General features: G+C 70.1%; 55 protein-coding genes and 2 pseudogenes (1 of these 57 running past the window's edge). 29 read left to right on the top strand and 28 right to left on the bottom strand.

Translation table 11 applies throughout. The features are described 5' to 3' along the window. A protein-coding gene (locus ABT367_RS08080; RefSeq protein WP_352250755.1) for a DinB family protein crosses the window boundary here: on the top strand, positions 1-4 show its 3' portion. It extends 506 nt beyond the left edge of the window; 4 of the gene's 510 nt are visible here — the last part of the coding sequence; its start codon lies off the left edge, out of view; it ends in the stop codon at positions 2-4. A 101-nt stretch (positions 5-105) separates the two neighbouring features. On the opposite strand, the gene ABT367_RS08075 is transcribed toward ABT367_RS08080, so the two are convergent. From ABT367_RS08075 to ABT367_RS08050, 6 genes are all read right to left on the bottom strand, one after another. Then, the gene (locus ABT367_RS08075; protein ID WP_352250753.1) at positions 106-678 is read right to left on the bottom strand and encodes a Clp protease N-terminal domain-containing protein; all 573 of its coding nucleotides are present in this window, start codon (positions 676-678) and stop codon (positions 106-108) included. 2 nt (positions 679-680) lie between these two features. Next, positions 681-887: a helix-turn-helix domain-containing protein gene (locus ABT367_RS08070; RefSeq protein WP_165335075.1), complete on the bottom strand. Its 207-nt coding sequence runs from the start codon at positions 885-887 to the stop codon at positions 681-683. A gap of 136 nt (positions 888-1,023) precedes the next feature. Next, the gene (locus ABT367_RS08065) at positions 1,024-1,986 is read right to left on the bottom strand and encodes a zinc-binding dehydrogenase (protein ID WP_352250751.1); all 963 of its coding nucleotides are present in this window, start codon (positions 1,984-1,986) and stop codon (positions 1,024-1,026) included. A gap of 80 nt (positions 1,987-2,066) precedes the next feature. Then, complete coding sequence (locus ABT367_RS08060) at positions 2,067-3,632, bottom strand: alkaline phosphatase D family protein (protein WP_352250750.1); 1,566 nt, start codon at positions 3,630-3,632, stop codon at positions 2,067-2,069. Then, positions 3,629-4,207, bottom strand: coding sequence for a phosphoesterase (locus ABT367_RS08055; protein ID WP_352250748.1), 579 nt, complete (start codon positions 4,205-4,207; stop codon positions 3,629-3,631). The genes ABT367_RS08060 and ABT367_RS08055 overlap by 4 nt, the downstream gene beginning before the upstream one ends. A gap of 242 nt (positions 4,208-4,449) precedes the next feature. Continuing rightward, positions 4,450-5,658: an NAD(P)-dependent malic enzyme gene (locus ABT367_RS08050; protein ID WP_352250747.1), complete on the bottom strand. Its 1,209-nt coding sequence runs from the start codon at positions 5,656-5,658 to the stop codon at positions 4,450-4,452. Between the two features lie 528 nt (positions 5,659-6,186). Here ABT367_RS08050 and ABT367_RS08045 point away from each other — a divergent pair. From ABT367_RS08045 to ABT367_RS08035, 3 genes are read left to right on the top strand one after another with little or no spacing between them, the layout of a single operon-like run. Next, the gene (locus ABT367_RS08045; RefSeq protein ID WP_352250745.1) at positions 6,187-7,158 is read left to right on the top strand and encodes an ABC transporter substrate-binding protein; all 972 of its coding nucleotides are present in this window, start codon (positions 6,187-6,189) and stop codon (positions 7,156-7,158) included. Positions 7,159-7,195: 37 nt separating this feature from the next. Continuing rightward, positions 7,196-8,137 (top strand): amino acid ABC transporter permease, encoded by a 942-nt coding sequence (locus tag ABT367_RS08040; RefSeq protein ID WP_352250743.1) that lies wholly within the window; start codon positions 7,196-7,198, stop codon positions 8,135-8,137. Further along, the gene (locus ABT367_RS08035) at positions 8,134-8,901 is read left to right on the top strand and encodes an amino acid ABC transporter ATP-binding protein (protein WP_307813865.1); all 768 of its coding nucleotides are present in this window, start codon (positions 8,134-8,136) and stop codon (positions 8,899-8,901) included. The genes ABT367_RS08040 and ABT367_RS08035 overlap by 4 nt, the downstream gene beginning before the upstream one ends. A gap of 74 nt (positions 8,902-8,975) precedes the next feature. On the opposite strand, the gene ABT367_RS08030 is transcribed toward ABT367_RS08035, so the two are convergent. The 3 genes from ABT367_RS08030 to ABT367_RS08020 form a co-directional block, all read right to left on the bottom strand. Next, positions 8,976-9,734 carry a hypothetical protein gene (locus ABT367_RS08030; protein ID WP_352250741.1) on the bottom strand — a complete coding sequence of 253 codons (759 nt, stop codon included), beginning with the start codon at positions 9,732-9,734 and terminating at the stop codon, positions 8,976-8,978. Further along, positions 9,731-10,219: a SigE family RNA polymerase sigma factor gene (locus ABT367_RS08025; protein ID WP_352250739.1), complete on the bottom strand. Its 489-nt coding sequence runs from the start codon at positions 10,217-10,219 to the stop codon at positions 9,731-9,733. Before ABT367_RS08025 ends, ABT367_RS08030 begins: the two co-directional genes overlap by 4 nt. Positions 10,220-10,351: 132 nt before the next feature. Continuing rightward, positions 10,352-11,113, bottom strand: a complete 762-nt coding sequence (locus tag ABT367_RS08020; protein ID WP_352250737.1) for a class I SAM-dependent methyltransferase — start codon at positions 11,111-11,113, stop codon at positions 10,352-10,354. A gap of 101 nt (positions 11,114-11,214) precedes the next feature. Between ABT367_RS08020 and ABT367_RS08015 the strand changes: the two are divergent. Continuing rightward, positions 11,215-11,851: pseudogene (locus ABT367_RS08015) on the top strand (CGNR zinc finger domain-containing protein); the annotation flags it as partial. 79 nt (positions 11,852-11,930) lie between these two features. Here the strand turns inward: ABT367_RS08015 and ABT367_RS41435 are convergent. After that, positions 11,931-12,173: pseudogene (locus ABT367_RS41435) on the bottom strand (S24 family peptidase); the annotation flags it as partial. 175 nt (positions 12,174-12,348) lie between these two features. Between ABT367_RS41435 and sodN the strand changes: the two are divergent. Then, positions 12,349-12,744 carry a superoxide dismutase, Ni gene (sodN, locus tag ABT367_RS08005; protein ID WP_165335086.1) on the top strand — a complete coding sequence of 132 codons (396 nt, stop codon included), beginning with the start codon at positions 12,349-12,351 and terminating at the stop codon, positions 12,742-12,744. Between the two features lie 115 nt (positions 12,745-12,859). On the opposite strand, the gene ABT367_RS08000 is transcribed toward sodN, so the two are convergent. Continuing rightward, positions 12,860-13,993: a serine hydrolase domain-containing protein gene (locus ABT367_RS08000; protein ID WP_352250731.1), complete on the bottom strand. Its 1,134-nt coding sequence runs from the start codon at positions 13,991-13,993 to the stop codon at positions 12,860-12,862. Positions 13,994-14,206: 213 nt separating this feature from the next. On the opposite strand from ABT367_RS08000, the gene ABT367_RS07995 reads away from it, so the two are divergent. Beyond that, complete coding sequence (locus ABT367_RS07995) at positions 14,207-14,698, top strand: GNAT family N-acetyltransferase (RefSeq protein ID WP_352250730.1); 492 nt, start codon at positions 14,207-14,209, stop codon at positions 14,696-14,698. A 32-nt stretch (positions 14,699-14,730) separates the two neighbouring features. Here ABT367_RS07995 and ABT367_RS07990 read toward each other — a convergent pair whose 3' ends face one another. From ABT367_RS07990 to ABT367_RS07980, 3 genes are all read right to left on the bottom strand, one after another. Further along, entirely contained in the window at positions 14,731-16,218 is a 1,488-nt protein-coding gene (locus ABT367_RS07990; protein WP_352250728.1) for a hypothetical protein, read from the bottom strand. 83 nt (positions 16,219-16,301) lie between these two features. Further along, positions 16,302-17,135 (bottom strand): ABC transporter permease, encoded by an 834-nt coding sequence (locus tag ABT367_RS07985; protein ID WP_352250726.1) that lies wholly within the window; start codon positions 17,133-17,135, stop codon positions 16,302-16,304. After that, complete coding sequence (locus ABT367_RS07980) at positions 17,132-18,055, bottom strand: ABC transporter ATP-binding protein (protein ID WP_352250724.1); 924 nt, start codon at positions 18,053-18,055, stop codon at positions 17,132-17,134. Before ABT367_RS07980 ends, ABT367_RS07985 begins: the two co-directional genes overlap by 4 nt. Before the next feature lie 132 nt (positions 18,056-18,187). On the opposite strand from ABT367_RS07980, the gene ABT367_RS07975 reads away from it, so the two are divergent. The 3 genes from ABT367_RS07975 (at position 18,188) to ABT367_RS07965 (ending at position 21,023) form a co-directional block, all read left to right on the top strand. After that, on the top strand, positions 18,188-19,378 hold the full coding sequence (locus tag ABT367_RS07975) for a sensor histidine kinase (protein ID WP_352250722.1): 1,191 nt from the start codon (positions 18,188-18,190) through the stop codon (positions 19,376-19,378). Continuing rightward, positions 19,375-20,043, top strand: coding sequence for a response regulator transcription factor (locus ABT367_RS07970; RefSeq protein ID WP_352250720.1), 669 nt, complete (start codon positions 19,375-19,377; stop codon positions 20,041-20,043). Before ABT367_RS07975 ends, ABT367_RS07970 begins: the two co-directional genes overlap by 4 nt. Before the next feature lie 137 nt (positions 20,044-20,180). After that, entirely contained in the window at positions 20,181-21,023 is an 843-nt protein-coding gene (locus ABT367_RS07965) for a hypothetical protein (protein ID WP_352250718.1), read from the top strand. Between the two features lie 100 nt (positions 21,024-21,123). On the opposite strand, the gene ABT367_RS07960 is transcribed toward ABT367_RS07965, so the two are convergent. Continuing rightward, the gene (locus ABT367_RS07960; RefSeq protein ID WP_352250716.1) at positions 21,124-22,275 is read right to left on the bottom strand and encodes a serine hydrolase domain-containing protein; all 1,152 of its coding nucleotides are present in this window, start codon (positions 22,273-22,275) and stop codon (positions 21,124-21,126) included. Positions 22,276-22,471: 196 nt separating this feature from the next. Between ABT367_RS07960 and ABT367_RS07955 the strand changes: the two genes are divergently transcribed. Further along, positions 22,472-23,125 carry a hypothetical protein gene (locus ABT367_RS07955; RefSeq protein WP_352250715.1) on the top strand — a complete coding sequence of 218 codons (654 nt, stop codon included), beginning with the start codon at positions 22,472-22,474 and terminating at the stop codon, positions 23,123-23,125. Positions 23,126-23,193: 68 nt separating this feature from the next. Here the strand turns inward: ABT367_RS07955 and ABT367_RS07950 are convergent, their stop codons facing one another. From ABT367_RS07950 to ABT367_RS07940, 3 genes are all read right to left on the bottom strand, one after another. Then, positions 23,194-24,426 (bottom strand): RNA polymerase sigma factor, encoded by a 1,233-nt coding sequence (locus tag ABT367_RS07950; RefSeq protein ID WP_352250713.1) that lies wholly within the window; start codon positions 24,424-24,426, stop codon positions 23,194-23,196. A 49-nt stretch (positions 24,427-24,475) separates the two neighbouring features. After that, positions 24,476-24,892 (bottom strand): YciI family protein, encoded by a 417-nt coding sequence (locus ABT367_RS07945; RefSeq protein ID WP_352250711.1) that lies wholly within the window; start codon positions 24,890-24,892, stop codon positions 24,476-24,478. Between the two features lie 111 nt (positions 24,893-25,003). Continuing rightward, the gene (locus tag ABT367_RS07940; RefSeq protein WP_352250709.1) at positions 25,004-25,264 is read right to left on the bottom strand and encodes a hypothetical protein; all 261 of its coding nucleotides are present in this window, start codon (positions 25,262-25,264) and stop codon (positions 25,004-25,006) included. 103 nt (positions 25,265-25,367) lie between these two features. Between ABT367_RS07940 and ABT367_RS07935 the strand changes: the two genes are divergently transcribed. The 4 genes from ABT367_RS07935 (at position 25,368) to ABT367_RS07920 (ending at position 27,786) form a co-directional block, all read left to right on the top strand. Continuing rightward, positions 25,368-25,595: a hypothetical protein gene (locus tag ABT367_RS07935; protein WP_165335703.1), complete on the top strand. Its 228-nt coding sequence runs from the start codon at positions 25,368-25,370 to the stop codon at positions 25,593-25,595. A gap of 72 nt (positions 25,596-25,667) precedes the next feature. Next, complete coding sequence (locus tag ABT367_RS07930) at positions 25,668-25,901, top strand: hypothetical protein (protein WP_165335702.1); 234 nt, start codon at positions 25,668-25,670, stop codon at positions 25,899-25,901. A 191-nt stretch (positions 25,902-26,092) separates the two neighbouring features. Continuing rightward, positions 26,093-26,683 (top strand): N-acetylmuramoyl-L-alanine amidase, encoded by a 591-nt coding sequence (locus ABT367_RS07925; RefSeq protein WP_352250707.1) that lies wholly within the window; start codon positions 26,093-26,095, stop codon positions 26,681-26,683. 179 nt (positions 26,684-26,862) lie between these two features. Next, positions 26,863-27,786, top strand: coding sequence for a 1-aminocyclopropane-1-carboxylate deaminase/D-cysteine desulfhydrase (locus ABT367_RS07920; RefSeq protein ID WP_352250705.1), 924 nt, complete (start codon positions 26,863-26,865; stop codon positions 27,784-27,786). A 23-nt stretch (positions 27,787-27,809) separates the two neighbouring features. Here ABT367_RS07920 and ABT367_RS07915 read toward each other — a convergent pair whose 3' ends face one another. After that, the gene (locus ABT367_RS07915; RefSeq protein WP_352250703.1) at positions 27,810-29,402 is read right to left on the bottom strand and encodes a Na+/H+ antiporter; all 1,593 of its coding nucleotides are present in this window, start codon (positions 29,400-29,402) and stop codon (positions 27,810-27,812) included. Positions 29,403-29,466: 64 nt separating this feature from the next. On the opposite strand from ABT367_RS07915, the gene ABT367_RS07910 reads away from it, so the two are divergent. The 6 genes from ABT367_RS07910 to ABT367_RS07885 all read left to right on the top strand — a co-directional run bounded on the left by ABT367_RS07910 (position 29,467) and on the right by ABT367_RS07885 (position 34,123). Next, positions 29,467-29,727 (top strand): UBP-type zinc finger domain-containing protein, encoded by a 261-nt coding sequence (locus tag ABT367_RS07910; protein WP_352250701.1) that lies wholly within the window; start codon positions 29,467-29,469, stop codon positions 29,725-29,727. Positions 29,728-30,080: 353 nt separating this feature from the next. After that, entirely contained in the window at positions 30,081-30,494 is a 414-nt protein-coding gene (locus tag ABT367_RS07905) for an anti-sigma regulatory factor (RefSeq protein WP_093608316.1), read from the top strand. Between the two features lie 17 nt (positions 30,495-30,511). Then, the gene (locus ABT367_RS07900; RefSeq protein WP_434975425.1) at positions 30,512-31,567 is read left to right on the top strand and encodes an RNA polymerase sigma factor SigF; all 1,056 of its coding nucleotides are present in this window, start codon (positions 30,512-30,514) and stop codon (positions 31,565-31,567) included. A gap of 488 nt (positions 31,568-32,055) precedes the next feature. Further along, positions 32,056-32,478: a hypothetical protein gene (locus ABT367_RS07895; RefSeq protein ID WP_352250697.1), complete on the top strand. Its 423-nt coding sequence runs from the start codon at positions 32,056-32,058 to the stop codon at positions 32,476-32,478. A gap of 102 nt (positions 32,479-32,580) precedes the next feature. Then, on the top strand, positions 32,581-33,549 hold the full coding sequence (locus tag ABT367_RS07890) for a diacylglycerol/lipid kinase family protein (RefSeq protein WP_199551192.1): 969 nt from the start codon (positions 32,581-32,583) through the stop codon (positions 33,547-33,549). A gap of 316 nt (positions 33,550-33,865) precedes the next feature. After that, positions 33,866-34,123, top strand: a complete 258-nt coding sequence (locus tag ABT367_RS07885) for a WhiB family transcriptional regulator (RefSeq protein WP_040248489.1) — start codon at positions 33,866-33,868, stop codon at positions 34,121-34,123. 248 nt (positions 34,124-34,371) lie between these two features. Here the strand turns inward: ABT367_RS07885 and ABT367_RS07880 are convergent, their stop codons facing one another. Both ABT367_RS07880 and ABT367_RS07875 read right to left on the bottom strand, forming a co-directional pair. Further along, positions 34,372-35,838, bottom strand: a complete 1,467-nt coding sequence (locus tag ABT367_RS07880) for a sensor histidine kinase (protein ID WP_352250812.1) — start codon at positions 35,836-35,838, stop codon at positions 34,372-34,374. Positions 35,839-36,234: 396 nt separating this feature from the next. Beyond that, positions 36,235-36,954, bottom strand: a complete 720-nt coding sequence (locus ABT367_RS07875) for a TetR/AcrR family transcriptional regulator (protein ID WP_352250696.1) — start codon at positions 36,952-36,954, stop codon at positions 36,235-36,237. Between the two features lie 93 nt (positions 36,955-37,047). Between ABT367_RS07875 and ABT367_RS07870 the strand changes: the two genes are divergently transcribed. Further along, the gene (locus ABT367_RS07870; RefSeq protein WP_352250694.1) at positions 37,048-37,812 is read left to right on the top strand and encodes an SDR family oxidoreductase; all 765 of its coding nucleotides are present in this window, start codon (positions 37,048-37,050) and stop codon (positions 37,810-37,812) included. Positions 37,813-37,836: 24 nt separating this feature from the next. Here the strand turns inward: ABT367_RS07870 and ABT367_RS07865 are convergent, their stop codons facing one another. After that, the gene (locus ABT367_RS07865) at positions 37,837-38,892 is read right to left on the bottom strand and encodes an SIS domain-containing protein (protein ID WP_352250692.1); all 1,056 of its coding nucleotides are present in this window, start codon (positions 38,890-38,892) and stop codon (positions 37,837-37,839) included. Between the two features lie 387 nt (positions 38,893-39,279). Between ABT367_RS07865 and nagB the strand changes: the two genes are divergently transcribed. Then, a complete protein-coding gene (gene nagB / locus ABT367_RS07860; protein ID WP_199551196.1) occupies positions 39,280-40,065 on the top strand; it encodes a glucosamine-6-phosphate deaminase in 786 nt (261 codons plus the stop codon). 208 nt (positions 40,066-40,273) lie between these two features. Here the strand turns inward: nagB and ABT367_RS07855 are convergent, their stop codons facing one another. From ABT367_RS07855 to ABT367_RS07840, 4 genes are all read right to left on the bottom strand, one after another. Next, positions 40,274-41,749 carry a glycoside hydrolase family 3 protein gene (locus ABT367_RS07855; protein WP_352250690.1) on the bottom strand — a complete coding sequence of 492 codons (1,476 nt, stop codon included), beginning with the start codon at positions 41,747-41,749 and terminating at the stop codon, positions 40,274-40,276. Positions 41,750-41,759: 10 nt separating this feature from the next. Continuing rightward, complete coding sequence (locus ABT367_RS07850; RefSeq protein ID WP_352250688.1) at positions 41,760-42,590, bottom strand: carbohydrate ABC transporter permease; 831 nt, start codon at positions 42,588-42,590, stop codon at positions 41,760-41,762. Continuing rightward, positions 42,587-43,573 (bottom strand): carbohydrate ABC transporter permease, encoded by a 987-nt coding sequence (locus ABT367_RS07845; protein ID WP_352250686.1) that lies wholly within the window; start codon positions 43,571-43,573, stop codon positions 42,587-42,589. The genes ABT367_RS07850 and ABT367_RS07845 overlap by 4 nt, the downstream gene beginning before the upstream one ends. 226 nt (positions 43,574-43,799) lie before the next feature. Continuing rightward, positions 43,800-45,083 (bottom strand): extracellular solute-binding protein, encoded by a 1,284-nt coding sequence (locus ABT367_RS07840; protein WP_352250684.1) that lies wholly within the window; start codon positions 45,081-45,083, stop codon positions 43,800-43,802. Positions 45,084-45,405: 322 nt separating this feature from the next. Between ABT367_RS07840 and ABT367_RS07835 the strand changes: the two genes are divergently transcribed. From ABT367_RS07835 to ABT367_RS07810, 6 genes are all read left to right on the top strand, one after another. Continuing rightward, complete coding sequence (locus tag ABT367_RS07835; RefSeq protein WP_352250810.1) at positions 45,406-46,194, top strand: GntR family transcriptional regulator; 789 nt, start codon at positions 45,406-45,408, stop codon at positions 46,192-46,194. A gap of 246 nt (positions 46,195-46,440) precedes the next feature. Next, a complete protein-coding gene (locus ABT367_RS07830; protein ID WP_352250808.1) occupies positions 46,441-48,534 on the top strand; it encodes a carbon starvation CstA family protein in 2,094 nt (697 codons plus the stop codon). Further along, a complete protein-coding gene (locus tag ABT367_RS07825) occupies positions 48,531-48,743 on the top strand; it encodes a YbdD/YjiX family protein (protein ID WP_352250682.1) in 213 nt (70 codons plus the stop codon). The genes ABT367_RS07830 and ABT367_RS07825 overlap by 4 nt, the downstream gene beginning before the upstream one ends. 167 nt (positions 48,744-48,910) lie before the next feature. Further along, on the top strand, positions 48,911-51,124 hold the full coding sequence (locus ABT367_RS07820) for a carbon starvation CstA family protein (protein WP_352250680.1): 2,214 nt from the start codon (positions 48,911-48,913) through the stop codon (positions 51,122-51,124). After that, on the top strand, positions 51,124-51,303 hold the full coding sequence (locus tag ABT367_RS07815) for a YbdD/YjiX family protein (protein ID WP_352250678.1): 180 nt from the start codon (positions 51,124-51,126) through the stop codon (positions 51,301-51,303). The genes ABT367_RS07820 and ABT367_RS07815 overlap by 1 nt, the downstream gene beginning before the upstream one ends. Before the next feature lie 144 nt (positions 51,304-51,447). Then, entirely contained in the window at positions 51,448-52,188 is a 741-nt protein-coding gene (locus ABT367_RS07810; protein WP_352250676.1) for a class I SAM-dependent DNA methyltransferase, read from the top strand. A 19-nt stretch (positions 52,189-52,207) separates the two neighbouring features. On the opposite strand, the gene ABT367_RS07805 is transcribed toward ABT367_RS07810, so the two are convergent. After that, positions 52,208-53,233, bottom strand: coding sequence for a ribonucleotide-diphosphate reductase subunit beta (locus ABT367_RS07805; protein ID WP_352250674.1), 1,026 nt, complete (start codon positions 53,231-53,233; stop codon positions 52,208-52,210). A 278-nt stretch (positions 53,234-53,511) separates the two neighbouring features. After that, positions 53,512-55,712 (bottom strand): ribonucleoside-diphosphate reductase subunit alpha (locus ABT367_RS07800; protein ID WP_352250672.1); only part of this gene is annotated, 2,201 nt, incomplete at its 5' end.

The following is a 55,712-nucleotide window of genomic DNA, read 5'->3' as shown; positions in this document are numbered from 1 at the left end:
CTGAGCGGGTCTCGCGCCGGAAGGACCTCAGACAGGTCCCACTCCAGAGGGCCTCAGACAGCTCCCGCCCCGAAGGACCTCAGACAGGCCCCGCCCCCGAGGGCCTCAACCCGCCTTGGCCGCACCCCCGTTCCCGCTCCCGAGCACCCTCTCCACCGCGTCGAAGGTCACCCCGCACCCCGCGAGGACATCCCGTACGACCCCTGGCCGCGCCGCCATCGCGAGCAGCAGGTGCTCGTCCCCGATGCTCTTCTCCTTGCGCGCAAGGGCCACCCGCAGCGACTGCTCCAGGACCGTCTTGGCCTCCCGCGTGAACGGACGGTGACCCGAGCCGGCCCACAGGCGCCGCCCTCGCGGCCTGCCGTGCGCCAACGCGCCCTCACCGTGCGCCTCTTCGACCCGCGAGACGATCGCGCCGACATCGATCCCGAACCCGGCCAGCGCCTCGGCGTCCGCCGCCGAGACCCCTCCGCGCCGCCGCGCCTCCTCCAGACCGGAGACCACCGCCTCCGGCCGCACCCCCAGGGCCGAGAGCGCGAACGCGCCCTTCGTACCGCGGGCGTCGAGCAGCGCGAGCAGCAGATGCCCGGCCTCGACCCTGTCGGCGCCCCCGAGTTCCGCATGGGCCACCGCGCCTTCGACCACGCCTCGCGCGCCCTCCGTGAACCGCTCGAACATCGCTACCTCCCATGCTTCTTGTGGACGGCCTGCCTGCTCACCCCGAGCTCGGCGGCGATCTCCTGCCAGGACCAGCCCTGGTTGCGCGCACTGCGCACCTGGACCGCTTCGAGCTGTTCGAGCAGACGCCGCAGCGCGGCCACCGCCCGCAGCCCGACCCTGGGGTCACGATCGCCCGCCCGCTCGGCGAGATCCGTTGCTTCGGTCATGGTGTCAATTTAGGTTGACAGTCGTCGGCGTGTCAACCCGAGTTGACACACCGAAGTCGGGGACACGGCGAAGGCCCGCCCGCGCCGAGCGCGGACGAGCCTTCGTACAAGAGGTGCGCAGAGGAAATGCGCGAGGTCAGACGGACAGCACCAGCTTCCCGAAGAGCTCGCCCGACTCCATGCGCGCGAACGCGTCCCGCGCCTGGTCGAGCGGCAGGATGTCGTCGATGACGGGGCGCACTCCCGTGGCGGCGCAGAACGAGAGCAGGTCCTCCAGCTCGTCCTTGCTGCCCATCGTCGAGCCCACGATCTTCAACTCCAGGAAGAAGACCCGGGTCAGCTCGGCGTGCGAGGGGCGGTCACCGCTCGTGGCACCCGAGATCACCAACGTGCCGCCCGGACGCAGGGACTTGACGGAGTGCGACCAGGTGGCGGCGCCGACCGTCTCGATCACGGCGTCCACGCGCTGGGGAAGACGCGCGCCCGGCTCCACCGCCTCGACCGCGCCGAGCTCGACCGCCCGCTTCCGCTTGGCCTCGTCCCGGCTGGTCGCGAAGACCCGCAGCCCCGCCGCCTTGCCGAGCACGATCGCGGCCGTCGCGACACCGCCGCCCGCGCCCTGTACGAGGACCGAGTCCCCGGGCCGTACGCCGGCGTTGGTGAAGAGCATGCGGTACGCGGTGAGCCAGGCGGTCGGCAGACAGGCTGCCTCGGCGAAGCTGAGCTCCTTGGGCTTGGGCAGCACGTTCCAGGTGGGCACGGAGACCTGCTCGGCGAACGTGCCCTGGTAGCGCTCGGTGAGGATCGAGCGGGGCTCCTTGGGGCCGACCCCGTGGCCGGACTGGCCGATGACCGAGTGCAGGACGACCTCGTTGCCGTCCTCGTCGATCCCCGCGGCGTCGCAGCCGAGGATCATCGGAAGCTTGTCCTCACCAAGGCCCACGCCCCTCAGCGACCACAGGTCGTGGTGGTTGAGGGAGGCGGCCTTGACGTTGATGGTCGACCAGCCCTCGCGGGCGGCGGGCGCGGGGCGCTCGCCCAACTCGAGCCCGGCGAGCGGCTGATCACGGTCGATGCGTGCGGCATAGGCGGCGAACATGCTGGTGACGATATTGCGCAGGCGGGGCGGGGCGGAACCGCACCACGGTGTGACACCCCGCACCCCCTGCGAATCAGGATCTAGTCCCTCCTGTACTGCGCAGGCGACCCCTTCGTCCCCGGGTCCTCGTACGACCCCGCCTTGCCCCGGTCCACATGGAACGTGGTCAGCGTCGACACCGGCGAGAGAGGGTCCCTGCGGTCCCCGATCACCCGCATGTGCGTGCTGAAGCGCTCGGGCGTGACCTCGTACACGTCGTATCCGTAGCGGTTGCCCTCGAAGTACTTGAGGTGCGGGTTGGCCTTGCCCATCAGCGGGCCGTTGGTGGCGTTCCAATCCGCCGAGTACGCGCCGGACGTGACCGAGTGCGCGGTGAACTCGGTGCCCACGAGCGGGGAGTCGGGCCGGTCGAAGTCGACCCGGATGTCGTCGACGAAGGCGGAGTGCCAGTCCCCCGTCAGGACGACCAGGTCCTCGAGGCCGCTGTCGTGCACGTGGCCGAGCACCTCGCGCCGTTCGGCGAGGAAGCCGTCCCACTGATCGGTGAACATGTAGCCGCTGCCGGTGGGACGGCGCAGCTGGCTCAGCATGATCGAGTTTGCCCAGACATGCCAGGCGTCGGGCGCCTTGTCGATGCCCTGCTTCAGCCAGGCCTTCTGGTCCGCGCCGAGGATCGTGCCGTCGGGGAGGTTCTGCGCCGAGCGGTACGAGCGCAGGTCGAGCACGGTCAGTTCGAGCAGGTCGCCCCAGCGGCGCACCCGGTGGATCTCCGGGTCGGGCAGGGCCATCGAGCCGAAGGAGTCGCGGTGCGGCATGTGCTCGTACCAGGCCTGGTAGGCGGCCGCCCGCCGCTTCATGAACGGCGCCCCGCCGCCCGTGCCGCTGTAGTCGTTGACGACCTCGTGGTCGTCCCAGGTCAAAAACCACGGGTGCGCGGCGTGCGCCTCGCGCAGCGAGCGGTCGCCCTTGTAGAGGGCGTGCCGCTTGCGGTAGTCGCCGAGGGTGAGGATCTCGGGTCCGTCGTGGTCGCGGACATGGCTCTCCGGTATGCCGCCGACCTGGCCGTGCTCGTAGATGTAGTCGCCGAGGTGGATGACGAAGTCGAGGTCCTCGCGGGCGATGCCGCGGTGCGCCGCGTAGTAACCGTCGTGGAACGCCTGGCAGTTGGCGGTGGCGAAGAGGGCCTTGCCGATACGTCCGGCCGGCGCCGTCTTCGTACGGCCGACGCGGCTCGTCCTGCCGAGGGCGCGGAACGCGTACCAGTAGTGGCGGCCGGGGCGCAGGCCCTCCACCGCGATGTGCACGCTGTGGCCGAGCGTCGCGGACGCCGCCGTCGTGCCGTGCGCGACGACCCGGCGCATCCGCGGGTCCTCCGCCACGGTCCACCGCACCTCGACGGTCTCCGGCAACTGCTGCTCGGCGGCGAGGGGTTCGGGCGCGAGTCTCGTCCACAGAAGTATCGAGTGCGGCTGCGGATCGCCGGAGGCGACGCCGAGCGTGAAGGGCGCCGGATCGTAGTCGGCGCCGAGCGTCTCGGCGGCCTCGCGGGCCTCGGCGGGGGTGAGGCCCGCGGCCAGCGGCCAGGCGACGTTCAGGGCGCCGGCGGCGGCCGCGGCCTTCAGCAGATCACGACGGTTCAGCTTCACGGCCGGCCTCCGGTGGCGTGCAGGGTGAGGGAGACGGCGTCCGCGTAGCCGTCGTTGGACGTGCCGCCGCCGCTGCGGGTGAACACGAGCAGGACGCGGGCGCGACGCGCCCCGGGCGGCACCGCGGCCTCGGCAGCGCACTCGACGAGCGCGGTACGGCCCAGGCGCTCGGCGGCACTCACCGGTCCGAGCACGCTCAGCGCGAGGGGCGTGCCGTCGGCGGACCTGAACTCCACGGAGAGGCGTGCTCCGTCCTCCTGGCCCGCGTAGCCGCCGAGCCAGCCGCTCACCGCGTACCGCACCCGGCCCGCGTCGACTTCCCGCCGTCCGGTCGCACCGCGCGCCGGCAGCTCGATGTCCTGCACCAGGGCGGTGCGCGCGCTGGTGCCGCCGGAGAAGAACCGGCTGCCGCGCGCGGCGGGCCCCGGGTCGTCCGGGGTCGGATAGCCACCGCCGAGGCTGTACGCGATCAGCGCGGGAGCACCCTGCGCGATCCGCCAGCCCGGCACGGCGTCGACCGGGTCGGCGCCGCCGCCCGGTCCGGATTCCGCGTCACCGTTGACGACAAGGTTCACTCGTCTGCCTCCAGGGTCATGGGGGTTGGACAACCGCGCGCATCCCACCAGCCCCTGATGAACCACGGAAGGCGCCCGCCCCAACTCTCCGTCGGAACCCGGAAGTCAGGCGCGAGAAGGCCCGGGCTCCGGACGCGCAAAGGGCCCCACTCCGGACGCGTCAGAGGGCCCAACCCCCAGACACGCAAAAGGGCCCCGCCTCCGAAAGGAGGCAGAGCCCTGAAGCGTGAACTCGCTTGCCGCTAGCGGCGCGCGACACCTTCCGCGCGAGCGGCGGCGGCCACGGCCGCGGTGACCGCGGGGGCCACGCGCTCGTCGAACGGCGAGGGGATCACGTACTCGGCGGACAGCTCGTCACCGACGACCGCGGCGAGCGCGTCGGCGGCGGCGATCTTCATGCCCTCGGTGATACGGGAGGCCCGCACCTGGAGCGCGCCGGCGAAGATGCCGGGGAACGCGAGCACGTTGTTGATCTGGTTCGGGAAGTCCGAACGGCCCGTGGCCACGACCGCCGCGTACTTGTGCGCGACGTCGGGGTGCACCTCGGGGTTCGGGTTGGCCATGGCGAACACGAACGAGTCGGGCGCCATCGACGCGACCGCCGGCTCCGGGACCGTACCGCCGGAGACACCGATGAAGACATCGGCGCCGGACAGGGCGGACTCCAGGGAGCCGGAGATGTTCGCCTTGTTGGTGAGCTCGGCGAGCTCGCGCTTGACCGGCGTGAGGTCGTCGCGGTCGCGCGAGACGATGCCCTTGCGGTCGGCGACGGAGACATCGCCGATGCCCGCCTCGAGCAGGAACTTGGCGATCGCGACACCCGCCGCACCGGCGCCCGAGATCACCGCGCGCAGGTCGCCCAGCGTGCGGTTCGTCAGCTTCGCGGCGTTACGCAGCGCCGCGAGCGTCACGACGGCCGTGCCGTGCTGGTCGTCGTGGAAGACCGGGATGTCCAGCTCGTCCTGGAGCCGCCGCTCGATCTCGAAGCAGCGGGGCGCCGAGATGTCCTCGAGGTTCACGCCGCCGAAGGACGGGGCGAGCCGCTTCACGGTCTCGACGATCTCGTCCACGGACGTGGTCGCGAGCGCCAGCGGGACCGCGTCCACGCCGCCGAACTGCTTGAAAAGAATCGCCTTGCCCTCCATCACCGGGAGAGAGGCGGAAGGACCGATGTCACCGAGCCCGAGCACGGCCGTACCGTCGGTGACGACGGCCACGACGTTCGAGGTCCACGTGTAGTCGTGGACGAGCTCCGGCTGCTCGGCGATGGCGCTGCACACCTTGGCCACACCAGGTGTGTACGCGAGGGACAGGTCGTCCTTGTCACGGACCGGCACCGTGGCCTGAACAGCCATCTTGCCGCCGCGATGCAGCGCGAAGGCCGGATCGAAGGGCTCGTCGGCCCCGTCCGTTCCGGCGTCGCTGCGAGGATTGACGATCTCCGCTGCCACTTTGTCTGACCCCTTAAAGGTTCAATCGTTTGAGGGTTGCCGCTCCCTGTTCGGGAGCGGGCGGGCACCGCGGGACTCCTCGCCGTTGGGCGATGGGCCTCCCAGGCAAGGGGGAGATGTCCACGCGCGGGCGCGCCGCACACGCGCCCTGGTCCCCGGATGAGGGGTGTAACGCTCTTTTGTACAGGATGGAACGGGGACTCCACGAGAGAGATTCGCCTCAACCTGCGCCTCAAAGCTAGGGCAAATGCCCGACTCGGGAGCAAAAGTCCAAGACCGGCGTCCAGATGGCGAGATGGGGAGCATTTGGTCCGGTTAGCGGTGGTTCACCAAGCGGGCGCTCACCCTTGGGATCACGGGGTTCGATGCCCCCTCGCGCACCCGTTATCCGATTTTGACATGGGCGGCACCCTGAATCGCCTAGTCCGAATGGCAAGATGCCGTAATCACACAAGGTCGCGACACCCGAAGCCGTGTGCACGACCGCTGATCGCTCCCTCATCAGCACACATCTGCCGGAGGACCCCCATGACCGCAAGCACCACCCGTCGTACGACCGCCAAGTCCCGGATAGCCGCGGTCGGCGCCATCGCGGTCGCCGGCGCGCTGATCCTGACCGGTTGCGGCGACCAGACGAAGGACAGCGGCAAGGAGGGCGACTCGACGAAGGCCGGCGAGAAGACCTCGGCGCCGCTCTTCGACAAGCTGCCCAAGGAGATCCAGGACAAGGGCGTCATCAAGGTCGGTTCGGACATCGCGTACGCGCCCGTCGAGTACGTGGACGAGGACGGCAAGACCGTCGGTATCGACCCGGACATCGCCGCGGCCATGGGCAAGCAGCTCGGCGTCGAGTTCAAGTTCGAGAACGGCAAGTTCGCCGACCTGATCGGTGGCCTCGGCGGCGGTCGCTACGACATCGCCATGTCGGCCATGACCGACACCAAGGACCGCCAGGAAGGCATCGACGGCGACACCGGCAAGAAGGTCGGCAAGGGCGTCGACTTCGTCGACTACTTCGTCGCGGGCGTCTCCCTCTACACCAACAAGGGCGAGACCCAGGGCATCAAGACCTGGGACGACCTGTGCGGCAAGACCATCGCCGTACAGCAGGCCACCTTCTCCCTTGACCTGGCCAACGACCAGGCCAAGAAGTGCAAGACGGACGGCAAGCCGGCCCTCAAGGTCGAGGACTTCCCGACCAACCCCGAGGCCGAGACCCGGATGCGCGGCGGCGGCGCCGACGTCGTCTCCGCGGACTTCCCGATCGCCGCGTACAGCGTGAAGAACTCGGGCGGCGGCAAGAACTTCGAGATCGTCGGCGACCAGGTCGAGGCCGGCCCCTACGGCATCGCCGTGGCCAAGGGCAACGACCAGCTGCGCGACGCCCTCAAGGCCGCGCTCGACGCCGTCATCAAGAGCGGCGATTACGACAAGATCATCTCGAAGTGGGGCGTTGCGGACGGCGCCGTCAAGGAAGCCGCCATCAACGGCGGCAAGTGACCGGTTCCGGCACCCGCTGGTTTGAAAGGCAACACCCGTGACTGCTGACGTCAACAAGACGGACGGCCCGGGCGGCGCCCGCGGCGGCGGACCGGAGGTCATCAAGGCCATCCCGGTCCGCCACCCGCTGCGCTACGTCTCGGCTCTGATCGCGCTGGGCATCCTCGTCGCGATCGTCTACGCGTTCGCCCAGTCGGACAAAATCAACTGGGGCGCGCTGCCCGACTACTTCTTCAACGACCGCATCCTCGACGGTGTCGTCGAGACGATGAAGCTGACCATCCTCGCGATGGTCATCGGCGTCGTCCTCGGTGTCCTGCTCGCCGTGATGCGGCTGTCGAAGAACCCGGTGACCAGCAGCATCGCCTGGTTCTACATCTGGTTCTTCCGCGGCACCCCGGTCCTGGTCCAGCTGTTCGTCTGGTTCAACCTGGGCCTGGTCTTCGAGTACGTCAACCTCGGTCCGTTCTACAAGGACCAGTGGTCGGACTTCATGACGCCGATGCTGACGGCGCTGCTCGGCCTGGGCCTCAACGAGGCCGCGTACATGGCGGAGATCTGCCGCGCCGGTCTGCTCTCGGTCGACGAGGGCCAGACCGAGGCCTCGCACGCGCTCGGCATGAGCCACTCCAAGACCCTGCGCCGCATCGTGATCCCGCAGTCGATGCGGGTGATCGTGCCGCCGACGGGCAACGAGGTCATCAACATGCTGAAGACCACCTCGCTGGTCTCGGCGGTGCAGTACCTCGACCTGTTCCGGGTCACCCAGCAGATCGGTGAACGCTCGACGGCCACCGTCGAGATGTACTTCCTCGCCGCCGCCTGGTACCTGGTGATGACCTCGATCCTGTCCGTGGGTCAGTACTACGTGGAGCGCTACTACGCCAAGGGCTCCACACGCTCGCTCCCGCCGACGCCGGTCCAGCGCCTGAAGGCCGCTCTGATCCCGTCGCGCAATCTGTCGGGAGGTCTCCGATGACCGCGGTTCCCATGGTCAAGGCCGAGAACGTCCACAAGTCGTTCGGCAGCGTCGAGGTCCTCAAGGGCATCGACCTCGAGGTCGCGCCGCGTGAGGTGTTCTGCCTCATCGGCCCGTCCGGTTCGGGCAAGTCGACGTTCCTGCGGTGCATCAACCACCTGGAGCAGATCTCCGGCGGCCGGCTCTCGGTCGACGGCCAGCTGGTCGGCTACCGCGAGAAGAACGGCAAGCTGTACGAGCTCAAGGACAGCGAAGTCGCCCTGCAGCGCCGGGACATCGGCATGGTCTTCCAGCGCTTCAACCTGTTCCCGCACATGACGGCGCTCGAGAACGTCATGGAGGCTCCGGTCCAGGTCAAGCGCGAGTCCAAGGCCGTGGCGCGCGAGCGCGCCCAGCGGCTGCTCGACCGTGTGGGCCTGGCGGACAAGGCCGGGAACTACCCGTCCCAGCTCTCCGGCGGCCAGCAGCAGCGCGTCGCGATCGCCCGTGCGCTCGCGATGGAGCCCAAGCTGATGCTCTTCGACGAGCCCACATCGGCGCTCGACCCGGAGCTGGTCGGTGACGTCCTCGACGTCATGCGGGGCCTCGCCGAGGACGGTATGACGATGATCGTCGTCACGCACGAGATGGGCTTCGCCCGCGAGGTCGGCGACTCCCTGGTCTTCATGGACGAGGGCGTGGTCGTCGAGGCGGGCAACCCGCGCGACGTACTGACGAATCCGCAGCACGAGCGGACGCAGTCGTTCCTGTCGAAGGTGCTGTAGCCCCTTCTCATACGGCAGGGGCGGTACGGGATTCCCGTACCGCCCCTGCCGTTTTGCGGCTCAGTCGCTTGCCGCTACGGCAACAGCTGCGGTTTCAGGACCAGTTCACGCAACTGCTCCCGGGTCAGCGGGAACGAGTCCAGGAGGGGGCCCAGCTGCCCTGGCCCCAACCAGCCCGTGGAGTTCAGGACGGAGAGCACGGTGCCGTCCTTCAGCTCGAGGCGCGCGGCCAGTTCGGTGCCCCGCCGTGGCTGCAGCCCCGCCTCGTCTGCGGCGGCCGTCATCCGCCAGATGGACAGGCGCGCCCCGCCCGGCAGCCGCTCGGTGACGCAGTCCGCCATCCTGCTGCTCGTCTTCGGCTTGTCCTGGAGATACACGCACGGGTCACCCGGGTCGAGGTCAGGGTCCGGGGGGTACGCCCGCACCGAGACATACCCGGCACCGCCGCCCCGTTCGACCGCGTAGTCCCCGTCGTACGGACCGACGTCCTCGACCGGCTCGGCGTCCGGGGCGCCCTTGATGAGCCGCACCAGCGACACCTCCCGGACCTCGCCGATCCCGGCGGGCAGCAGGTCCTCGATCCCGCCGGCGCCGCCGGTCTCCCCGGCGGGTGACGCCGCGACCTCGGCGCTCACCCGGCCGGGCAGCACCCCGGCGCCGAGCACGATGCCCGTCGCCATCACGGCCGCCCCGACCCCGACGGCAGCTGCGCGACGCCGCCGCCGTACCCGCCCGGCCCGAGCGAACACCGCCTCCGCGTCCCGCCCCACCGGAACCGGCACCCGCTCCACGGCCCGCTCCAGCAACTCCCGTACAGCCTGCCGCTCACTCATACGTGCTCCTCCCGCACCGCGGCCCGCATCGCCGCGATTCCCCTCGCCGCATGGCTCTTGACCGTGCTCTCGCGCATGCCGAGCAGCTCGGCGGTCTCGGCGACGCTCAGGTCGTCCCAGTACCGCAGGACGAGCACCGCCCGCTGCTTGGGTGCGAGCCGTGCGAGCGCGGCCCGCACCATCAGTCCCGTGTCGCTGTCGACCGACACCCCTGGCCCGTCCGGCACTTCGCCGTACGCCTGCTCGCGCCGCCAGAAGCGGCGACGGGCGGCGATGAAGGTGTTGACGAGCGTCTTGCGCGCATACGCCTCGAGATGGTCGATCCGCCCGTGGCGCCGCGCCCCGAGCACGACCTTGACCAGCGTCGTCTGTACGAGGTCCTCGGCCTCGTGCCGATCGCCGCACAGCAGATACGCGCTGCGGAACAGCGCCGTACGTCTGCCCTCGACAAAGGCGTGCAGGGTGTCCTCCGCCCCTCGCCCCATCCCTCCCCCTCCGCCCGCGGCCCACCGGGTACGGACCGTCTCACTCCTACAGGTGCGGTGGACAGGTCCGCAGGACGCAGCAGAGGCGGTACGGAAATTCCGTACCGCCTCCGAAGCCGTCTGCCGCAAGGGCTACTTGAGCGCAAGCACCAGCGAATCCGCCGGCGAGGCCCAGACCGTGCGGGCCTCCGCGAAGCCCATGTCCCTCAGGGTGCGGGCGTGCCAGTCTGCCGAGGGCATGTCGCCGTCCGCATGGTCGCCGTAGATCTCGAAGCGCTCGGCCGTCGGGCCGGCGAGGACCGGATCGGCGGCGGCGAGCTGCCACCACTCCTTCCAGTCGAGGACGCCCTCGGACTTGACCTGCCGGGCGCGCGCGTTGCGCTGGGCGCTCTCGGCGGCGTTGATCCGCGGGGTGGCCGGGTCCGGCATGTGGTCGGCGTTCATGAAGACCCCGCCCACGCGGACGAGATCCGCGATCTGCCCGTACAGGACGGCGAGTTCGGGGCTGTGCAGCCAGTGCAGCGCGGTCGCGGTGAGCACGGCGTCGTAGCTGTCGTACGGGAGCTTCGCGGCCCAGTGCGGATCCTTGAGGTCCGCCCGTACGAAGGTGACGCGGCCGTCGCCCGCGAAGGTGCCCCCGGCGATGGTGAGCAGCGCCGGGTCCAGGTCCACGCCGGTACTCACGGCCTCGGGGAACCTCTTGAGGAGCCGGTCCGTAATACTCCCCGTACCGCATGCCAGATCCAGCACCCGCGCCTTCGGACCGACCAGGGCCTCCACCATGTCGAGCATGACCGAAAACCGCTCCTCGCGGTCCGGCAGGTACCACTGCTGCTGCCGGTCCCAGCTGTCCTGCCAAGCACGCCAGTCCGTGGTGGTGTGGGTGTCCGTCATGGTTCCCCTCCGTAGGTAATACCCTGTACGTAAGCCCCCGATCAGGGCTCCGCCCATTACTTCCGTACGACGAAGATAGACCGCATCCGTAAGGACTACAAGTGGAACTGACCTATTACGCGGACTACGCAGTGCGTCTCGTCAACAGCGAGGAGCCGGCCCGCGGCAAGGATGCGCTGACCGGCGTCGAGGCGGTCCGTGCGCTGTTCGGCGGCAATCAGTCGGCGGCGCGGCGCGCGACGGACGCGGACGTGACGCGCTTCCGTTCGGTGCGGGGGCGGCTGCGCGCGGTGTTCGAAGCGGCCGACAGCGGGGACGAGACCCTCGCGGTCGACCTCCTGAACTCCCTGCTCCTGGAGTTCCCGGTGAGCCCGCAGATCTCCGGGCACGACCACCGTGACGACCAGGACAACCCGCTGTGGCACATGCATCTCGCGGACCACCCGTCGAACGCGACCGCGGGCTATGCGGCGATCGCCTCGATGGGGCTCGCCTTCCACCTCACCGAGCACGGCGTCGACCGTCTCGGCCTGTGCGAGGCGGCGCCCTGCCGCAACGCCTATCTCGACACCTCGACCAACCGCTCGCGCCGCTACTGCTCGGACCGCTGCGCGACCCGCGCCAATGTCGCGGCCTACCGGGCCCGCAAGCGCGAGGAGGCGGCGGCCCGCACGGACCGGGACGCGAAGACGGGACGTACCGCCGAGTAGAGCCAGAGCAGCAGCCGCCGGCCCTCGGCCCGCGGCCGGTAGCGCCCGAGCACCTTGGCGAGCACCAGCTCCTCGGGCACGGTCCCGTAATCCGTGCTGTCCCCGCCGGCGAAGGAGTTGTCCCCGAGCACCCACCAGCCGCCCTCGCGCCGCTCCACGGCGCGCTTGACGACCAGCAGGTCCTGCTGGAACGGATGACGGAGCACCACCACGTCACCCGGCCGGATGCGCACCCCGTACCGGATGAGCAGCTGGTCGCCGTGGTGCAGCGTGGGGACCATCGACGGCCCGTGCACCTCGGCGATCCCGAACGGCACTCTGCCCTCGCCCACTCGCACCGACTCCCGCATCAGGCACCTCCCGCCAGCCGTGTCGCCGCCCACCTATCAGTGTGCAGTGGGATCGTCCACGGGTCCCAGGGTCACCCTGGACTTTTGACCTAAGCCGTCGGGGGCACCCGCGAATCTCACCTTCCCAGGGAGTAATCTCCCACTTGAGAAGACGATCACGAGGAAGGACAGCTACATGCTCTCCCGCCTGTTTGCCCCCAAGGTGACGGTCAGCGCCCACTGCGACCTGCCCTGCGGTGTGTACGACCCCGCCCAGGCCCGTATCGAGGCGGAGTCCGTCAAGGCCGTCCAGGAGAAGATGGCGGCGAACGACGACCCGCACTTCCAGGCTCGCGCCGTTGTCATCAAGGAGCAGCGCGCCGAGCTCGCCAAGCACCACGTCTCGGTGCTGTGGAGCGACTACTTCAAGCCCCCGCACTTCGAGAAGTACCCGGAGCTGCACCAGCTGGTGAACGACACCCTCAAGGCCCTCTCGGCCGCGAAGGGATCGGTCGACCCGGCCACGGGCCAGAAGGCGCTGGACTACATCGCCCAGATCGACAAGATCTTCTGGGAGACCAAGAAGGCCTGATCCAAGGCCTGTTCGCCATGGTCTGCGATCGGTGCACCATCGCAGGTCGGCGGATCCACGTGAGGGACCCGGTCGCGTCATGCGGCCGGGTCCCTTGCGTTGCGACGGGTCCGCGTCAGGCCTGTGCCCGGACCACCGCGCGCAGCAGCGGCCAGTTCTCCGGGGCCGCGCCGCCCGGGTAGGCGTACCGGCGGCGGGTGTACGCGTAGGCGTAGCCCTGGCGGGGGTCGGCGAAGGCGAGGGAGCCCGACGCGCCGCTGTGGCCGAAGGCGCCGGCTCCGACGCAGTCGAAGTGGTGGCCGATGCTGCTGAACCCCAGGCCGAACGACTTCGGTGAGTCGCTCACCAGGTCCGTGCCCGAGGAGTGGATGCGGGCGAACTCGGCGGCCGTGTCCGGCTTCAGGAGGGGCCCGTCCCCGCCCAGGCCGAACGCCGCCGCGGCGTACATCCCGGCGAGGCCCCGCGCGGAGCCGATGCCCGCCACCGACGCCTGGCCCTTCGCGCGGACGAGGCGGGAGTTGGGGAAGTCGTACAGCTCGACGTTGCCGGGCGCGTGCTCGTTGTAGGCGATTCCGGCCAGGCTGTACGGGCTGCGCTCCTCGGCGTCGGCCTCGGCCCGCTGCTCCGGGGTCAGGAGCATCGGCAGGGTGGTGAGGTAGCGCGGCTCCTCGGACTCGGGCAGGCCCAGCCACAGGTCCAGGCCGTACGGGGCGCGGATCCGCTGCTCGTACCACTCCTGCAGGGTACGCCCGGTCACCCGGAACACCACCTCGCCGATGAGTGCTCCGATCACGAAGCCGTGGTAACCGAAGAACCTTCCCGGCTGCCAGAAGGGGCGCTGCCCGGCGAGCAGGGCCGCGATCGCCCGGTCGTCGGCCCCTTCCTCCGGGGTGAAGCCGGCGTCAAGACCGACCAACCCGGCCCGGTGGGCGAGCAGTTCCCGCAGGGTGATGCCGCCCTTGCCCTCGGCCGCGAAGTCCGGCCAGTACGAGGCGACGGTGCGGTCCAGGTCGAGCACGCCGTCCTGGACCAGGAGCGCGGTCACCAGATACGCCGCGCCCTTGGTGGACGAGAAGACACCGAGCAGCGACTCGGCGCCGACCGCGTCCGACCACAGGTCCACCACACGCTCACCGCCCCGGTGGACCGCCAACTGGGCGCCCGGGTCGTGCTCCTGGCCCGCGATGAAGGCGCCGAACGCCTCCCGCACGCCCTCGAAACCGGCGGCCACCGCGCCGTGGACTGCCATACACCCTCCCGGGCTGCCGTGCCGATCTTGCGTCTGCGGTGCTCATTCGACCCGTACCGCTGCCCTCGGGCAAGCCTTTCCGCGCGTACCGCTGCCCTCGGGCAAGCCTTGTCCGCAGGCAGTGAGCGCAAGGAGACCGCATACGACCACGGGCCTCGCGCGTTCGCGCACGGCCATGGACTGGGGCCGGGCCGGTCGGGGAGCATGGCGCGCATGGCGATCTGGAGCATCAGCGCGGAGCCCGTCACCGGCGCCGGGATCGACGAGGTGATGCGGGAGTACTTCGCCGAGATGGGGCGGCGGGTCCTCGGCCGGGCGGTCAGTGCGGCCGAGGTGCAGGCCGTCATCACCCGTGATCCGCACCGCGATCTCGCCCCGCCCGACGGGGAGTTCCTGGTGGCGCGGGGCGGCGAGGGTGAGCTCCTGGGCTGCGTGGGGCTGCGGCTGCTCCCGGCCGACCCGACGACGGCCGAGCTCAAGCGGATGTACGTACGTCCCGCCGGACGCGGAGCGGGCCTGGGCCGCGGACTCCTGGGCGCCGTCGAGGAGGCCGCCGTGAAGCTCGGCGCCACCCGCATCGTCTGCGAGACCAACACCCAGCTGGCCGAGGCCAGGACGCTGTACCTGCGCAACGGTTACGAGGAGACGGCGCCCTACGTGGGCCACGGCCGCGCCGACCACTGGTTCGCCAAAGCCCTTGCCTGACGGGCGCTTCGACCCGCGCTCCTGACGGGACCTCAGTCGTCCTCGTCGGCGGGGTGCAACGCGGACCGTTCGAAGACGAGCGGGCCCGCGGCCTTCTCGTCCAGCACCTTCGCGACGGTGCCCGCTCCTGAGCCGAACTGGTCCGGGAGCACGGCGATCGCTGCTCCGTCGGCACCGAAGACCACCCTGGCCTCGCCCCTCTTCTCCATGCCCACGACCTCGCGGAACGGGATCACCTGGACGTCGCCGCCCGGGTCGCGCATGCCGATGCTGTCAGCGGTGAGGACGAGCCGCGCCCTGCGCGCCCCGGGCCAGATCGCACGGGCCACAAGGGGCGGCCGGAAGACCCTGCCGTCGGGGAGGTCACCGGCGGGATCGGCGCTGCCCGCACGGGGCAGAGCGACCCCGTCGGGTGTGCGCAACCGGGGCTCGGTGCCCTGCGCGACAGCGAGCAGCGCGCTGCGGACCGCGTCGGCGAAGACGGCCGTCACCTCGGCGGGCGTGACGGACTGCAGCCGGTCGAGGCGTTCTTGCGCCGGGCGGTACAGGACTCCGTTGAGCTCGGCCGTCGCGGCCCGGGAGAGCTCCTCCTCGACGGCGCCGAATCTCGCCCCCGCTTCCCGGAAGCCCTCGATCTCCTCCTTGAGCTCGGCGGACCCCGGCTCCTCGCGTGCCAGGCGCAGCGCCTCGTCCCACAGCAGTTCGGCCACCACCTGGTCCTGCTCGGGTCGCGAGTCCAGCCAGATGACCGCGTCCAAGGTGGTGCTGTCCCGCTGGACGATCTCGTACTGCACGGAGTAGCTCAGCCCGCGCTCCCTGCGAGCCCGCTCGGTGAGCCGGTGTTCCAGGAGGGCGTGCCCGAGGGTGGCGGCCGGCGCGTCGTAGGGGAGGGCGAGTCCGAGAGCGGCGCCTTCGATGGGCGCGAAGTCGTATCCAGGGCCGTGCCGCACGACGCGGCACGGAGCCGCGGTCGCGGGCGGTCCGTCCGGGAGAGGCAGTCGCAATCCCTCCGGTACGGGGCCGGTCAGCTGCAGTACGGCGTTGGAGCGGGTGAAGTGGGCGGCGCAATGGGCGCGTACGGCAGCGGAGTCGAGGCGGTCGTAGCCGGGGCCCGCGAGCGGGGCGAGACCGTAACCGGCGTTCCCGTAACGCTGGTTGAGAACGGCGGCCATCGGCAGGGGCACCGGCGAGGTGCCTTCCGCGGCGAGCACCCCCGCCTCGCGCTCCATCCGCTCCAGCGGCAGATCACTCAGCGCGCCGCACACGGCCCCGAGGAACATGGCGATCTGCTCGGGCCGCCCCGCGGCCAGGAACGCGGTCTCCTCCAGACCGACCATGGCGTTGTGCTCGAAGTGCAGCCGGGGCAGCGTTCCCATCGCCAGGTGCTCGACCATATGGGTGACCCCGAAGGACCGGAACGTCTCGTCCCTCACCCCGCACCCGAAGGTCAGGGCGGCCCTCAGCGGGCCGGGCGCATCGGCCCACAGGACAGTCACGCCATCGACGGCGGTGCGTTGCATGGGCCGACCGTACGAGGAGGGCGCAGGACCCGCATCCGAGCACCGGCCACGGCCGCGGCGCTCACGGACCCACCGCCCCCGGCTCACTGGTCCCGCCGCCGCACGCACACCACGGCCACCGCCGCCGACACCAGCGCCCACACCGCGAACACCGTCCAGGCGCCGGCTTCCGTCCAGCCGAACTGCGGGGCCACGTAGTGGGGTTCGACGAGGCGGAGCCAGGCCTGGTACGGGAGGGAGTGGCCGAGCAGCGCCGACCAGTAGCGGCCGTCCGTGAGCGCGATCGGCAGGAACAGCAGGACCGTCACCGTCGCGATCATCGTGGTCGCGGTCTGCCGGACCAGCGCGCCGAGCGCGAAGCCCGTCAGCGCGCTGACCGGAGCGAGCAGGGCCGACGCGAGCAGGATGCGCAGCGCGCCGGGGTGGTCCAGTCCGACGCCCGCGCCCCGTGCGCCGAGGATCGCCTGCGTACCGAAGAACGAGGCGGCGGCAAGGAGCAGCCCGAACACCGTCGTCAGTGCCCCGAGCACCGCCGCCTTCGCGGCAAGCACCGCGCCGCGCGCCGGGACCGCCGCGAAGGTCGTACGGATCGTTCCGGTGCTGTACTCGCTGACGATCGCGAACGCCCCGATCGCACCGAGAGCGAGCATCATCACGAGCGCGGCGTTGGGATTGAAGGCGTGCTGCAGCGGGATGCCGTCCCCGACGAACTGCGCCCGGTCGGCCGCGCTCCGCGCGTTCCAGTAGGTGTACGTGTCGTAGGCGCCGCCCAGGTTGAAGGCGAGGACGGCGAGGGCGGTGGTGCCGTAGGCGAGGGGCATCGAGCGCAGGGAGCGGATCTTGATCCACTCGGCGGCGGTCAAGTCACGGAAGCGGGCGCGGGGTTCGGCGGCCGGTGCGGCGAGTGCGAACGTCATCGGGGGGCTCCAGCGGCGAGGTCGGCGGATACGTACTGGGCGCTGTCCGCGGTGAGTTCCATGAACGCCCGTTCCAGGGAGGCGTTCTCCGTGGACAGGTGGTGCAGGAGGATGCGGTGGTCGAGGGCCACGCGGGCGATCTCGGGGGCGTCGAGCCCGGTGACCTCCAGGCGTTCGCCGTACGAGGTGACGGTCGCCTCCGCCGCCGTGAGCAGGTCGATGAGCCGTCCGGCCTCGGGCGTACGGACCGTGACGTGGCGGCGGGTGCCGCGGGCCGAGAAGGTGTCCAGGGACTCCGCCGCGATCAGCTCGCCCCGGCCGATCACGATCAACTCGTCGGCGGTGTGCTCCATCTCCGACATCAGGTGGCTGGAGACGAAGACCGTACGGCCCTCGTCCGCCAGGCGCCGCAGCAGCTCGCGGACCCACTTCACGCCCTCGGGGTCGAGCCCGTTGAGCGGCTCGTCGAAGAGCAGCACGGGCGGGTCGCCGAGCAGCGCCGAGGCGATGCCGAGACGCTGCTTCATGCCGAGCGAGTAGCCGCCGATCCGCCGGTGCGCGACCTCGGCCAGGCCGACCTCGGCGAGCACCTCGTCGACCCGGGTGCGCGGGATACGGTTGCTGCGCGCCAGGGCCGCGAGCTGGGCGCGGGCGCTGCGGCCGCCGTGCACGTCGTGGGCGTCGAGCAGGGAACCGACGTGGCGCAGTCCGCGCGGCCGGTCGGCGAAGGGCCGGCCGTCGACGGTGACGGTGCCGCCCGTCGGGGCGTGCAGGCCGAGGACCATGCGCAGGGTCGTGGACTTCCCGGCCCCGTTCGGGCCGAGGAAACCGGTGACGCGTCCCGGCCGTACGGTGAACGTCAGATTCTGGACGGCTGCGGTGCTGCCGTATCGCTTGGTGAGTTCCTTGACCTCGATCATGGGGACCACGGTGCCGGGCACGGCGGTGCCGGGACGTCCAGCCGTCGCTGACACTTGGGGCCGCTGATGTCACCCCAGGGTGTACAGCTCCGGGCCGATGACCGGGGCCGTGCGCCTCATTACGATCACTGCATGACCGCGACATCGGCCGACAGGGCCCCGCTGCCCCGCCGCATACGCCCCGAGTCGTGGGCCGTGGTCCTCTGGTTCGCCGCGTACACGTTCGTCCTGCTCGACGAGTTCTTCCTGCTGCCCGGAGAAGTGCTCCTGAACGGCCAGGCGCAGCCGTCGTTCTCCCCCGGCCTCCTCGGCTGGTCGCTCATCGCGGCGGCCGCGGCCACCGTCGTGGCCGGCAGCCGGCTGCTGCGCGACCGGCCGCTCATCGGGTACGCACTGTTCCTCGCCGGCTCCGGCTGGGCGGCCGCGACGCTCGGCAAGGCCGACCAGTTCGACGTGGTGGCGTTCCTCGCGCCGGCTTTCGCCCTGTACTGCGTGGCGGTCCGCCACCCGCGCGGGACCAGCGTCGCCGCCGCCTCCTTCGCCCTCGCGGTCCTGGTCTTCCCGGTGGCGGTACGGCGGGCGATGGGCGCCAATATCGACACCGCCCAGTTCCTCGCCGTCCTCATCACCGTCCTCGTCGCCTGGTTCGTCGGCGACTCGACCCACCAGGCCCGCGCCCACGCCGCCGCCCTCCAGACGCAGGCCGCCGCACAGGCCGTGACCGCCGAACGCCTGCGCATCGCCCGCGAGATGCACGACACGGTGGCGCACAGCATCGGCATCATCGCGCTCCAGGCGGGCGCGGCCGCACGCGTGGTGCACACCCAGCCGGACCGTGCGAGCGAGGCGATGCGCACCGTGGAGGAGGCGGGCCGCGAGACCCTGGCGGGTCTGCGCCGGATGCTGGGCGCCCTGCGTGAGCCCGAACTCTCCCCGATGCGAGGCCTGTCGGACCTCGACCGGCTTGCCGAGTCGACCTCGGCGGCGGGCGTGCGCACTGCCTTGACCTGGCAGGGTGCCCGCCGCCCGCTGCCGCCGGACATCGATCTGGCCGCGTACCGCCTCGTCCAGGAGGCGGTCACCAATGTCGTACGCCATGCGAAGACGGCGGCTTGTGAGGTGCGTGTGGAGTACGGGAAGAGCGAACTCGCCCTGGAGGTCACCGATCGCGGCCGCGGTCCCGGCGGCCCCGGCGGAGGGTTCGGGCTCGTGGGGATGCGCGAGCGGGTGGCGCTCCTGAACGGGGAGTTCAGCGCGGGCGCCCGCACGGGCGGCGGCTTCCGGGTCGCGGCCCGGCTGCCCCTGCCCGAGGCCACGGCGTGATCCGGGTCGCGCTGGTCGACGACCAGCCGCTGGTGCGCGCCGCGCTGCAGATGGTGATCGCGGACGCGGCGGATCTGGAGCTGGTCGGCCAGGCCGGCGACGGCGCGGAGGCGGTGCGGCTCGCCGTGGACGCCGCCCCCGACGTGATCGTGATGGACATCCGTATGCCGGTGATGGACGGCATCGAAGCCACCCGGCAGATCGTGGCGGGCCCGTCCGCGGCGCAGATCATCGTTCTGACGACCTTCGACGACGACGCGTACGTGTACGGCGCGCTGCAGGCCGGGGCGGCCGGCTTCCTGGTCAAGGACATGGCCCTCGAGCAGATACTCGACGCGGTACGGGTGGTGGCCGCCGGCGACGGTCTGCTCGCCCCTGCGGTCACCCGCCGGCTGATCAGGGACTTCGCGTCGGCCAGGAAGGAACGGGCCGCCCCGGTACGCGAGTTGACCGCCATCACCGTCCGCGAACGCGAGGTCCTCACCCTCATCGGCTCGGGCCTGACGAACGCCGAGATCGCCGGGGAACTGACCATCTCCCCCGCCACGGCGAAGACCTATGTGACCCGACTGCTGTCCAAACTGGACGCCCGCGACCGCGTACAGCTGGTGATCCTCGCGTACGAGGCGGGGTTGGTGAGCACGGGTGGTGCGGGGGAAAGCTGACCGAGGCGGCCCAGGGGAATGCCGGCCAAGGACGGTCCAGGACTCCGCTGAAAAGGACGGTCCGGGGCCCCGCTGACCGCGGGAGACGGCCGAAGGTAACTTGAAGACGCAACCATCCGCCGCCCCGAAGGACCGCCATGCCGTCCGCCAAGCCCCGCATCCTCTACGTGACCGACCTCGCCTACCCGGCCCGCGGCCGGCGCTACTGCGACGAGGACATCGCGCTGACGGCGCGGCTGCGCGAGCACTTCGACCTCGCGCTGTGCCATCCGCTGGACGCCACCGCACTGGCGGACGGCTTCGACGCGGTCGTCGTCCGCAACAGCGGCCCGGTGCTCAACCACCTCGCCGAGCGCGAGGCGTTCGTCCATGCCACCCTCGTGAACGGCGTCCACGTCTACAACACCCCGGACGGCCGGGGCGACATGGCCGGCAAGGACTACCTCGTCGACCTCACCGCCGAGGGCCTGCCCGTGATCTTCACCGTCGACCGGGCCGAGGACGTCCGTCTGCTCCCGGCCGCGGACGCGTACATCGTCAAGCCGAAGCTGGGCGCCGACTCGCTGGGGCTGCGCACGGTCTCCCCCGACGAGCTCACGACGCTCCCGTACGAGGACGGGATCCTGGTCCAGCCGAAGATCCCGTTCCGGTACGAGGTGTCCTTCTACTTCATCGACGACCTCTTCCAGTACGCCCTGTACGCCCCCGACCCGGAGCGGCGCTGGGAGCTCGTGCCGTACGAACCCACCGCCGCCGACCTGGAGTTCGCCCGGAGCTTCATCGCGTGGAACACCCTGACCTCCGGCATCCAGCGCGTCGACGCCTGCCGCGCACCCGACGGTGCGCTGCTCCTCGTGGAGCTGGAGGACCTCAATCCGTACCTCTCCCTGGACCGGGTCGACGAGAGCACACGGGAACGGTTCGCGACGACGATGGCCGACTCGGTCCGGAGGCTGCTCCGGAAGGACGGCACGCACTGAACCCGACCGTCCGGCCCCGGGTCCACCGCCTCCGCGTGCTCAGGCCCCGCCGTCCAGGCGGAACGGCCGCCGGGCCCGCCGCCTGAACGGAACGGCTCCGTCAGGCCGTGGCCGCCCGGAACACGACCTCGCCGAGGCGCAGGTTCTCCGGCGCGGGGCCGCCCGGGAACGCCCACAGCCGCCGCGCATACGCATAGGTGAGCCCCGTCGACGGGTCCGCCCAGGCCTCCGCGCCCGCCGCGCCGCAGTGGCCGAAGGCGTCGGCGCCCAGGTACGGGTAGCGGACCTGCTGCGCCTCGAAGCCGACGAGGAAGTGCCGGTCCTCGCCCGTGACGACATCGGCGCCGGCCGTCCCGGTCCCGGAGAACTGCGCGAGCGTCTCCGGCTTGAGGAGCGCGGGCCCACCGTCGAGCCCGGTCAGCGCCGCCGCGTACATACCGGCCACGCCCCGCGCGTTGCCGATGCCGCCGGCCGACGTGGGGCCCTTGGCGCGCACCAGGGGCGAGTTGCCGTAGACCGTGATGTCGGGCGTGCCGTCGATGTTGAACGCGGTCCGCAGCGCCTGCGACGGCACCGACTTGCGCAGCTCGGCGGCCTGTTCCGGGGTCGGCCGCATCGGCAGCACATCACGCGTACGGGCCGCGTCCTTCTCGGGCAGGCCCAGGTGGAAGTCGAGACCGTAGGGAGCCCGCAGCCGCTCCTCGTAGATCTCCTGCACGGTGCGCCCGGTGGCGCGGCGCACCACTTCGCCGACCAGCGCGCCGATCACCAGCGCGTGATAGCCGTACGCCGTGCCGGGCTGCCACAGCGGGACCTGCCCGGCGAGACGGGCGGCGAGCGCCTGGTCGTCGGCGAGCTCCTCGACGCTCGCGCCGCCCGGCACGCCGATCACGCCGGAGCGGTGCTGGAGCAGTCCGCGCAGGGTGAGCGCACCCTTGCCCTCGGCGGCGAACTCCGGCCAGTAGTGGGCGACTTCGCGGTCCAGATCGAGCACACCGTCCTGGACGAGCAGCGCGGTGACCAGATAGGCCGCGCCCTTGGTCACCGAGTACAGGGGTGCGAGCTCGTCCCCGGTCTCCCCCGCGTCCGTCACGGCCCACAGGTCGACCACGCGCCGGCCGTCGTGGTGGACGACGAGCTGGGCGCCGGTGTCGGCGGGCTCACGCGCCACGACGGCGGCGAACTCCTCCCGTACGGCCTCGAATCCCGCCGCGACCTCGCCCGCCACATGAGCCCGAGCCGTGTCCGCCATGTCTCCCCCTCGCTTCGTCCGCTTCGTTTCGTACGGGGTCAACTGGGCGGATGGCCTGGGCATTCCCCGTCCCGTCCCCCATCGGGCGCCGGCGACTCGGGCACAGCACCCGTCCTTTCGTACGCGGGAGACGGGACTCCCTGTAACCCCGGGGAACACCCGCACACCGCACGGCCCGTCCCTACACTCCTGCACCATGCCGACACCGATACCCCAGCCGTCCCCGGACGCCCTCGTGGTGCGGACCACCAACAGCGCGAGCCTCGCCGTGCCGATCGCGCTGGTGGTGATCGCCGTGGGGCTGCTCGGTGTGGCGGGTGCGGTGAGCGTGATCGTGGGCGAGCAGCGCAGACCGCCGCCCGCCGCGGGCTATGTGGGCGTCGTCCTGATGCTCGGCTTCGTCGCGCTCGGCGTGCTCGCGCTGATCGCCACGTACAAAGGGCGCAACGCCCGCGCGCTCTTCGACAGGACCGGCTTCTGGTGGGACAACGGCACGGCGCGCGCCGTGATCCCGTGGGACGGCCTGACCGGTGTCGCCGTGCACTGGAGCCGCCTCGGCCGCGGCACCAAGCTGTACTCACTCGAGCTGTACCCGCAGGGCCCGGTCGACCGCGACGATCCGGTCCTTTGGCCGCTGGTACGCGATACGGATCCGCCGGGGCCCGATCTGCCGCGGGTGCACTACCAGTTGCCGTTCCGGGCGGGGGCCCGCGATGCGGTGATGGCGGGGCTCCGGCAGCATGCGCCCGCGCTGTGGCTCGGTGAGCTCCGCCGGCCCGCGGGGCACATCGGGCGCCCGGACCGGCGGGGGCACAGGACGCGGATGCAGGCCCGGCAGGGGCAGGGCTGAGGGCTGAACCCGGCAGGGGCAGGACTGAAGGCCCAACCCGGCAGGGGCAGCGCGCCGGGAGCAGGCTCTCAGGGCAGCAGACGTGCCGCCCGGGCCCGCAGATAGCGCCGCTCGGGCCGGCTCAGCGTCCCTTCGGCGGCGGCGCCGTAGGCGGCCCTCGCACCGTCCGGATCACCGGACTTCTCCAGAAGATGGGCCCGTACCGCGAAGAAGCGGTAGTGCGACCCCAACACCTCTTCCAGGGCGGCGAGTTCCTTGAGTCCGGCCTCGGGCCCGCGCACCATCGCCACCGCCACCACCCGCCCCAGCTGGGCCATCGGCTCGGGCGCCTGGCGGACGAGCAGGTCGTACAGGGCGAGGATCTGCGGCCAGTCCGTGTCCTCGGCCCGCTCCGCCTCGTCGTGCAACGCGGCGATGGCCGCCTGGAGTTGGTACGGCCCCGCGGGGCCCTGCGCGAGCGCCTCCTCGACCAGTTTCAGCCCCTCGTCGACGGCCGGGCGGTCCCACAGCGAACGGTCCTGCTCGTCCAGCGGGATCAGCTCGCCGTGCGGTCCGCTGCGCGCCGGGGCGCGGGCGTCGGTGAGCAGCATCAGCGCGAGCAGACCGGTGACGGCACCCTCGACGGGCAGCAGCCTGCGGACGGCCCGCGTGAGACGGATGGCCTCGCGGGCCAGGTCGGCGCGGTGCAGCTCCGTACCGGAGGTCGCCGTATAGCCCTCGTTGAAGATGAGATAGAGGACCTTCAGAACGGCCGCGAGACGCTGATCACGGTCCTGCGGACCGGGCTGGCGGAAGGGCACCCCTCGTATCGTCTTCTTCGCCCGGCTGATCCGCTGCGCCATCGTCGCCTCGGGCAGCAGATGCGCCCGCGCGATCTCGGCTGTGGTCAGACCGCCGACCGCGCGCAGCGTGAGCGCGATCTGCGCGGCGGGCGTCAACTCCGGGTGGCAGCACAGGAAGAGCAGCGTGAGCGTGTCGTCCTCGGACGGCGCCCGCGACTCACCGGGCGGCGGCGCGGTCCAGGAGTCGGCCGGCGCGAGCCGCGCGGCCTCCTCCTCGCGCCGGGCCCGCGCCTGCTCGCTGCGCAGCCGGTCGGTGAGCCGGCGCGAGGCGACCCGGATCAGCCAGCCGCGCGGATTGCCGGGCGTGCCCTCGTCGGGCCACTGCTCGGCCGCCGCGAGCAGCGCCTCCTGTACGGCGTCCTCGGCGAGGTCGAAGTGCCCGTACCGCCGCACGAGCGCGCCGAGGACCTGCGGCGCGTTGGTGCGCAGCAGGTCCTCGACTCCGTACTCCCGACTCACGCATCACCTTGGGCTTGGGGTTCGAGTATCCCGGGGTTTCCGGGGACTCCTATACGTCGCCCCCGGCACCGGAGTCGATCGGCCGAATGATCACGGGATAGAAGGGCGCCCCCTCGGGCTGCGGACATTCGGTGATCCGCTCGGCGATCGCGGTGACCCGCTCGACCGACTCGCAGTCGAGGATCCAGAAGCCCGCGAGCAGCTCCTTCGTCTCGCTGTACGGCCCGTCGGTGACGACCACCTTGCCGTCGGCGCCGCGGAAGACGGACCGCTGCTGCGCGGGCGAGGTCAGACCCTGCCCGTCGACCATCTCCCCCGACTCCGCGAGATCGTTGTTGAGATCGGTCATGAACGCGTACATGGCCTGCAGATCCTTCTCGCTCCAGGCCGGACTGTGCTCGTTCGCCTGCCCGCTCATGGCGTCGTAGTCGGCCTTCGAGCCCTGCACCATCACGAGGTACTTCATGAGAGTCACTCCTAGTTCACGGCCACCCTGCCCGAGCGGCTTGCACAGGAGACGTCGGAGCGGGCGGGTGTCTCTCGACAGCCCGCCCGCATCTTTTTCAAGATTTTTCTTCTACGGGTGATTCTCGGGCTCGGATGCGGGCCCGGCCTCGACCTCCGCTTCGGCCTTGTCGACACCGGCCGAACAGCGGGGGTTGTGGCAGGGACCGGCCGAGTAACTGGGCACATAGGCGCCGAGCACCTTGCGGGGCTTGACGACCGTGTCCACCGGCTGCTTGCAGACCGGACACTCGTCGCCGTCGCGATGCGCGCCGATGCGGCCCGTATCGCCGAGAGCGCGAGCTGCGGCCGTGCGCTCATCTCGTCTGGCCATGATTCCAAGGTATTCCTGGGCCGGGGGTACGGCCAGAGGCCGCGACCGCGTCCCGCGCGCGTCGACTCGCACAAATATTCGAACACGTGATGGAATCGGGACCGTGACAGGACACCTCTTCCCCGATGACCTTCTGCAGGCCCAGATCGACTGGTACGCGGCATGCCGGCGCCTGGCGACCGCGTCCGGCAAGGACTACACGGTGCTGCGCCGCCGTCTGATCACGCTGTCCCGGCAGATCGCCGCCCACCCGTACTGGGCCACGCCCAGGGGCGCCTCGCCGGCCGCCCGTATGGCCCTGAAGCAGGCCGCGTGGGACACGGCGACGTAAGAGCCTGGGAACCCCAAGATCCGCCCGGACGTTGACGGAACGGAAACCGCACCACGAGACAGGAGAAACACCATGGCAGGGTTCCTGGACCGAGCCAAAGAGCAGGCGCAGCGTGGTCTCACACAGGGCAAGCAGAAGATCGACGAGGTGCAGGGCCAGCGCGCGGGCGCGGACCTCCTGAAGAAGCTCGGTGCTGCTTACTACGCGGAGCGGCAGGGCACCGGCAGCCCCCAGGCCACGCAGCAGGCGCTGCAGGCGGTCGAGGCGCACGTCGCGGCGAACGGTGACGCGTTCCTGCGCAGCTGACCACCCGCGCACACCGTCGGCCCGACGTGCCCGCACACCGACGGCCCACCAGGCCCGCACTCTGACCGATTCAGCTCGCTCGGGTCTCGAACAAGTCGCCTTCGCAAGGGAGTTCCGGTACAAGCGTGCGCTACGAGGCGGCGCGCAACCGGGCGCTCCCGCCGTATGCGAGCCATACGAATGGAGGCGGCATGGCCCCACCCATGTCCGCGAGCAGACTGCTGGACGCGCTGCGGGACGAAGGACTCACCGTCGTCGAGGTCGGCGACTGGCGCCACCACAACCGCAATCACAAAGGGCCCTGGGGCCCGGTGCACGGAGTGATGATCCATCACACCGTCACCAAGGGCAGCGAGCGCACCGTCCGCATCTGCCGCGACGGATACGCCTCGCTGCCAGGGCCGCTGTGCCACGGCGTGATCACCAAGGACGGCAGGGTCCACTTGGTGGGCCACGGCCGCGCCAACCATGCGGGCCTCGGCGACGACGACGTCCTGCGCGCCGTCATCGCCGAGAAGGGACTGCCGCCGGACAACGAGGCGAACACTGACGGAAACCGCCACTTCTACGGTTTCGAGTGCGAGAATCTCGGCGACGGCGAAGACCCCTGGCCCGCCGCCCAGTTGGAGGCGATCGAACGGGCCGCGGCGGCGATCTGCCGCCACCACCGCTGGACGGCCCGCTCGGTGATCGGCCATCTCGAATGGCAGCCGGGCAAGGTCGACCCGCGCGGCTTCACGATGCGGGCGATGCGCAATCGCATCGCCGAGCGGCTGAAGTAGCCGCAAGCAGTACGACGCCGGCAGTACGGCGCAAGCAGTACGAGCAGTCCCGGGAGACTCCCCGCACCCCGGCCGGCCCTCCGACGTCCGAGTCCACACGTCGGAGGGCCGGCCGGCCTCCCGGCCTACGCCGTCCGCCCCGAAAAGCCGCACACCAGCGCCCACCGCACAATGAACACGTGACCGCCCCCGACCTCGCCGCCCTGCAGCCCCGGCTCCCCTCCCCGCTGCGGCCGCTGGCCGACGAGCGCTTCACGCGCCGTGGCGTCACCCTGCTGCTCAAGCGCGACGACCTGATCCACGAGGCACTGCCCGGCAACAAGTGGCGCAAGCTCGCCCTCAACCTCCGCGCCGCCCGGGGACGACCGCTGCTCACCTTCGGCGGCGCCTACTCCAACCACCTGCGCGCCGTCGCCGCCGCGGGCCGCCTCCTCGGCTTCCCCACCATCGGCGTCGTACGGGGCGACGAGCTCGCGGACCGTCCGCTCAACCCGTCCCTGGCCCAGTGCGCGGCCGACGGTATGCGTCTGGTCTTCATCGACAGATCGACGTACCGACAGAAGCACCACCCGGGGACCCTCGCCCGCATCCTGGCCGAGGCCCGGGCGCAGGACAGCTACGTCGTCCCCGAGGGCGGCTCCAACTCCCTCGCCGTACAAGGCTGTACGGACCTCGGGCACGAGCTGCGCGACGCGGCCGACGTCGTGGCGATCGCCTGCGGCACGGGCGGCACCCTCGCCGGACTCGCCGCCGGACTCGCCCCCGGCCAGGAGGCCCTCGGCTTCCCCGTACTCAAGGGCGGCTTCCTCGCCACGGACATACGCCGCCTGCAGACCGGGGCCTTCGGCGCCCCGACCGCCAACTGGCGCCTCGACGACCGCTTCCACGCCGGCGGCTACGCCCGTACGACACCGGAACTCGACGCGTTCGCCGACGACTTCGAGCAGCGCCACGCGCTGCCCCTGGAACGTCTCTATGTCGCCAAACTGCTCCACGGCCTCAGCACCCTCACGGAGGAGGGCGCCTTCCCGCCCGGCACCCGCCTCGCCGCGGTGATCACCGGCCGGCCGGGCCCAGAGGCCCTCGACCGCTCCTCCCGGTAAGCCGCACGCCTGGGAGCCGTCCGCTACTCCTCGCGGTAGGCCGCCGCCTCCTCCAGATCCAGCCTGCGCAGCAGCGTCCGCAGCATCTCGTCGTCGATCCGCCGCTGGTCGCGCAGCCGCACGAAGACCTCGCGCTCGGCGTCGATCATCTCGCCCGCGAGCCGCCGGTAGGTGTCGTCGGCGCTCTCCCCGGTCACGGCATTGACCGTGCCCAGGCGCTCCCACACCGCGTTGCGCCGCCGCTCCAGAACGGCCCGCAGCCGGTCGGCCAGCGCTTCCGGCAGGGTGTTGCGCTCGTCGGCGAGGAGGGCGTCGAGCCGTTCCTGCGCGGCCCGTGAGGCCTCGCTCTGGGCCTGCGCCTCCGCCAGCGTCTCGGCCCGGGCGTCGCGCCCCGGCACCTTCAGGACCTTGATCAGACCGGGCAGGCTGAGCCCCTGCACGACCAAGGTGCCGATCACCGTCGTGAAGGTCAGGAAGAGCACGAGATTGCGTGCGGGGAAGGGCGAGCCGTCGTCCAGGACATGCGGGATCGAGAACGCGATGGCGAGCGACACCACCCCGCGCATCCCGGCCCAGCCCACGATCAGCGGCCCGGTCCATCCGGGGTCCGGCTCCCGCTCGCGGATCCGTGTGGACAGCCACCGCGGGATGTACGTCGCCGGGTACACCCAGACGAACCGGGCGACGACCACGATCACGAACAGGGCCACCGCGTACCAGGCGGCGGTCAGCCCCTCGTACTCCCCCAATTCCTTAAGGACCACCGGGAGTTGCAGCCCGATCAGCGCGAAGACGGCGGACTCCAGGATGAACGCGACCATCTTCCAGACGGCCGCCTCCTGGAGCCTCGTCGCGAAGTCGACCTGCCACGAGCGATGCCCGAGATAGAGCGCCACGACGACCACGGCCAGCACCCCGGACGCGTGCACCTCCTCCGCAGCGGCGTAGGCGACGAAGGGGATCAGGAGCGAGAGGGTGTTCTGCAGCAGCGCCTCGCTGAGGCACTTGCGCAGCCAGTGCAGCGGCACCATCAGGATCAGGCCGACCCCCACACCGCCGAGCGCCGCGAGCGCGAACTCCCCGATCCCGCCCGCCCAGCTGGCCCCTTCCCCGACCGCCGCGGCGAGCGCCACCTTGTACGCGGTGATCGCGGTGGCATCGTTCACCAGGGACTCGCCCTGCAGGATCGTGGTGATCCGCGAGGGAAGACCCACCCGCCGCGCGATCGCGGTCGCCGCCACCGCGTCCGGCGGCGCGATCACCGCACCGAGCACGAGCGCGGCGGTGAGCGGCAGGTCCGGCACGATCAGATAGATCGCGTAGCCGACGACCAGGGTCGCGAACAGCACGTACCCCACGGAAAGCAGCACCACGGGACGCCAGTTGGCCCGCAGGTCGAGATACGAGCTCTCCACACCGGCGGTGTACAGGAGCGGCGGCAGAAGCAGCGGCAGGACGATGTGCGGATCGAGTTCGTACGCGGGCACGCCCGGCAGATACGACACGACGAGGCCGACCGCGACCAGGAGCAGGGGCGCGGGCACCGGAGTGCGGCGCGCGACCCCGGCGATCGCGGCGCTGCCCGCGACCAGCATCAGCAGTGGCAAGACATCCATGGTGATCCCCGCGCCCGTCCATGATCGTGAGCCGCAGCCCTGACCTGCGTCGTAAGCTGCAATCATGAACGAGTGCACGCACGTTGAGCTGCTGCCCCACCCGGAGCCGCCTGCTCTGAGCGAGACCTGCCTCGAATGCGAGGCCGCCGGCAGCCACCCGGTGCAACTGCGGCTCTGTCTGACGTGCGGGCATGTGGGCTGCTGCGACTCGTCGCCGTTCCAGCACGGCACCCAGCACTTCAAGGACACCGGACACGCGGTGATGCGCACCTTCGAGCCCGGCGAGAGCTGGCGGTGGTGCTTCGTGGACGGTGCGATCGTGTGACGCCCGCAGGCGTACGCGGGGCGCGAGCGCAGGGGTTCGACCGCGCGACGTGTGGGTACGTCAACCCGGCGCACTCTGTTGGCAATTGGGCCCGCAGACCCCTAGCCACTGTCCGTACGCATAGGCTTACTATGAGTGACACCAATGGGCCCCCGAGCGTAAGGGCCCCCGGGACAGGGAGCCTCGGAGCGCGATAGCGTCACCGCTGGACCTTGCGGCGCGTTACCCGTGCGACGCTGCGTATGGCCCGCCGCCCGTCGGCGGGCCGAGAGCCCGAAGGCGCAGGCCGCCGAGGAAGACCCGAAGGCGCCTGCACCCTCGGCCCGACATGTTCGACCACCTTGGAGGTGAGGGTGTCCCAGATCGCAGGCGAGCCCGCGGCCCAGGACTTCGTCGAAGTCCGGCTTCCGGCTGCCGGTGCCTACCTGTCCGTGCTGCGCACCGCCACAGCAGGACTCGCGGCCCGATTGGACTTCACCCTCGACGAGATCGAGGACTTGCGGATCGCGGTCGACGAAGCCTGCGCGATCCTGCTCCAGCAGGCCGTGCCCGGTTCGGTCCTCAGCTGCGTCTTCCGTCTGGTCGACGACTCCCTCGAGGTCACGGTCTCGGCCCCCACCACCGACGGACGCGCCCCCGCGAGGGACACCTTCGCCTGGACGGTGCTCTCCGCACTCGCGGGCAAGGTCGAATCCACGGTGGACGACGACAAGAACGTCTCCATCAGCCTGTACAAACAGCGCGGCGCGGGACCCGGGCCGGCGTGAGGGACGGGGACGGGCCGGTGCGAGGCGATGAGCGTGGCGCATGGGGTCTGCCATCCGATGGCAGCGAATCCGGCGCGGTCACCGGCGGCAGGCCCGGTCCTGCGGGGCCCCGGGACGCCGTCGGCAACCCGGGAATTCCCGAGCAGCAGGCCCGGCCGCATCCGGACACGGAGGACGCTCCGAACGCGGAGCAGCAGGTGGCACGGAGCGACAGGGGCGAGCGCGGCGCGCTCTTCGGCCAGGCCGGGCGCGGGCCGGGGACACCTCCCGGCGGCAGCCGGGGGAGGGCGGGACACATGACTGGGCAGCAGCACGATCCGCAGGACCGCAGCGGCGCGAAGGCGCTCTTCGTCGAACTGCGCAAACTTCCCGCGGACAGCCCGGAGTACGCGGAGCTGCGCAACCGCCTCGTCCGTCAGCACCTCCCGCTGGTCGAGCACCTCGCACGCCGCTTCCGCAACCGCGGCGAACCGCTCGACGACCTCACCCAGGTCGCGACGATCGGCCTGATCAAGTCGGTCGACCGCTTCGACCCCGAACGCGGCGTCGAGTTCTCGACGTATGCGACACCGACCGTGGTCGGCGAGATCAAGCGCCACTTCCGCGACAAGGGCTGGGCGGTCCGCGTACCGCGCCGCCTGCAGGAGCTGCGCCTGGCCCTGACGACCGCGACGGCCGAGCTCTCCCAGCAGCACGGCCGCTCCCCCACGGTCCACGAACTGGCCGAGCGGCTCGGCATCTCCGAGGAGGAGGTCCTGGAGGGTCTGGAGTCGGCGAACGCGTACTCCACCCTCTCCCTGGACGTCCCCGACACGGACGACGAGTCCCCCGCGGTCGCGGACACCCTGGGCGCGGAGGACGAGGCGCTCGAGGGCGTCGAGTACCGCGAATCCCTGAAGCCGCTCCTGGAGGACCTCCCCCCACGCGAGAAGCGCATCCTCCTCCTCCGCTTCTTCGGCAACATGACCCAGTCCCAGATCGCCCAGGAGGTCGGCATCTCCCAAATGCACGTCTCCCGCCTCCTGGCCCGCACACTGGCCCAGCTGCGGGAGCGCTTGCTGGTGGAGGAGTAGGGCGTACGGGCTGCCGCGCCGGGGGCCCTGGGGACTCCGGCGGGGCGGCGGGCCGGGCCGGGGGCGTGGCGGGTCGGAGGGCCTGGGCGGGGGTCGGAGGGCCGAGTGCCTCGGCCGGGAGCGTGGCTGAACGGAGCGCTTGGGCGGGCGCCCGGAGGGACGCAGCGCCTCGACCGGGAGCCCGCAGGGACAGAGCACCAGGTCCCCCAGCGCGAGAGAGCGGAGCCCCGTAACCCCTCTCTGACCGCAATCAGCGAAAGGAAGCCCGACGGCGAAGCAGCCGACCGAGCCGCCGCGCGAGGTCCGCGCAACCACCCACGCACCCCAGCCACGCTGCATACGTCTTTGGCTTTGGTCTTTGGGTGTGGCCTTCCCGACAAGGGGACCATCTGTCCACCCCCAACCCACCCAAACCGGACACCCCACAGCACAAACGGTCCCCCGATACCCCAACCCAGCCCACCCGCCCGCCCCGCTACCCTGCAAGGGTGAGCAGTGACCAGACCGCCAGCCCCGCCGCCCCCCGCCCCCCGCGCCTGACCGCAGCCGCGGCGCTCGCCGCGCTCGAGGGGCTCGCCCTGATCGCGATCGGCGTCTGGATGCTGGTCGACGGCCTGGCCGGCAACACCGAGAACGCGACCCAGGCCGAGACCGGCGGCATCACCATGATCGTCCTCGCCGCGATCCCCCTGCTCGCCGCCCGCGGCCTCCTCAAGCTCCGCAGCTGGAGCCGAGGCCCCGCGATCATCACGCAGATCCTCGCGCTCCCCGTCGCCTGGCAGCTCCTGCAGGCCGACAGCATCGCCATCCCCGCCGGCATCGCCCTCGCGGTCGTCGCGGTCACGACCCTGGCCCTGCTCCTGAACCCGGCCACCACCCAGGCCCTCGGCATCGGCCCCCGCGAAAGCTGACCTCGTCCGACGGCGGCCGCACCCCGGCCGCGACGGCGCCCTCACCCCCGTATCGGGACCTAGGTATGGGCGAGATCAAGAGCGCTAGGTACCCTTCCTCGCATGCGTGCACTTCTCGTGGTCAATCCAGCGGCAACCACCACCAGTGCCCGCACCCGTGACGTACTGATCCACGCCCTCGCCAGCGAGATGAAACTCGAGGCGGTCACCACGGAGTACCGGGGTCACGCAAGGGACCTCGGTCGCCAGGCCGCGGAGAGCAAGGACATCGAGCTCGTCGTCGCGCTCGGCGGCGACGGCACCGTCAACGAAGTCGTCAACGGACTGCTTCACAACGGCCCCCGTCCGGAGTCACTTCCCGGACTCGCGGTCGTCCCCGGCGGCTCGACCAACGTCTTCGCCCGCGCCCTCGGCCTCCCGAACGACCCGGTCGAATCCACCGGCGCCCTTCTCGACGCTCTGCGTACGGGAAGTCAGCGCACCGTGGGCCTCGGCCTCGCCTCCGGTACGGAGGGCACCGAGGACGAAGGGGTGCCGGCGCGCTGGTTCACGTTCTGCGCCGGCCTCGGATTCGACGCGAGCGTCATCGGACGAGTCGAACAGCAAAGGGAACGCGGCAAGCGCTCGACCCATGCGCTTTACGTACGGCAGATGGTCCGCCAGTTCCTCGACGAGCCCAACCGCCGGCACGGAACGATCACGCTCAGTCGCCCCGGCGAGGACCCCGTCAGCGATCTTGTGCTGTCGATAGTCTGCAACACCTCCCCCTGGACCTACCTGGGCAATCGCCCGGTCTACGCGTCCCCGCAGGCCTCCTTCGACACCGGCCTCGACGTGCTCGGCCTGAGCAAGCTGTCGACCCCGGCGATGGCCCGCTACGCCACCCAGCTGCTCACCTCGACCCCCGAGCGCGGGCCCCATGGCAAGCACGCGGAGCTGCTGCACGATCTGACGGACTTCACCTTGCAATCAAAGGCCCCACTGCCCTTCCAGATGGACGGTGACCACTTGGGGCTTCGTACGAGCGTCACCTTCACAGGCGTACGTCGTGCACTGCGTGTGATTGTGTGAGTGGAAGGGCCCAAAGTCCTTTCACTCGAACGTTTAGACCAGGGTCCACCCCATGGAAGTACGGCTGTGAGCTAGCCGACACCGAGGAATCAAAAAAAACTTTCCAGAAGGGGTTGTATCCGTCGTCGAGGTTTGCGAATCTCTTCTTGGCGCTCGACGCGGCTCGCAACATCAGCCCCACGGAGAGCCAGAACCCCTCCTCTCTCACAGGACCTACACCAGGAAACTGGTATCGGCCCTTCACTTGCGGGGGGATTCGTGAAAGCGTTCACATTCACAAGCAACCTGCCAGCAATACCTAGGAGATGGAGCAGCCATGGACTGGCGTCACAACGCCGTTTGCCGCGAGGAAGACCCCGAGCTGTTCTTCCCCATCGGCAACACCGGTCCTGCGCTGCTGCAGATCGAGGAAGCCAAGGCCGTCTGCCGTCGCTGCCCCGTCGTGGAGCAGTGCCTGCAGTGGGCGCTCGAGTCCGGCCAGGACTCCGGCGTCTGGGGTGGCCTCAGCGAGGACGAGCGTCGCGCGATGAAGCGCCGCGCCGCCCGCAACCGAGCCCGTCAGGCTTCTGCCTGACGCTCCGCCCCGAACGGACCTGAGCCCGGCGGCGCGTACAGCGAGTACGCATCTCCCGCCCCCGAGCCGCAGCGCGCAGTACCCTCAACGCGCAGAGCCGTTTGAAGCTTTGAGCCCCGGACCAACAGGTTCGGGGCTTTCTGCTGTCCAAGTGCAGTACGTGTCTGCCGTCCAAGTGCCGTACGGGCGCGGTCCTTTCTCTCCTGCGAGGCTTAGCGGCCGTACGGGAGAAAGGACCGTGCCCGCGGCTACTTCTGCGGCCGTACGGGGATGTCGAGCAGCACCTGGGTGCCGCGCTCGGGCGCGGGCAGCATGTCGAAGGAGCCGCCCAACTCACCCTCCACCAGGGTGCGGACGATCTGCAGGCCCAGATTGCCGGCGCGCTTGGGGTCGAAGCCCTCGGGCAGTCCGACGCCGTCGTCCTGGACGGTGATCAGGAGGCGGGCGTCCTTGCTGGTGCCGCCGCGTACCGCGGAGACCTCGACGGTGCCGGTCTCGCCCTCGCGGAAGCCGTGCTCCAGGGCGTTCTGCAGGACTTCGGTGAGGACCATCGAGAGCGGAGTGGCGACCTCCGCGTCCAGGATGCCGAAGCGTCCCGTGCGCCGGCCGGTGACCTTGCCCGGGGAGATCTCGGCGACCATCGCGAGCACCCGGTCGGCGATCTCGTCGAACTCGACGCGCTCGTCCAGGTTCTGGGACAGCGTCTCGTGGACGATCGCGATGGAGCCGACGCGCCGTACCGCCTCTTCGAGCGCCTCACGGCCGCTCTGCGAGTCGATACGGCGGGCCTGCAGCCGCAGCAGGGCGGCCACGGTCTGGAGATTGTTCTTCACCCGGTGGTGAATCTCCCGGATGGTGGCGTCCTTGGTGATCAACTCGCGTTCGCGGCGGCGCAGTTCGGTGACATCGCGCAGCAGCACGAGCGAACCGATCCGCGTCCCCTTCGGCTTGAGCGGAATCGCGCGGAGCTGGATCACACAGTCGTTGCCCTCGACCTCGGTCTCGCGCGGGGCCCAGCCGCTGGCCAGCTTGACCAGGGCCTCGTCCACGGGGCCGCGGGACGGGGCCAGTTCGGCCGTGGCCTTGCCCAGATGCTGGCCCACCAGGTCCGCCGCAAGGCCCAGACGGTGGTACGCGGACAGCGCGTTGGGCGATCCGTACTGGACGAGGCCCTCCGCGTCGAGCCTGATCAGACCGTCACCGACACGCGGCGACGCATCCATGTCGACCTGCTGCCCGGGGAACGGGAAGGACCCGGCCGCGATCATCTGGGCGAGGTCCGATGCGCTTTGCAGGTATGTCAGTTCAAGTCGGCTAGGGGTGCGCACGGTCAGCAGGTTCGTGTTGCGCGCGATGACGCCGAGGACGCGGCCCTCCCTGCGTACGGGAATGGACTCGACGCGGACCGGAACCTCCTCGCGCCATTCCGGATCGCCTTCGCGCACGATCCGGCCCTCGTCGAGCGCGGCGTCCAGCATGGGCCGGCGGCCGCGCGGCACGAGGTGCCCGACCATGTCGTCCTGATACGAGGTGGGGCCGGTGTTGGGCCGCATCTGGGCGACCGACACATAGCGCGTGCCATCGCGGGTGGGGACCCACAGGACGAGGTCGGCGAAAGAGAGGTCGGAGAGCAGCTGCCACTCCGAGACCAGCAGATGCAGCCACTCGAGGTCGGTGTCCCCGAGGGCGGTGTGCTGGCGTACGAGATCGTTCATGGAGGGCACGTGTGCGAGCGTACCTGGCCGCTCCGACGGGCGTCCGAGGCGCTGGTGGGGGCTGGTCCGGGGGGCCTGGAGCGTCCCGTACGGGCCCGGAAACACCCGCGGGCCGCGGCGCCTGGGAGGGACCCTCAACCCGCCCGGCACCGCAGCCCGGAGTTGCATCGGCCACCGGGTGTGCGGACCCGCGGACCGAGTAGGGGCACCTGCGCAGTCAGGGCAGATCGCGCAGACACCCACTCCGCTCTTCTGTGCGGGAAGAGCGGAAGCTTGTCACTTCTTCTGGAGCCTGGGCTCCACTCCGCATTGTGGACTAGACCATTCTCCGATGTCCATGCGTAGGGAGATGTTTGTTCTCGTCTCTTTCTCCAACGTCCTGCCGCAGGAAAAAGTTCACCCCGGCACGGATTCGGTCCGGGCTGCGGCGGGCGCGGGGGGCCAGGCGCGCATGGCCAGTCGGGCGACCTGCTCCAGTTCCTCGGCGCTCGCACCGTCGCGGGCCTGCTGCGACATGCCCTGGAAGACCGCGGCGACATGGCGGGCCAGGACGCGGGCGTCCGCATCGGGCGGCAGCTGACCGGAGTCGATATCGGCCTGGATGCGGCGTACGAAATCGGCCACATTGGCATTGCGCTGCGCCCGCAGGGACTCCTCGACCTCGGGGTTGGTGCAGTTGGTGGCCGCGTGGATCACCAGGCAGCCGTGCGGATGCCCCGGCTCGGTGAACGCGGTCGCCACCTCGCGCAGCATCCGCTCGAACCCGGCGCGTGCGGTGGTCTCGGCTTCGAGCGCGCGGCCGGCGACCGACCCGTGGGTGCGCCCGTACTCGACGAGGACCTCGGCGAACAGCGACCGCTTGTCACCGAACGCGGCGTACAGGCTGGGCGGCCCGATCCCCATGGCACGCGTGAGGTCGGAGACCGAGGTCGCCTCGTATCCCCGCTCCCAGAAGATCCGCAGCGCCTTCTCGAGCGCCGTGGCGCGGTCGAAGGAACGGGGGCGGCCGCGGGGCTTCGAGCCGGCCTTGGGGCCGTCGGCCTGCTGCTTGTCGGCGTCCCGCTTGTCGACCTGCCGCTTGTCGACCTGCTGCTTGTCGGCGTGCTTCTCCACCATGGAGTGAATTCTATAGCGGGCACTAGAAATCTTGCGGTGGCGTGGGCTAGCTTTCTTTCTGTAGCGACCACTAGCGAAAAGAGGGACGCAGTCATGGGCGTGCTCGCAGGCAGGCTTACGGGGAAGACGGCGCTGGTCACGGGCGGCAGCCGGGGCATCGGACGCGGGATCGCGGAGCGGCTCGGGCGGGACGGTGCGCGGGTGGCGGTGCACTACGGGAGCAATGAGACGGCGGCCAAGGAGACGGTCACGGCGATCGAGGAGGCCGGCGGCTCGGCCTTCGCGATACGGGCGGAGCTCGGGGTGCCAGGGGATGCGGCGGCGCTGTGGGCGGAGTTCGACCGGCAGGCGGAGGGGCTGGACATCCTGGTCAACAACGCGGGGATAGGGGTGAGCGAGCCCTTCGCGACGCTTCAGGAGGAGGAGTACGAGCGGGTGTTCGCGGTGAACGCCAAGGCGCCGTTCTTCGTGACCCAGCTCGGCGCGGAACGGCTGCGGGACGGCGGGCGGATCATCAACATCTCGTCGGGGCTCTCCCGTGCGTCGGTCATGCCGCATCTGGTCGCGTACGCGATGACGAAGGGCGCCCTGGACGTCTTCACACGCGATCTGTCCAAGGTGCTCGGGCCGCGCGGGATCACGGTGAACGCGGTGGCGCCGGGCATCGTCGACACCGATATCAACGCCGACTGGCTGCGCACCAGCGACGAGGCGTGGGCGAACGCCGCCTCGATGTCCGCGCTCGGCCGGGTGGGGGCGCCGTCGGACATCGCGGATGTGGTGGCCTTCCTCGCGTCGGAGGACGGGAGGTGGGTGACCGGGCAGTGGATCGACGCGACGGGTGGGTCACTGGCCTAGGGGGCGCGCTCAGATGCGGCGGCGTCAGTGGGTTTCGGTGACCTTGGCCAGGGCGCGGGGGGCGTCCGGATCCTGGCCGCGGGCGATCGTGACCTCGTAGGCGAGGAGTTGGAGCGGGAGGATCTCCAGGATGGGCTGGAGTTCCTCGGGGACGTCCGAGGTGGGGAGCTCGAAGCCCGCCGAGGCCGCGGCGACCTGCTCGCGGGGGCCGATCACGACCAGGTCGGCGCCGCGGCCGCGCAGCCGGTCCAGCACGGGCTGGAGGGCTTCGCCGCCCACGCCGTCCGTGACGACCGCGATCACCGGGGAGATGTTGTCGACCATGGCGAGCGGGCCGTGCAGGAGGTCCGCGCCGGAGTACGAGAGGGCGGGGATGTAGCTGGTCTCCATCAGCTTGAGCGCGGCTTCCTTGGCAGTCGGATAGCCGTAGCCGCGGGAGGTGATGACCATGCGTTCGGCGAAGCGGTAGCGAGAGGCCAGCTGCTTCACCTCGTCGCCGCGGGCGAGCAGTTCGGCGGCCAGATCGGGCAGTACGGCCGCCTCGGCTCCGTCGCCGCCGCGCAGGCCCTCGACGAAGAGGTAGAGCGAGAGGAGGGAGGCCGTATAGGTCTTCGTCGCGGGGAGCGCCTTCTCGGGGCCGGCGAGGATGTCGATGTGGTGCTCGGAGACCGCGGCCAGCGGCGAGTCCGGGTTGTTGGTCACGGCGAGCGTGATCGCTCCGGCGTCCCGGGCCGCCTTGGTGGAGTCGACCAGATCGGGTGAGCCACCGGACTGGCTGACCGTGATGACCAGGACATCGCGCAGATCGGGACGGGCGCCGTAGGCCGTCGTGGTCGACATGGAGGCGAGGCCGCAGGGCAGGCCGAGCCGGATCTCGAGGAGGTACTTGGCGTACAGGGCGGCGTTGTCGGAGGTGCCGCGGGCGGTGAGGAGCACGAAACGGGGGCTGCGGGCGGAGATCTGATCGGCGACGGCGCGGATCCTCGGGGCGCCCTGCTCCAGAATCCGCCGCAGCACGGTCGGCTGCTCCGCCATCTCGGCCGCCATGATCCGGCCGGCCTGCTCACTGAGGGGCGACATGCTGGGTTACCTTCCCGGGTTGGCCTTCCCTCAGTCTGCGCCGGGGGGCGCGGGTGTGCTGCTTGGTGGGGGCCATCGGTCGGCGTGCGCCGCGCTGTCCGCGTACGGCCGCTCCCTGCCGTGGCTCCGCCCGACCCCCGGAACTGCTCCGCCCAGCCCCGGCCTGCTCCACCCTGCTCCACCCTGCTCCACCCGGCCCCCGGGACTGCTCCGCCCTACCCCGCCCTGCTCCGCCGCAGCCTGACCACCCGCCCTCCTCCGGGGCGGATTCGGCGTGCACGAGCGGAGCAGTTCCGGGGGCGGGGCGGGGGTAGCTCTGTTAGATTGGTCTATACCACAACGTCATCTCTCCTCCCTTCGCCCACTCTCCAGATCGGCAGGCCCAGCGTGGAAGTTGTCATCGTCAAGGACGCCAAGGCAGGCGGCGAGCTCATCGCGGGGGCCATCGTGGACCTGCTGGCCCGCAAGCCCGACGCGCTGCTCGGCGTGGCCACCGGCTCCACCCCGCTGCCCATCTACGACGCGTTGATCGCCCAGGTGAACGCCGGTGCGGTGGACGCCTCGAAGGCGCGGATCTGTCAGCTCGACGAGTACGTGGGGCTGCCCGCGGGACACCCCGAGTCGTACCGGGCTACGGTGCTCCGCCAGGTCGTCGAGCCGCTCGGGCTGCCCGAGACGCAGTTCATGGGCCCCGACGGCAGCGCCGAGGACGTGCAGGCCGCGTGTGACGCGTACGACGAGGCGCTGGCCTCGGCCGGCGGCGTGGATCTGCAGATCCTCGGGATCGGCACCGATGGGCACATCGGGTTCAATGAACCCTGCTCGTCGCTCGCTTCGCGTACGCGGATCAAGACGCTGATCGAGCAGACCCGGATCGACAATGCGCGGTTCTTCGACAACGACATCGACCAGGTCCCGCACCACGTGATCACCCAGGGCATCGGCACCATCCTCGACGCCCGCCACCTGGTGCTGCTCGCGACCGGTGAGGGCAAGGCCGACGCCGTGGCGCAGACCGTGGAGGGCCCGATCTCCTCGCTGGTGCCCGCCTCCGCACTGCAGCTGCACCGGCATGCGACGGTCGTGGTCGACGAGGCCGCAGCCTCCAAGCTGAAGCTGGCGGACTACTTCCGCCACGCCTTCGACAACAAGCCGGACTGGCAGGGGATTTAAGGGTCGGCCTGGGCGCGGCCCTGTCACGGAGGCCGCGCCCCGTGCCTCACTTCGAGGCCGCACCCCGCACCCCCGGACATACGAAGTGGGCCCCCTCCCGTGAGGAGGGGGCCCACTTCGTATGCACGGGCAGGGGGTCTCCTGCCCGGACGCCACCGACGGGCCCGTCCCCCCAGGGTCCGTCGGATGGCGTCGGGGACGCGCGCGGTCAGGCGCCGGTGAGGACTTCCGCCGCGGCGACCCCGCACACCCGCGCCGCGCCGTACGTCGCCACGTGCAGCGCACCCCGGGGCTCGGACTGCGGCACACCCATCTCGACGACGACGGTGTCCGGCCGCGCGGCGATCAGCGCGTCGAGGGCGGCGGCCATCCACGCGTGCCGGTGCTCGTCACGGACCACGGCCACGATGCGGCGCGAGCCCGCGGCCGCGAGCAGCGCGTCGACCGAGACCCCGTCCCCGTACGAACCGGTCTCCGTGCCCGGGAGCCGGCGGCCCAGTTCGGCCGCCACGCCCCAGGGCGTCTCGTCGCCGACCGCGATATTGGCCATCGGCGTGAAGGCCGCCACGTAGGCCGGCGCGTCGAGCAGCGGACCCGAGCCCGTCACCGTGAGTGCCCGGCGGGCGGCGACCAGGCCGATGTCCGTCTGCGGCGCGCGGTCCTCCCGTACCGAAGAAGCGCTCCACTCCCCCAGTGCGCGGACCCGGGCGGCCGCGTCCGCGAGGCGTTCCTCGGGGAGTTCGCCGCTGCGGACCGCCGCGATGAGCGCGTCCCGCAGGCGCACCACCGTGTCGTCGTCCGCGAGACCGCCGCCCACGCAGATCGCGTCGGCGCCGGCGGCGATGGCGAGGACGCTGCCGCGCTCGATGCCGTACGTCGCGGAGATGGCCTGCATCTCCATGCCGTCCGTGACGATCAGGCCGTCGAAGCCGAGCTCCTCGCGCAGCAGTCCGGTGAGGATGCGGCGCGAGAGGGTCGCCGGACGGTCGGTGTCGAGGGCGGGCAGCAGGATGTGCGCGCTCATGACCGCCTTGGTGCCGGCGGCGATCGCGGCGCGGAACGGCGCCAACTCGCGTTCCCGCAGGACCTCGAGGGACACGTCGATGCTCGGCAGCGCGTGGTGCGAGTCGACGCTCGTGTCGCCGTGGCCCGGGAAGTGCTTGGTGCAGGCCGCGACGCCGGAGGACTGCAGGCCCCGGACGTACGCGGCCGTGTGCCGGGCCACCGACGACGGATCCGCGCCGAAGGAGCGGACGCCGATGACGGGGTTGTCGGCGTTGGAGTTGACGTCCGCCGATGGCGCCCAGTTGAGGTTGACTCCGCAGGCCGCGAGACGGCGGCCGAGCTCGGCCGCGACGTCATGGGTCAGGTCGGCGTCGTCGACCGCGCCGAGGGCATGGTTGCCGGGGAACGACGAGCCGCTGCGCACCTCGAGGCGGGTGACGTCGCCGCCCTCCTCGTCGATGGCGACGAGGACACCGTCGCGTTCGGCCCGCAACTGGGCGGTGAGCGCGGCGAGTTGCTCCGGTGTGTGGATGTTTCGGCCGAACAGGCCGACCGAGTGGAGGCCTTCACCGATCCGGCGAAGCAGCCAGTCCGGGGCGCTGGTCCCGACGAAGCCGGGCTGCAGGACGGCAAGGGCGTCACGGGTCAGCGTGTCGGTGCCGTGGGCGAGTGTCGTCATGTGCGGGTGTTCATCCCTTCACGGCGCCTGAGGTCAGACCGCTGACGGCCCGGCGCTGCAGGAAGACGAAGAGGATCAGGATCGGGATCGCGAACAACGAGGACGCTGCCATCGTGGCACCCCAGTCGTCCCCGAAGTTGGTCTGGAAGCGCTGCAGCCAGATCGGCAGGGTCTGCGCCTCGGCCTGCTTGTTGAGGACCAGGACGAGCGGGAACTCGTTCCAGGCCGTGATGAAGCCGAACAGCGAGGTGGCCATCAGACCGGGCGCGAGCAACGGGAAGATCACCTTGCGGAAGGCCTGCATCCGCGAGCAGCCGTCCACCATCGCCGACTCCTCCAGCTCCTTCGGAATGGCGGCGACGAAGCCGCGCAGCGTCAGGATCGTGAAGGGCAGCACCATCATCATGTAGAAGAGGGTGAGCGGGATCAGGCTGTTGAGCATGTCGGAATCGCGGACGAGGAAGTAGATCGCGATGACCATGACTTCCCAGGGCGCCATCTGCGCGACCATGAAGCCGATGATGAAGCCGCGCCGTCCCTTGAACCGCATCCGTGCCAGGGCGAACGAGCCGGCCAGCGCGATGAGCAGCGAGAAGACCACCGCGCCGACGGTGACGGTGAGCGAGTTGCGCACCAGGGTCCAGAAGTTGGGTGCTTCGAGTGCCGTGGTGAAGTGCTCGAAGGTGAAGTCGACGGGGAACCAGACCGGGTTCTCGCTGATGATGTCGATCGTCGGCTTGAAGGACGTCGCGAACATCCAGTAGACGGGGAACACGAGCCCGAGGAACAGGATGAAGGCCACCACATTGGGCCATGTCCGGCCGAACAGTGAGCGCTTCACAGCTCGTCCTCCTCTTGCTTGAGCACCAGACGCAGGTAGTACGAGGTCAGACCCAGCAGGACCAGGATCGTGAGCAGCGAGATGGCCGCGCCCACTCCGTAGTGCTGGTTGCCGACGCCCTCGATGAAGGCGTACACGGGAAGGATCTCCGTCATCCGGTCCGGGCCGCCCTCATTGATGGCGAAGACCTGGGCGAACGCCTTGAAGATCCAGATGACTTCGAGGAACGTCGTCGCGAACAGGAACGGACGCAGCGTCGGGAACGTGACGTTCGTGAAGCTCTTCCAGGCGCCGGCGCCGTCGAGCGACGCGGCCTCGTAGAGCTCCTTGGGGATGGTGGTCGTCGCGGCGTAGAGGTTGATCGCGACGAACGGTATGGACTGCCAGACGAGCAGGATCACCAGGACGGAGAAGGTGGACATCTGGCTGCCGAACCAGTTGTAGTCCGCCATGCCCTCGAAGCCCAGCTTCGCGAGGACCCAGTTGACCACCCCGTACCGGGAGGCGAAGAGCCACTGGAAGACGGTGGTGGCCGCGATGGTCGGCATGGCCCAGGCGAGCACGAGGCCCAGCAGGAGCAGCAGACGCATCTTCTTGCCGAGCCGCGCGAGCAGCAGACCGACGAGCGTACCGACGATCATGATCAGTACGACGTTGACCGCCGTGAACACGATCGAGCGGCCGGTGACCCGCCAGAAGTCGTCGCTGCCGAGGATCTCGGTGTAGTTCTCGACGCCGTTCCACTCGGTGAGGTGCTGGATGAGCTGGCGCATATTGAGGTTCTGGAACGACAGCAAGCCGTTCTTGACCAGCGGCCAGCCGAGCAGCACCAGCGTGGCTGCAAGGGCGGGGAGAAGCAGGAGGTACGGGGCGAGTCTGGCGCTGCGGACGCGCTTGCTCTGCTGAGTGCGCGGCCCCCCTCCCCCGTCCGACTTATGGACCTCTACCGGGCCCGTTCCCGGGCGGTCGGTCTGCACGGTCATGCTCGCCATCTCTTTCGTGGGGCGTACCGAAAGCATGCGCGTCCTGCGGGTGCGCGCACAGCGTGCCGGGGGCCGGGCCGGCGAACGGCCGGCCCCCGGCTGCGACTTACCGCTGCACTGCGGCGTCGGAGTTACTGCTCGGCGGAGCTCCGCGGTGCCGGTGGCGATGACTGCTCATCTGCACACCCGCTCACCGCGGAGTCCGCATGTCCGGCGATCCGGCGCGTTACTGCTTCTGCGCGAGGCGCTTGTTGAACTCTTCCTCGACCGACTTGGCGGCTTCCTCGTGCGACTTACCGTTGAGGAAGGCGGTCATGTAGGTCTTGATCGGGTTCGGGGCGTTCTCCACCGCGGCCCACTCCGCGATCAGCGGGGTGGTGCCACCGACGGCGGCGGCCGGGGCGGCGGCCTCGGCGGCCGGGTTGCCCGTCAGGTTGGACTGCAGCGACTCCTTGTTCGGGATGACGCCGTTGAGCTTGGCCAGCTGGCCCTCGAACTTGTCGGAGAGGGCGATCTTCAGGAACTCCTTCGCGAGCTCCTGCTTCTCGCTGCCCTCGGCGATCGCGAGGTTGGAGCCGCCGAGGAAGACGCTCTCCGGCTTGTCGGCGGTCTCACCCGGGATGGTGAAGTAGCCGATCTCCTTCTCGATCTTCGGGTTGGCCTTGATGGCGATGCCGGCTTCCCAGCCCATGCCGATGAAGGCGCCGACCTTGCCCTTGGCGAAGACCTCACCCTGCTGCGGGGTGGCCTCGTCCTTGTCCTTGGGGGCCTTGGAGTAGTCCGCGTACTTCTTGTAGAGCTCCATGGCCTCGCCGACCTTGGGGTCGCCCAGGTTGGAGACCCACTTGTCGCCGTCCTTCTTCACGAGCTCGGCACCCTTGCCGATGGTGAGCCCGTCGAAGAAGTACCAGTTCTGGCCGGGCAGGTAGAGCGGCTCGGCCTTGCCCTTGGCCTTGATCTTGTCGAGGGCCGCGAAGAACTCGTCGCGGGTCTTCGGGACCTCGGTGACGCCGGCCTCCTTGAAGACCGACTTGTTGTAGAGCACGACGCGGTTGGCGAAGTACCACGGGGCGCCGTACTGCTTGCCGTCGAAGACCGAGGACTTGTTGAGCGACTCGGTCCAGTCGCCGCCGATCTCGCTCTTGAGGTCACCGAGGTCGGCCAGGCCGCCGGTCTGCGCGTACGCCGGGGTCTGGGTGTTGCCGATCTCGAAGACGTCGGGCGGGTTCTCCTCGGAGAGCGCCGTGGTCAGCTTCTGCTGGATGCCGTTCCACTGCTGGACTTCGACCTTCAGCTTGGCGCCGGTCTTCTTCTCGAACTCGGCCGTGAGGTCCTTGACCCAGGCGTCCGGCGTGGAGCCGTCCATCGCCCAGAACGTCAGGGTCTGGCCCTTGAAGCTGTCGGGGCCTTTCTTGCCTTCGCTGCCCTTGTCGCCGCTGTCGTCCCCGCATGCGGCAATGGACACCATCATCGCTGCGACACCCGCAGCCGCAATCAGCTTGCGCTTCACGTCACCCTCCTCAGGGATCTGCCCACCCCCCTGCCCACTGCGGTGACATACGCCAAGTACTCCCGTGGGGCTGGGACCTGGTCTTTAATGGTGTAGACCAGTACGGGGAGCTTGGCCTAGACCTTTGGGGGTGTCAAGGGTGTATAAGAGGGGTCCCACATCCCGTTACCGGACCGACACCTGAGCGACAGCGACAGGCCGGGACAGGGCCGTGTCACGATGTGAGCCGCGATTAACGGAGGAGCCGGTGACGGCAGCAGCACAGGAGCCGCGTAAGAGCGTCACACTCGGCGGCCAGGAGACGGGCGGGACGGGCGGGCGTATGGGCACCGAGACGGGCGACCCGAAGAACACACAGCGCGGCACCACGGCGGCCGAGCCGACGAGCACCGGGCGTGCCGCCCGCGTCCCCAAGTACTACCGCCTGAAGCGGCACTTGCTCGATATGACGGAGACCCTTCCGCCGGGCACGCCCGTACCGCCGGAGCGCACGCTCGCGGCCGAGTTCGACACCTCGCGCACCACCGTGCGCCAGGCGCTGCAGGAACTGGTGGTCGAGGGCCGGCTCGAGCGGATCCAGGGCAAGGGCACCTTCGTCGCCAAGCCCAAGGTCTCCCAGTCGCTCCAACTCACCTCGTACACCGAGGACATGCGGGCCCAGGGCCTCGAACCCACCTCGCAGCTCCTGGACATCGGCTACATCACGGCCGACGACCGGCTCGCCGAACTGCTCGACATCACCACCGGCGGCCGGGTCCTGCGCATCCAGCGTCTGCGCCTCGCGAACGCCGAGCCGATGGCCATCGAGACCACGCATCTGTCGGCCAAGCGCTTCCCTGCGCTGCGCCGCTCGCTGGTCAAGTACACCTCGCTGTACACGGCGCTCGCCGAGGTCTACGACGTGCATCTCGCCGAGGCCGAGGAGACCATCGAGACCTCCCTGGCCACACCGACCGAGGCGGCCATGCTCGGCACGGACGTGGGCCTGCCGATGCTGATGCTGTCGCGGCACTCGGTGGACGCGGAGGGCAAGCCGGTGGAGTGGGTGCGCTCGGTGTACCGCGGCGACCGCTACAAGTTCGTGGCGCGCCTGAAGCGGCCGCAGGACTAAGGCAGCACCTCCGAAGCGGCCGCAGGACCAAGGCAGCACGTCCGAAGCGGCCGCAGGACCAAGGCAGTTGGGTCTCTTCCGCCGCGCGGTGTAGCGCACATCACATTCCTGCTCTACCGTCCTCCCGTCGCCGCATGAACGGGAGGGACGCCCGTGTCGACCGCAGCCACCGGCAGCAGGCCCGACAAGACCCGCTCCATCGTCATCTGGACCGTCGTCGCCCTCGCGGGCGCGGCGGGCTGGACCATGCTCGCCCTGTCGCGCGGCGAGGAGGTGTCGGCGGCCTGGATGGTGGCCGCCGCGCTCGGCTCGTACGCGATCGGTTATCGGTTCTACTCGAAGTTCATCGCGTACAAGGTCCTGAAGGTCGACAAGACGCGGGCCACTCCCGCGGAACGGCTCGACAACGGGATCGACTACCAGCCCACCGACCGCCGGGTGCTCTTCGGACACCACTTCGCCGCGATCTCCGGCGCGGGTCCGCTGGTCGGCCCGGTGCTCGCCGCGCAGATGGGATATCTGCCCGGCACCATCTGGATCATCGCCGGCGTGATCTTCGCCGGTGCCGTACAGGACATGGTGGTCCTGTTCTTCTCGACCCGCCGCAACGGCCGTTCGCTCGGCCAGATGGCGCGCGAGGAGATCGGCCCGGTGGGCGGCGCGGCCGCACTGCTCGCGGTCTTCGCCATCATGATCATCCTGCTCGCGGTGCTCGCGCTCGTGGTCGTCAACGCGCTCGCCGAGTCCCCGTGGGGCACCTTCTCCATCGGGATGACCGTCCCGATCGCCCTGTTCATGGGCTTCTACCTGCGGGTGATCAGGCCGGGGCGGATCGCGGAGGTCTCGCTGATCGGTGTGGCCCTGCTGCTGCTCGCGCTGATCGCGGGCCGCTGGGTGGCCAAGTCCTCCTGGGCGGAGGCCTTCACGCTCAGCAAGGAGTCGCTGGTCATCTGGCTGGTGGCGTACGCGTTCATCGCCTCCGTACTGCCGGTGTGGATGCTGCTCGCGCCACGCGACTATCTGTCGACGTTCATGAAGCTCGGCACCATCGGGCTGCTCTTCATCGGCGTCGTGGTCGCCGCGCCCACCCTGAAGATGGACGCGGTCACGGACTTCGCCACCCAGGGCACGGGCCCGGTCTTCGCCGGGTCGCTCTTCCCCTTCGTGTTCATCACCATCGCCTGCGGGGCCCTGTCCGGTTTCCACTCGCTGATCTCCTCGGGCACGACGCCGAAGATGGTCGAGAAGGAGACCCAGGTCCGCATGATCGGATACGGCTCCATGCTGTTGGAGTCCTCCGTGGCGATCATGGCGATGATCGCGGCCTGTGTGCTCGACCCGGGGCTCTACTTCGGGATGAACTCGGCGCCCGCGGTGCTCGGCGAGACCGCCCAGGACTGGGTGAACACCATCCAGGGCTGGGGCTTCAGCCTCACCGAGGCCGATATGGCGGCCTACGCGAAGTCGGTCGAGGAGGCCTCGCTTTGGGGCCGTACGGGAGGGGCTCCGACCTTCGCGATCGGCGTGGCGGACATCTTCGCTTCGGTGACCGGGGACGGGCTCAAGGCGTTCTGGTACCACTTCGCGATCATGTTCGAGGCGCTGTTCATCCTCACCGCGCTCGACGCCGGCACCCGTGTCGGACGCTTCATGCTGCAGGACACCCTCGGCAACGTCTACAAGCCGCTCAAGCGCGTGAGCTGGTGGCCGGGCCTGATCATCTGCAGCGCGATCGTGTGCGGCCTGTGGGGCTACTTCCTGTGGGTCGGCGTACGGGATCCGCTCGGCGGGATCAACCAGCTCTTCCCGCTCTTCGGCATCTCCAACCAGCTGCTCGGCGCGGTCGCCCTCACGGTCTGCACGACGCTGCTCATCAAGTCCGGACGGCTCAAGTGGGCCTGGGTGACGGGGGTTCCGCTGATCTGGGTGGCGGTGACGACGCTCACCGCCAGCTGGCAGAAGGTGTTCTCCGGCGATCCGCGCGTCGGCTTCTTCGCGCAGGGCGACAAGGCACAGGCCGCGATCGACAGTGGCGAGCTGGAGGGCAAGGCGCTCGCGGACGCCGAGACGATCGTCACCAACACCACGGTGGACGGCGTCCTTTCGGCGCTCTTCGCGGTTCTCGTCGTCGTGGTCATCGCCGACGCGGCCCGGGTGTGCATCAAGGCGATCCGCCATCCGGCCACGGTCGTCTCGCACGAGGAGCCGTACGTGGAGTCCAAGTACGTGGCTCCGGCGCAGCTGTTCCCGACCAAGGAGGAGAAGGCCGAGCTGACGGCCGCAGGCCTCGGGTCGGGCGGTGGGCGCACCGACGGGCCGCGGGAAGAGGTGGCTCCATGACCGTGAAGTCCGTGAAGTCCGTGAGGTCCGCCGGCTCCAAGATCTGGTGGTACGTACGGGAGTTGACCGGCGAGACCGCGTACGAACGCTATGTCGCTCACGTACGCAAAGACCATCCGGACGCCCCCGTGCCGACCCGCCGCGAGTTCGAGCGGGAGCGCACCGACCGGCAGGAGGCAGATCCCCGGCAGGGGTTCCGCTGCTGCTGAGACGGCATCTCCCTGCGGTCGAGGCCGGACCTCCACCGCCAGGCTGTTCACATACGCGGGTAAAGCCCCTGTCCGGAGACCGATATGCGGACAGGGGCTTCCGTATCCCGGTCCGGCACCCCTAGATTTCGGCCGAGTTACACGGTGATCTAGGGGACGGAGCCACCATGCCGGAGCCAGCGACGGACACAGCAAGACCACAACGCAAGATAAGCACCAAATCGGTCATCATCTGGGCGCTCGTCGCGCTGATCGGTGCCACCGGCTGGGGTGTGCTCGCCCTCTCGCGCGGCGAGGAGATCTCGGCGGCGTGGCTGCTCGCCGCGGCCCTCGGATCGTATGCGATCGCATACCGCTTCTACTCGAAGTTCATCGCCAACCGGGTCCTGAAGGTCGACAAGAAGCGCGCCACCCCGGCCGAGCGCCTCGACAACGGTGTCGACTTCCACCCCACCGACCGCCGCGTGCTCTTCGGCCACCACTTCGCGGCCGTCGCGGGCGCGGGTCCGCTGGTCGGCCCGGTGCTCGCCGCGCAGATGGGTTATCTGCCGGGCACCATCTGGATCGTGGCCGGCGTGATCTTCGCCGGTGCCGTGCAGGACATGGTGGTGCTGTTCTTCTCGACCCGGCGCAACGGCAAGTCGCTCGGGCAGATGGCCCGCGACGAGATCGGCCCCTTCGGCGGCGCCGCCGCGCTGGTCGCCGTGTTCGCCATCATGATCATCCTGCTCGCGGTGCTCGCCCTGGTGATCGTGAACGCGCTCGCGCACTCGCCCTGGGGTGTCTTCTCCATCGCGATGACCATCCCGATCGCCCTGTTCATGGGTGTCTACCTGCGTATCCTCCGCCCGGGCCGGGTCACCGAGGTCTCGGTCCTCGGCGTCGCGCTGCTGCTGCTCGCGATCGTCTCCGGCCGCTGGGTCGCCGAGTCCTCCTGGGCCGAGGCGTTCACGCTCGCGCCGTCCTCGCTGGTCATCTGGATGGTGGCATACGGCTTCCTGGCCTCGGTCCTGCCGGTCTGGATGCTGCTCGCCCCGCGCGACTACCTCTCCACCTTCATGAAGATCGGCACGATCGTGCTGCTCGCGCTCGGAGTCGTGATCGCGATGCCGACCATGAAGATGGACGCGGTCACGGAGTTCGCCACCAGCGGCGCCGGTCCGGTCTTCGCGGGCTCGATGTTCCCGTTCGTCTTCATCACGATCGCCTGTGGCGCCCTGTCCGGCTTCCACGCGCTGGTCTCCTCCGGTACGACGCCGAAGATGGTGCAGAAGGAGACGCAGGTCCGGCTGATCGGCTACGGGTCGATGCTCACCGAGTCGTTCGTCGCGATCATGGCCGTGATCTGTGCCTGCATCCTGGAGCCCGGCCTGTACTTCGCGGTCAACTCGCCCGCGGGCGTGCTCGGCCCGACGCTGGAGTCCGCCTCCGAGGCGGTGAAGAACTTCGGCTTCAGCATCGACCCCGCCACCCTCGCCCAGGCAGCCAAGGACGTCGGCGAACCGTCCATCACCTCCAAGACCGGTGGCGCCCCGACCTTCGCGCTCGGCATGTCGGAGATCTTCTCGGCCGTGATCGGCGGCGCCGGGATGAAGGCCTTCTGGTATCACTTCGCGATCATGTTCGAGGCCCTCTTCATCCTCACCACCGTGGACGCCGGTACCCGCGTGGGCCGCTTCATGCTCCAGGACACCCTGGGCAACATCTACAAGCCGCTCAAGCGCGTCAGCTGGTGGCCCGGCGTCTGGCTGACGAGTGCGATCGTGGTCGGCGGCTGGGGCTACTTCCTGTGGGTCGGCGTGCACGACCCACTGGGCGGCATCAACCAGCTCTTCCCGCTCTTCGGTATCGCCAACCAACTGCTCGCCGCGGTAGCCCTCGCCGTCTGTACGACGCTGCTCATCAAGTCGGGCCGCCTCAAGTGGGCCTGGGTGACCGGCATTCCGCTGCTCTGGGACGTCGCGGTCACCCTGACCGCGAGCTGGCAGAAGGTGTTCTCGGACGACGTCAAGGTCGGCTTCTTCGCCCAGCGCAAGGCCTACCAGGACGCTCTCGACTCGGGCGCCGAGTCCTTCGGCACGGCGAAGACCAGGGACGCGATGGAGACCATCGTCACCAACGCCACGGTGGACGGCGTGCTCTCCGCGCTCTTCGCGGTCCTGATCATCATCGTCCTGGCCGACGCGACCCGCGTCTGCGTCAAGGCGATCCGCAACCCGGGTACGGCGGAGCTCAAGGAAGCCGAGTACGTCGAGTCCAAGATCGTGGCGCCGGCGGGCCTGTGGCCGACGGCCGAGGAGAAGGCGGAGCTCGCGGCGGCGGGCGCTTCCGACTCGGACGGCACATCCGGTGGTACGCCGGTGGCGGCCGGGAAGCCCTGATGGCGCTCCTGAAGGAAATCCGCTACTGGTGGCGCGAACTGTCGGGCGAATCGGTCTACGACCGGTACGCGGCCCACGCCCGCTCCCACGGCCAAGTGCCGAAGTCCCGGCGGGAGTTCGAGCGGGAGCGGATGGACGCCAGGGAGGCGGACCCCCGGGAGGGGTTCCGGTGCTGCTGAGCAGTGCGTAAGGGGGTGGCCCCCGGTGCGAGAGGTTCTCGCACCGGGGGCCGCTGCCGTTGCCGGCCGGGTGGATCCACCGACAACATGCGCCCGGGTAATTGCGTCGACAACGCCCCTCGCCGCCCGGCAATGTGGTGGCCCGTGACGAGCAGTGAACTGTGGACCCAAGAGACCGCCGAACGCTACGACGCCGAAGAGACCGAGCTGTCCTCGGCCGCCGTACTCGGACCGACCCTCGACTTCCTCGCCGAACTCGCCGGAGACGGCCGGGCGTTGGAGTTCGCCATCGGGACAGGGCGCGTCGGCGTCCCGCTCAGGGAACGCGGCGTACCGGTGGCGGGCATCGAGTTGTCGGAGCCCATGGCCGCGGTGCTGCGCCGCAAGGCCGACGAGGAGACTCTCCCCGTGACCATCGGGGACATGGCCGCCGCCGTCGTCCCCGGCACGTTCTCCCTGGTCTACCTCGTCTACAACACGATCTCGAACCTGCTCACGCAGGACGAGCAGGTCGAGTGCTTCCGCAACGCCGCCCGCCATCTGTCGCCCGGCGGCCGCTTCGTGATCGAACTCTGCGTACCGCCCCTGCGCTTCCTGCCGCCCGGCCAGGTCGCCGTGCCATTCGACGTATCCGAACGCCATCTCGGCTTCGACACATTCGACCTGGTCGAACAGACCCTCGTCTCGCACCACTTCACCCGCGACGGCGACGACGGCCGCTACCGACGGGAGAACTTCCGGCAGCGGTACGCCTGGCCGGCCGAGCTGGACCTGATGGCCAAGCTGGCCGGCCTGGAGCTGGAAAGGCGCGTCGCGGACTGGGACGGAACACCGTTCACCCAGGACTCCGCGAAGCACATCTCCGTGTGGCGCAAGCCGGTCTGAACGGCGCCCACCCCTCCGGCTAGAACTCGTCGTCGAACGACACCGAGCCCTCCACCGCCACCTGGTACGCCGACGGCCGGCGCTCGAAGAAGTTGGTCAGCTCCTGGACGCCCTGGAGTTCCATGAAGGAGAAGGGGTTCTCCGAACCGTAGAGCGGCGCGAACCCGAGGCGTACGAGGCGCTGGTCGGCCACGCACTCCAGGTACTGGCGCATCGACTCGGTGTTCATGCCGGGCAGGCCCTCGCCGCACAGGTCGCGGCCGAACTGCAGCTCGGCCTCCACGGCCTCCTTCAGCATGTCCGTGACCTGCTGCTCGAGTGCGTCGTCAAAGAGCTCCGGCTCTTCCTTGCGGACGGTGTCGACGACCTCGAACGCGAAGTTCATATGCATGGTTTCGTCCCGGAACACCCAGTTGGTCCCCGTGGCGAGCCCATGCAGCAGCCCCCGCGAGCGGAACCAGTACACGTACGCGAAGGCGCCGTAGAAGAAGAGGCCCTCGATGCAGGCCGCGAAGCAGATCAGGTTGAGCAGGAAGCGGCGCCGGTCGGCCTGGGTCTCCAGGCGGTCGATCGATTCGACCGAGTCCATCCACTTGAAGCAGAACTCGGCCTTCTCCTTGATGGAGGGGATGTTCTCGACCGCCGCGAAGGCCGCCGCCCGGTCCTCCGGATCCGGCAGATAGGTGTCCAGAAGCGTCAGATAGAACTGGACGTGGACGGCCTCCTCGAAGAGCTGGCGCGAGAGATAGAGCCGCGCCTCCGGGGAGTTGATGTGCTTGTAGAGCGTCAGGACCAGGTTGTTCGCCACGATCGAGTCGCCCGTCGCGAAGAACGCGACGAGCCGGCCGATCATGTGCTGCTCGCCCGGCGAGAGCTTCGCCAGGTCGGAGACGTCGGAGTGGAGGTCGACCTCCTCGACGGTCCAGGTGTTCTTGATCGCGTCCCGGTAGCGCTCGTAGAAGTCGGGGTAGCGCATGGGGCGGAGCGTGAGTTCGAAGCCCGGGTCGAGCAGGTTCTTCTGGGTCTTTTCAGGTGCGGTCGTCATGTGCTGCGAGGGGCGGATTCCCCAGAGGCTATGTCTGGAGCGTCCCCTGCCTCCTTCTCTGTGGTGTAGGCGTATCCGTCAGCTCGCTGAAGGAGGAGGACATGCCGGTCCGGGTTCCAGAGCCGACTGCTGAGGAAGCACAGTCGGGTGGGTCTTCCGTCCCGTACGGAACGTAGCCATCAAGGTCACCTCCCTCTTGACGATGGCTCGTGCTGGTCACAGTGAGCGTCGGCCGCGATGGCTGACACCTCCCACTCTTCGAGTGGGGGAGCCTGTGACTACTGGCAGGCCTCGCAGCTCTCCGGGTTCTCCAGAGAACAGGCGACCGCATCGGTCGTACTGTCCAACTGTTGTACGGGAATCGAAGTTGCGGACGCCGCGCGCGCGATCCGGGTCGCCGGGCGCGAGCGCAGGTAGTACGTGGTCTTCAGGCCCTGCTTCCAGGCGTACGCGTACATCGAGCTCAACTTGCCGATGGTGGGCGTCTCGAGGAAGAGGTTCAGGGACTGCGACTGGTCGAGGAAGGGGGTGCGGGCGGCGGCCATGTCGATCAGGCCGCGCTGCGGGATCTCCCAGGCGGTGCGGTACAGCGCGCGGACCTCGGCCGGAATCCAACTGAGGCCCTGGACCGAGCCGTTGGACTCGCGCAGCGCCTCGCGGGTCTGGGCGTCCCAGACGCCGAGCTTCTTGAGCTCGTCGACCAAGTAGGCGTTGACCTGCAGGAATTCACCGCTGAGCGTCTCGCGCTTGAAGAGGTTGGAGACCTGGGGCTCGATGCACTCGTAGACGCCGGCGATCGAGGCGATGGTGGCGGTCGGCGCGATGGCCAGAAGCAGCGAGTTGCGCATACCGGTGGCGGCGATGCGGGTACGCAGGGCGGTCCAGCGCTCCGGCCAGTTCAGCTCGACGTCGTAGTGGTCGGGGTGCAGGACTCCGCGTGCCGCGCGGGTCTTGTCCCATGCGGGCAGCGGGCCTCCGCGTTCGGCGAGGTCGCAGGAGGCCTCGTAGGCGGCGAGCATGATGCGCTCGGCGATACGGGTGGACAGCGCGCGTGCCTCGGGCGAGTCGAAGGGCAGGCGCAGCTGGAAGAAGACGTCCTGCAGCCCCATCGCGCCGAGGCCCACCGGGCGCCAGCGGGCGTTGGAGCGGCCCGCCTGCTCGGTCGGGTAGAAGTTGATGTCGACCACGCGGTCCAGGAAGGTGACCGCGGTGCGGACGGTCTCGTCCAGGCGCTCCCAGTCGATGGAGCCTTCGCGGACGAACGCCCCCAGGTTCACGGAACCCAGGTTGCAGACGGCCGTCTCCCCGTCGTCCGTCACCTCCAGGATCTCGGTGCACAGGTTCGAGGAGTGGACGGTGTGGCCGGGCTCCGCGGTCTGGTTGGCGGTGCGGTTGGCGGCGTCCTTGAAGGTCATCCAGCCGTTGCCGGTCTGCGCGAGGGTGCGCATCATGCGGCCGTACAGGTCGCGGGCCGGGAGGGTCTTCTGGGCCAGCCCCGCGGCCTCCGCCTTCCGGTACGCGGCGTCGAACTCGTCGCCCCACAGGTCCACGAGCTCGGGCACGTCGGCCGGGGAGAACAGCGACCAGTCGCCGCCGGTCTCGACGCGGCGCATGAACTCGTCGGGGATCCAGTGCGCGAGGTTGAGGTTGTGGGTGCGGCGGGCGTCCTCGCCGGTGTTGTCGCGCAGTTCGAGGAACTCCTCGATGTCCGCGTGCCAGGTCTCCAGGTAGACGGCGGCGGCGCCCTTCCTGCGTCCGCCCTGGTTCACGGCGGCGACGGAGGCGTCGAGGGTCTTGAGGAACGGGACGATGCCGTTGGAGTGCCCGTTCGTACCGCGGATCAGTGAACCGCGGGCGCGGATACGGGAGTACGCGAGGCCGATGCCGCCGGCGTGCTTGGAGAGGCGGGCGACCTGGTGGTAGCGGTCGTAGATGGAGTCGAGCTCGTCGAGCGGCGAGTCGAGCAGGTAGCAGGAGGACATCTGCGGGTGGCGGGTGCCGGAGTTGAAGAGGGTCGGCGAGGACGGCAGATAGTCCAGGCGGCTCATCAGGCCGTACAGGGCGGCCACTTCGTCGAGCGCGCCGGCCGACTCGTCGGCGGCGAGTCCGGCGGCCACGCGCAGCATGAAGTGCTGGGGGGTCTCGATGACCTTGCGGGTGATCGGGTGGCGCAGGAGGTAGCGGGAGTAGACCGTGCGCAGGCCGAAGTAGCCGAAGCGGTCGTCGGCGCCTTCGTCGATCAGTGCGTCGAGGCGGGCGTGGTGCACCCGGGCGAACTCCGCGGTGCGGTCGGCGATCAGGCCCTCACGGTGGCCGGCCGAGACGGACTCGGTGAAGGTGCGCACACCCTGCGAGGCGGCTTCGGCGGCGATGGTGAGCGTGAGGAGGCGGGCGGCGAGCCGGGAGTACGCGGGGTCGTCGGCGATCAGTCCGGCGGCCGCTTCCGTGGCCAGTTCCCGCAGTTCGGCCTCGTCGGCCC

The organism is Streptomyces mesophilus (assembly GCF_040300965.1).
Lineage (GTDB): Bacteria > Actinomycetota > Actinomycetes > Streptomycetales > Streptomycetaceae > Streptomyces > Streptomyces mesophilus_A.
The sequence above is the reverse complement of the archived record's forward strand: the minus strand, read 5'-3'. Positions and strand labels throughout refer to the sequence as shown.

Bases quoted from the DNA above. Each gene is read 5' to 3' on its own strand.
- ABT367_RS08075 (WP_352250753.1), bottom strand. From the start codon at position 678: ATGTTCGAGCGGTTCACGGAGGGCGCGCGAGGCGTGGTCGAAGGCGCG.
- ABT367_RS08070 (WP_165335075.1), bottom strand. From the start codon at position 887: ATGACCGAAGCAACGGATCTCGCCGAGCGGGCGGGCGATCGTGACCCC.
- ABT367_RS08065 (WP_352250751.1), bottom strand. From the start codon at position 1,986: ATGTTCGCCGCCTATGCCGCACGCATCGACCGTGATCAGCCGCTCGCC.
- ABT367_RS08045 (WP_352250745.1), top strand. From the start codon at position 6,187: ATGACCGCAAGCACCACCCGTCGTACGACCGCCAAGTCCCGGATAGCC.
- ABT367_RS08035 (WP_307813865.1), top strand. From the start codon at position 8,134: ATGACCGCGGTTCCCATGGTCAAGGCCGAGAACGTCCACAAGTCGTTC.
- ABT367_RS08030 (WP_352250741.1), bottom strand. From the start codon at position 9,734: ATGAGTGAGCGGCAGGCTGTACGGGAGTTGCTGGAGCGGGCCGTGGAG.
- ABT367_RS08025 (WP_352250739.1), bottom strand. From the start codon at position 10,219: ATGGGGCGAGGGGCGGAGGACACCCTGCACGCCTTTGTCGAGGGCAGA.
- ABT367_RS08020 (WP_352250737.1), bottom strand. From the start codon at position 11,113: ATGACGGACACCCACACCACCACGGACTGGCGTGCTTGGCAGGACAGC.
- sodN (WP_165335086.1), top strand. From the start codon at position 12,349: ATGCTCTCCCGCCTGTTTGCCCCCAAGGTGACGGTCAGCGCCCACTGC.
- ABT367_RS08000 (WP_352250731.1), bottom strand. From the start codon at position 13,993: ATGGCAGTCCACGGCGCGGTGGCCGCCGGTTTCGAGGGCGTGCGGGAG.
- ABT367_RS07995 (WP_352250730.1), top strand. From the start codon at position 14,207: ATGGCGATCTGGAGCATCAGCGCGGAGCCCGTCACCGGCGCCGGGATC.
- ABT367_RS07990 (WP_352250728.1), bottom strand. From the start codon at position 16,218: ATGCAACGCACCGCCGTCGATGGCGTGACTGTCCTGTGGGCCGATGCG.
- ABT367_RS07985 (WP_352250726.1), bottom strand. From the start codon at position 17,135: ATGACGTTCGCACTCGCCGCACCGGCCGCCGAACCCCGCGCCCGCTTC.
- ABT367_RS07980 (WP_352250724.1), bottom strand. From the start codon at position 18,055: ATGATCGAGGTCAAGGAACTCACCAAGCGATACGGCAGCACCGCAGCC.
- ABT367_RS07975 (WP_352250722.1), top strand. From the start codon at position 18,188: ATGACCGCGACATCGGCCGACAGGGCCCCGCTGCCCCGCCGCATACGC.
- ABT367_RS07965 (WP_352250718.1), top strand. From the start codon at position 20,181: ATGCCGTCCGCCAAGCCCCGCATCCTCTACGTGACCGACCTCGCCTAC.
- ABT367_RS07960 (WP_352250716.1), bottom strand. From the start codon at position 22,275: ATGGCGGACACGGCTCGGGCTCATGTGGCGGGCGAGGTCGCGGCGGGA.
- ABT367_RS07955 (WP_352250715.1), top strand. From the start codon at position 22,472: ATGCCGACACCGATACCCCAGCCGTCCCCGGACGCCCTCGTGGTGCGG.
- ABT367_RS07945 (WP_352250711.1), bottom strand. From the start codon at position 24,892: ATGAAGTACCTCGTGATGGTGCAGGGCTCGAAGGCCGACTACGACGCC.
- ABT367_RS07940 (WP_352250709.1), bottom strand. From the start codon at position 25,264: ATGGCCAGACGAGATGAGCGCACGGCCGCAGCTCGCGCTCTCGGCGAT.
- ABT367_RS07930 (WP_165335702.1), top strand. From the start codon at position 25,668: ATGGCAGGGTTCCTGGACCGAGCCAAAGAGCAGGCGCAGCGTGGTCTC.
- ABT367_RS07925 (WP_352250707.1), top strand. From the start codon at position 26,093: ATGGCCCCACCCATGTCCGCGAGCAGACTGCTGGACGCGCTGCGGGAC.
- ABT367_RS07915 (WP_352250703.1), bottom strand. From the start codon at position 29,402: ATGGATGTCTTGCCACTGCTGATGCTGGTCGCGGGCAGCGCCGCGATC.
- ABT367_RS07910 (WP_352250701.1), top strand. From the start codon at position 29,467: ATGAACGAGTGCACGCACGTTGAGCTGCTGCCCCACCCGGAGCCGCCT.
- ABT367_RS07890 (WP_199551192.1), top strand. From the start codon at position 32,581: ATGCGTGCACTTCTCGTGGTCAATCCAGCGGCAACCACCACCAGTGCC.
- ABT367_RS07885 (WP_040248489.1), top strand. From the start codon at position 33,866: ATGGACTGGCGTCACAACGCCGTTTGCCGCGAGGAAGACCCCGAGCTG.
- ABT367_RS07880 (WP_352250812.1), bottom strand. From the start codon at position 35,838: ATGAACGATCTCGTACGCCAGCACACCGCCCTCGGGGACACCGACCTC.
- ABT367_RS07875 (WP_352250696.1), bottom strand. From the start codon at position 36,954: ATGGTGGAGAAGCACGCCGACAAGCAGCAGGTCGACAAGCGGCAGGTC.
- ABT367_RS07870 (WP_352250694.1), top strand. From the start codon at position 37,048: ATGGGCGTGCTCGCAGGCAGGCTTACGGGGAAGACGGCGCTGGTCACG.
- ABT367_RS07865 (WP_352250692.1), bottom strand. From the start codon at position 38,892: ATGTCGCCCCTCAGTGAGCAGGCCGGCCGGATCATGGCGGCCGAGATG.
- ABT367_RS07855 (WP_352250690.1), bottom strand. From the start codon at position 41,749: ATGACGACACTCGCCCACGGCACCGACACGCTGACCCGTGACGCCCTT.
- ABT367_RS07845 (WP_352250686.1), bottom strand. From the start codon at position 43,573: ATGACCGTGCAGACCGACCGCCCGGGAACGGGCCCGGTAGAGGTCCAT.
- ABT367_RS07835 (WP_352250810.1), top strand. From the start codon at position 45,406: ATGGGCACCGAGACGGGCGACCCGAAGAACACACAGCGCGGCACCACG.
- ABT367_RS07830 (WP_352250808.1), top strand. From the start codon at position 46,441: ATGCTCGCCCTGTCGCGCGGCGAGGAGGTGTCGGCGGCCTGGATGGTG.
- ABT367_RS07825 (WP_352250682.1), top strand. From the start codon at position 48,531: ATGACCGTGAAGTCCGTGAAGTCCGTGAGGTCCGCCGGCTCCAAGATC.
- ABT367_RS07820 (WP_352250680.1), top strand. From the start codon at position 48,911: ATGCCGGAGCCAGCGACGGACACAGCAAGACCACAACGCAAGATAAGC.
- ABT367_RS07815 (WP_352250678.1), top strand. From the start codon at position 51,124: ATGGCGCTCCTGAAGGAAATCCGCTACTGGTGGCGCGAACTGTCGGGC.
- ABT367_RS07805 (WP_352250674.1), bottom strand. From the start codon at position 53,233: ATGACGACCGCACCTGAAAAGACCCAGAAGAACCTGCTCGACCCGGGC.